Annotated in this window: 50 protein-coding genes, 1 tRNA gene and 1 other RNA gene (2 of these 52 cut by a window edge); 26 read left to right on the plus strand and 26 right to left on the minus strand. The window is 68.0% G+C overall.

From position 1 onward, the window contains the following. A protein-coding gene (locus AC5RTY_RS08965) for a carboxylate-amine ligase (protein ID WP_494139410.1) crosses the window boundary here: on the minus strand, positions 1-346 show its 5' portion. The gene continues 791 nt to the left of window position 1, outside the view; only the first 346 of its 1137 coding nucleotides appear in the window; it begins with the start codon at positions 344-346; the stop codon falls past the left edge of the window. Between the two features lie 137 nt (positions 347-483). Here AC5RTY_RS08965 and ssrA point away from each other — a divergent pair. The 3 genes from ssrA (at position 484) to AC5RTY_RS08980 (ending at position 2499) form a co-directional block, all read left to right on the plus strand. Then, positions 484-853: a transfer-messenger RNA gene (gene ssrA, locus AC5RTY_RS08970) on the plus strand. Positions 854-1133: 280 nt separating this feature from the next. Beyond that, on the plus strand, positions 1134-1943 hold the full coding sequence (locus AC5RTY_RS08975) for a tetratricopeptide repeat protein (RefSeq protein ID WP_494000178.1): 810 nt from the start codon (positions 1134-1136) through the stop codon (positions 1941-1943). Between the two features lie 205 nt (positions 1944-2148). Next, on the plus strand, positions 2149-2499 hold the full coding sequence (locus tag AC5RTY_RS08980; RefSeq protein WP_494000177.1) for a hypothetical protein: 351 nt from the start codon (positions 2149-2151) through the stop codon (positions 2497-2499). 127 nt (positions 2500-2626) lie between these two features. Here the strand turns inward: AC5RTY_RS08980 and AC5RTY_RS08985 are convergent, their stop codons facing one another. Beyond that, positions 2627-5098, minus strand: a complete 2472-nt coding sequence (locus tag AC5RTY_RS08985) for a S8 family serine peptidase (RefSeq protein WP_494139411.1) — start codon at positions 5096-5098, stop codon at positions 2627-2629. Between the two features lie 291 nt (positions 5099-5389). Between AC5RTY_RS08985 and AC5RTY_RS08990 the strand changes: the two genes are divergently transcribed. Further along, positions 5390-6028, plus strand: coding sequence for a hypothetical protein (locus tag AC5RTY_RS08990; RefSeq protein WP_494109987.1), 639 nt, complete (start codon positions 5390-5392; stop codon positions 6026-6028). A 160-nt stretch (positions 6029-6188) separates the two neighbouring features. Here AC5RTY_RS08990 and AC5RTY_RS08995 read toward each other — a convergent pair whose 3' ends face one another. Further along, entirely contained in the window at positions 6189-6560 is a 372-nt protein-coding gene (locus AC5RTY_RS08995; protein WP_494012464.1) for a hypothetical protein, read from the minus strand. A gap of 89 nt (positions 6561-6649) precedes the next feature. Beyond that, positions 6650-10786 (minus strand): Pls/PosA family non-ribosomal peptide synthetase, encoded by a 4137-nt coding sequence (locus AC5RTY_RS09000; protein ID WP_494139412.1) that lies wholly within the window; start codon positions 10784-10786, stop codon positions 6650-6652. Between the two features lie 354 nt (positions 10787-11140). On the opposite strand from AC5RTY_RS09000, the gene AC5RTY_RS09005 reads away from it, so the two are divergent. Then, positions 11141-11899 carry an AfsR/SARP family transcriptional regulator gene (locus AC5RTY_RS09005; protein WP_494012462.1) on the plus strand — a complete coding sequence of 253 codons (759 nt, stop codon included), beginning with the start codon at positions 11141-11143 and terminating at the stop codon, positions 11897-11899. 19 nt (positions 11900-11918) lie between these two features. Here the strand turns inward: AC5RTY_RS09005 and AC5RTY_RS09010 are convergent, their stop codons facing one another. The 12 genes from AC5RTY_RS09010 to AC5RTY_RS09065 all read right to left on the minus strand — a co-directional run bounded on the left by AC5RTY_RS09010 (position 11919) and on the right by AC5RTY_RS09065 (position 22158). Further along, on the minus strand, positions 11919-13019 hold the full coding sequence (locus AC5RTY_RS09010) for a carboxylate-amine ligase (RefSeq protein ID WP_494000171.1): 1101 nt from the start codon (positions 13017-13019) through the stop codon (positions 11919-11921). Positions 13020-13142: 123 nt separating this feature from the next. Continuing rightward, the gene (locus tag AC5RTY_RS09015; RefSeq protein WP_494000170.1) at positions 13143-13565 is read right to left on the minus strand and encodes a fluoride efflux transporter FluC; all 423 of its coding nucleotides are present in this window, start codon (positions 13563-13565) and stop codon (positions 13143-13145) included. After that, positions 13562-14020 carry a fluoride efflux transporter FluC gene (locus AC5RTY_RS09020; protein WP_494139413.1) on the minus strand — a complete coding sequence of 153 codons (459 nt, stop codon included), beginning with the start codon at positions 14018-14020 and terminating at the stop codon, positions 13562-13564. Before AC5RTY_RS09020 ends, AC5RTY_RS09015 begins: the two co-directional genes overlap by 4 nt. Next, positions 14017-14742, minus strand: a complete 726-nt coding sequence (locus AC5RTY_RS09025) for a metal-dependent transcriptional regulator (RefSeq protein ID WP_494000168.1) — start codon at positions 14740-14742, stop codon at positions 14017-14019. The genes AC5RTY_RS09020 and AC5RTY_RS09025 overlap by 4 nt, the downstream gene beginning before the upstream one ends. Positions 14743-14767: 25 nt before the next feature. Then, a complete protein-coding gene (locus AC5RTY_RS09030; protein ID WP_494000167.1) occupies positions 14768-15667 on the minus strand; it encodes a metal ABC transporter permease in 900 nt (299 codons plus the stop codon). After that, on the minus strand, positions 15654-16433 hold the full coding sequence (locus AC5RTY_RS09035; RefSeq protein ID WP_494139414.1) for a metal ABC transporter ATP-binding protein: 780 nt from the start codon (positions 16431-16433) through the stop codon (positions 15654-15656). The genes AC5RTY_RS09030 and AC5RTY_RS09035 overlap by 14 nt, the downstream gene beginning before the upstream one ends. Further along, positions 16430-17338, minus strand: coding sequence for a metal ABC transporter substrate-binding protein (locus AC5RTY_RS09040; RefSeq protein ID WP_494139415.1), 909 nt, complete (start codon positions 17336-17338; stop codon positions 16430-16432). The genes AC5RTY_RS09035 and AC5RTY_RS09040 overlap by 4 nt, the downstream gene beginning before the upstream one ends. Before the next feature lie 65 nt (positions 17339-17403). Continuing rightward, positions 17404-18162 carry a class I SAM-dependent methyltransferase gene (locus tag AC5RTY_RS09045; RefSeq protein ID WP_494139416.1) on the minus strand — a complete coding sequence of 253 codons (759 nt, stop codon included), beginning with the start codon at positions 18160-18162 and terminating at the stop codon, positions 17404-17406. Positions 18163-18187: 25 nt separating this feature from the next. Continuing rightward, positions 18188-19072, minus strand: coding sequence for a histidinol-phosphatase (gene hisN / locus AC5RTY_RS09050; RefSeq protein WP_494073709.1), 885 nt, complete (start codon positions 19070-19072; stop codon positions 18188-18190). Positions 19073-19139: 67 nt separating this feature from the next. Next, positions 19140-20243 (minus strand): ribosome small subunit-dependent GTPase A, encoded by a 1104-nt coding sequence (gene rsgA / locus AC5RTY_RS09055; RefSeq protein ID WP_494073710.1) that lies wholly within the window; start codon positions 20241-20243, stop codon positions 19140-19142. Between the two features lie 2 nt (positions 20244-20245). Beyond that, positions 20246-21571: a 3-phosphoshikimate 1-carboxyvinyltransferase gene (gene aroA, locus AC5RTY_RS09060; protein ID WP_494025619.1), complete on the minus strand. Its 1326-nt coding sequence runs from the start codon at positions 21569-21571 to the stop codon at positions 20246-20248. A gap of 5 nt (positions 21572-21576) precedes the next feature. Next, complete coding sequence (locus tag AC5RTY_RS09065; protein ID WP_494012456.1) at positions 21577-22158, minus strand: DoxX family protein; 582 nt, start codon at positions 22156-22158, stop codon at positions 21577-21579. Positions 22159-22485: 327 nt separating this feature from the next. Between AC5RTY_RS09065 and AC5RTY_RS09070 the strand changes: the two genes are divergently transcribed. Both AC5RTY_RS09070 and rsrA read left to right on the plus strand, forming a co-directional pair. Beyond that, entirely contained in the window at positions 22486-23190 is a 705-nt protein-coding gene (locus tag AC5RTY_RS09070) for a sigma-70 family RNA polymerase sigma factor (RefSeq protein ID WP_494012455.1), read from the plus strand. Next, entirely contained in the window at positions 23187-23450 is a 264-nt protein-coding gene (rsrA, locus tag AC5RTY_RS09075; RefSeq protein ID WP_493979048.1) for a mycothiol system anti-sigma-R factor, read from the plus strand. The genes AC5RTY_RS09070 and rsrA overlap by 4 nt, the downstream gene beginning before the upstream one ends. Before the next feature lie 123 nt (positions 23451-23573). Here rsrA and AC5RTY_RS09080 read toward each other — a convergent pair whose 3' ends face one another. The 5 genes from AC5RTY_RS09080 to AC5RTY_RS09100 all read right to left on the minus strand — a co-directional run bounded on the left by AC5RTY_RS09080 (position 23574) and on the right by AC5RTY_RS09100 (position 29851). Continuing rightward, on the minus strand, positions 23574-23648 hold the full coding sequence (locus tag AC5RTY_RS09080; RefSeq protein ID WP_369299106.1) for a 50S ribosomal protein bL37: 75 nt from the start codon (positions 23646-23648) through the stop codon (positions 23574-23576). Positions 23649-23738: 90 nt separating this feature from the next. After that, positions 23739-24335: a PadR family transcriptional regulator gene (locus AC5RTY_RS09085; protein WP_494000158.1), complete on the minus strand. Its 597-nt coding sequence runs from the start codon at positions 24333-24335 to the stop codon at positions 23739-23741. Continuing rightward, positions 24335-25159, minus strand: coding sequence for a DUF4097 family beta strand repeat-containing protein (locus AC5RTY_RS09090; protein WP_494139417.1), 825 nt, complete (start codon positions 25157-25159; stop codon positions 24335-24337). The genes AC5RTY_RS09085 and AC5RTY_RS09090 overlap by 1 nt, the downstream gene beginning before the upstream one ends. A gap of 197 nt (positions 25160-25356) precedes the next feature. Next, positions 25357-25956, minus strand: a complete 600-nt coding sequence (locus tag AC5RTY_RS09095) for a GDSL-type esterase/lipase family protein (protein ID WP_494000156.1) — start codon at positions 25954-25956, stop codon at positions 25357-25359. 85 nt (positions 25957-26041) lie between these two features. Then, positions 26042-29851, minus strand: a complete 3810-nt coding sequence (locus tag AC5RTY_RS09100) for a multifunctional oxoglutarate decarboxylase/oxoglutarate dehydrogenase thiamine pyrophosphate-binding subunit/dihydrolipoyllysine-residue succinyltransferase subunit (protein ID WP_494139418.1) — start codon at positions 29849-29851, stop codon at positions 26042-26044. Positions 29852-30250: 399 nt separating this feature from the next. Between AC5RTY_RS09100 and guaB1 the strand changes: the two genes are divergently transcribed. The 6 genes from guaB1 (at position 30251) to AC5RTY_RS09130 (ending at position 37635) form a co-directional block, all read left to right on the plus strand. Continuing rightward, the gene (gene guaB1 / locus AC5RTY_RS09105) at positions 30251-31705 is read left to right on the plus strand and encodes a GMP reductase (protein ID WP_494139419.1); all 1455 of its coding nucleotides are present in this window, start codon (positions 30251-30253) and stop codon (positions 31703-31705) included. A gap of 331 nt (positions 31706-32036) precedes the next feature. Beyond that, positions 32037-33380, plus strand: coding sequence for a hemolysin family protein (locus tag AC5RTY_RS09110; RefSeq protein WP_494025622.1), 1344 nt, complete (start codon positions 32037-32039; stop codon positions 33378-33380). 8 nt (positions 33381-33388) lie between these two features. Next, positions 33389-34438, plus strand: coding sequence for a hemolysin family protein (locus tag AC5RTY_RS09115; RefSeq protein WP_494012449.1), 1050 nt, complete (start codon positions 33389-33391; stop codon positions 34436-34438). Positions 34439-34824: 386 nt separating this feature from the next. Then, positions 34825-35832 (plus strand): metal ABC transporter solute-binding protein, Zn/Mn family, encoded by a 1008-nt coding sequence (locus AC5RTY_RS09120; protein WP_494139420.1) that lies wholly within the window; start codon positions 34825-34827, stop codon positions 35830-35832. A 112-nt stretch (positions 35833-35944) separates the two neighbouring features. Then, the gene (locus AC5RTY_RS09125; RefSeq protein ID WP_494000150.1) at positions 35945-36739 is read left to right on the plus strand and encodes a metal ABC transporter ATP-binding protein; all 795 of its coding nucleotides are present in this window, start codon (positions 35945-35947) and stop codon (positions 36737-36739) included. A gap of 2 nt (positions 36740-36741) precedes the next feature. After that, positions 36742-37635, plus strand: coding sequence for a metal ABC transporter permease (locus tag AC5RTY_RS09130; RefSeq protein ID WP_493979038.1), 894 nt, complete (start codon positions 36742-36744; stop codon positions 37633-37635). Positions 37636-37681: 46 nt separating this feature from the next. Here AC5RTY_RS09130 and AC5RTY_RS09135 read toward each other — a convergent pair whose 3' ends face one another. After that, complete coding sequence (locus tag AC5RTY_RS09135) at positions 37682-38125, minus strand: Fur family transcriptional regulator (protein ID WP_494000149.1); 444 nt, start codon at positions 38123-38125, stop codon at positions 37682-37684. A gap of 144 nt (positions 38126-38269) precedes the next feature. Here AC5RTY_RS09135 and AC5RTY_RS09140 point away from each other — a divergent pair, with 144 nt between their 5' ends. From AC5RTY_RS09140 to AC5RTY_RS09155, 4 genes are all read left to right on the plus strand, one after another. Further along, a complete protein-coding gene (locus tag AC5RTY_RS09140; RefSeq protein WP_494109379.1) occupies positions 38270-38929 on the plus strand; it encodes an MBL fold metallo-hydrolase in 660 nt (219 codons plus the stop codon). 109 nt (positions 38930-39038) lie between these two features. Beyond that, positions 39039-39872, plus strand: a complete 834-nt coding sequence (locus AC5RTY_RS09145) for a sulfurtransferase (RefSeq protein ID WP_494139421.1) — start codon at positions 39039-39041, stop codon at positions 39870-39872. A gap of 109 nt (positions 39873-39981) precedes the next feature. Then, entirely contained in the window at positions 39982-41142 is a 1161-nt protein-coding gene (locus AC5RTY_RS09150) for an NAD(P)-dependent alcohol dehydrogenase (RefSeq protein WP_494139422.1), read from the plus strand. 160 nt (positions 41143-41302) lie between these two features. Further along, positions 41303-41731 carry an HIT family protein gene (locus AC5RTY_RS09155; protein ID WP_494012443.1) on the plus strand — a complete coding sequence of 143 codons (429 nt, stop codon included), beginning with the start codon at positions 41303-41305 and terminating at the stop codon, positions 41729-41731. 10 nt (positions 41732-41741) lie between these two features. Here AC5RTY_RS09155 and hrpA read toward each other — a convergent pair whose 3' ends face one another. Then, on the minus strand, positions 41742-45731 hold the full coding sequence (gene hrpA / locus AC5RTY_RS09160; protein WP_494139423.1) for an ATP-dependent RNA helicase HrpA: 3990 nt from the start codon (positions 45729-45731) through the stop codon (positions 41742-41744). 370 nt (positions 45732-46101) lie between these two features. Here hrpA and AC5RTY_RS09165 point away from each other — a divergent pair, with 370 nt between their 5' ends. The 3 genes from AC5RTY_RS09165 (at position 46102) to AC5RTY_RS09175 (ending at position 48883) form a co-directional block, all read left to right on the plus strand. After that, positions 46102-47091 carry an ABC transporter substrate-binding protein gene (locus AC5RTY_RS09165; RefSeq protein WP_494139489.1) on the plus strand — a complete coding sequence of 330 codons (990 nt, stop codon included), beginning with the start codon at positions 46102-46104 and terminating at the stop codon, positions 47089-47091. Between the two features lie 102 nt (positions 47092-47193). Beyond that, positions 47194-48093 carry an ABC transporter permease gene (locus AC5RTY_RS09170; protein ID WP_494139424.1) on the plus strand — a complete coding sequence of 300 codons (900 nt, stop codon included), beginning with the start codon at positions 47194-47196 and terminating at the stop codon, positions 48091-48093. 1 nt (position 48094) lies between these two features. After that, entirely contained in the window at positions 48095-48883 is a 789-nt protein-coding gene (locus AC5RTY_RS09175; RefSeq protein WP_494109375.1) for an ABC transporter ATP-binding protein, read from the plus strand. Between the two features lie 62 nt (positions 48884-48945). Here the strand turns inward: AC5RTY_RS09175 and AC5RTY_RS09180 are convergent, their stop codons facing one another. Further along, on the minus strand, positions 48946-49923 hold the full coding sequence (locus tag AC5RTY_RS09180) for a helix-turn-helix transcriptional regulator (protein WP_494139425.1): 978 nt from the start codon (positions 49921-49923) through the stop codon (positions 48946-48948). A gap of 246 nt (positions 49924-50169) precedes the next feature. Between AC5RTY_RS09180 and AC5RTY_RS09185 the strand changes: the two genes are divergently transcribed. Continuing rightward, a complete protein-coding gene (locus tag AC5RTY_RS09185) occupies positions 50170-50727 on the plus strand; it encodes a DinB family protein (protein WP_494000141.1) in 558 nt (185 codons plus the stop codon). Between the two features lie 113 nt (positions 50728-50840). On the opposite strand, the gene AC5RTY_RS09190 is transcribed toward AC5RTY_RS09185, so the two are convergent. Beyond that, positions 50841-51008, minus strand: coding sequence for a hypothetical protein (locus tag AC5RTY_RS09190; RefSeq protein ID WP_494000140.1), 168 nt, complete (start codon positions 51006-51008; stop codon positions 50841-50843). An 81-nt stretch (positions 51009-51089) separates the two neighbouring features. Between AC5RTY_RS09190 and AC5RTY_RS09195 the strand changes: the two genes are divergently transcribed. Further along, positions 51090-52088 carry a GlxA family transcriptional regulator gene (locus tag AC5RTY_RS09195; RefSeq protein ID WP_494139426.1) on the plus strand — a complete coding sequence of 333 codons (999 nt, stop codon included), beginning with the start codon at positions 51090-51092 and terminating at the stop codon, positions 52086-52088. Between the two features lie 168 nt (positions 52089-52256). Further along, positions 52257-52886 carry a hypothetical protein gene (locus tag AC5RTY_RS09200; protein WP_494022820.1) on the plus strand — a complete coding sequence of 210 codons (630 nt, stop codon included), beginning with the start codon at positions 52257-52259 and terminating at the stop codon, positions 52884-52886. An 84-nt stretch (positions 52887-52970) separates the two neighbouring features. Here AC5RTY_RS09200 and AC5RTY_RS09205 read toward each other — a convergent pair. After that, positions 52971-53043, minus strand: a tRNA-Arg gene (locus AC5RTY_RS09205). Positions 53044-53247: 204 nt separating this feature from the next. Here AC5RTY_RS09205 and argS point away from each other — a divergent pair. The 3 genes in view from argS to AC5RTY_RS09220 are tightly spaced (at most 56 nt apart) and all read left to right on the plus strand, a layout consistent with a single transcriptional unit that may run on beyond the window. Continuing rightward, entirely contained in the window at positions 53248-54891 is a 1644-nt protein-coding gene (gene argS / locus AC5RTY_RS09210) for an arginine--tRNA ligase (protein WP_494022821.1), read from the plus strand. After that, on the plus strand, positions 54891-56363 hold the full coding sequence (gene lysA, locus AC5RTY_RS09215) for a diaminopimelate decarboxylase (protein ID WP_494109373.1): 1473 nt from the start codon (positions 54891-54893) through the stop codon (positions 56361-56363). The genes argS and lysA overlap by 1 nt, the downstream gene beginning before the upstream one ends. A 56-nt stretch (positions 56364-56419) precedes the next feature. Then, positions 56420-56724: the start of a homoserine dehydrogenase gene (locus tag AC5RTY_RS09220; protein ID WP_494139490.1), read on the plus strand. It continues 1021 nt past the right edge of the window; 305 of the gene's 1326 nt are visible here — the first part of the coding sequence; it begins with the start codon at positions 56420-56422; its stop codon lies beyond the right edge, outside the window.

A 56724-nucleotide genomic window follows, 5' to 3' on the forward strand; every position in this document is an offset into this window, starting at 1 on the left:
TCACGGCTGCCGGGCGCAGGTCGGCGTCGAAAATCACGCCGATGCCGGCCGCGGCCGCGCCCGTTGCCGCGGCGCTGAGGGCCAGCTCGTGACGGAAGTCCAGCAGGGCGTCCGCAGCTTCGGACAGCTGGCGGCACACCGGGGTCGAGGTTTCCACCTGGCAGTCGAGCAACTCGTAGCTCACCCATTCCGGGGTGGTTCCCAGGCGCAGGGCGGCCCGCACCGCCGGGCCGGTCGTCACCGGCAAGCCAGTGCGCGGGTCCATCAACAGGAATTCTTCTTCGATGCCGAACGTTGCCGGGGTGGACGCCGGCGGCGGCGTGCCTGGGGGCCGGCCCACAACCATGGTTTGAGCGTAAGTCCCGCGACCGCACGCTGGCTATGCCGGGGCGGCGGGAATAGCCCGGCGCAAACATGGGTTACACTGGATGGTCCGGGACAGGTAACTGCCCGGCAGCAATGGTTATTTTGATAACTACATACGGGGATGACAGGTTTCGACGATGTTAGTCGCGCCAGGGGAAGCGGGCCGAGGATGCAGAGTTATCTCGGAAACGCTCTCTGCAAACCAATAAGTGCCGAATCTAAGCGCACTGACTTCGCACTCGCTGCCTAAGTAGCGGTGCAAGTCCGTCAGCCCGGGGATGCTCTCGCCCCGGATGCTGGCGTCATTAAGAGAGCCACTGCTGAATACCTTCGCCGTTGGGGTATTCGGGACATTTAGACGGCTGGGCCCGGGTCAACCACCTGTTTGCGGGATGGTTGGGGCCAAGAAAACCCGAAGCAAACTGCGCCCGGAGAAGTCCTGGCAACACAACATCGGACGGGGGTTCAATTCCCCCCATCTCCACTATGTGATGAGTTGGGACATCCTTTACGGATGAGTCGGGTCATCGCTTACACCCCGGTCTTCGGACCGGGGTGTTTTCTTTTGTCTGGGTTGGTAGTTCCGGTCCGGATCTTCGACAAGGCTCATGCTGGCACCCGGAGCAGGTAAACGGTGTCCCGACTCATTTGGAAACGATCACTGGAAACTATGACGGCGCGGCACGCAGCTTTGGTCACGCCTGGTCGCCCGGACGGCTTTAGGATCGTGATGAATTCGAGGCCTTCGAGCGGCAGGAACAAGACGAGTGATTTTGAATGAGCAGAGCGAGCCGGTCGACTTTCGCGCATCGGCCGAACTGATCCTTTCAGGCGACGCCGACGGTCTCTTCAACGCCGCAAATGACCTGCAGCAGATACCCGCGGCTGAAGCGGTCGAAGCCCTGTATCGACTAGCGATTGAGCACGGGGTTAAGGAAGCACACCTCAACTACGGGACCTTTCTCGAAGGGCAGCATCGGACCATGCAAGCCTTGGAGCAATACGAGACGGCACATAGGGCAGGGGACCCGCAGGCGGCGTTAGCCCTGGGGCAGGCCTACCTGAACCTTGGGAAACCGGCCGAGGCGATCAGATGGCTAAGCGACGCCGGTGAGAACCCATCAGTCCCACTCCGGCTGGCCAGAGCATACCGAGCCGTAGGGGATGAAGGCTCCGCAGTTGAAATCCTGCGAAAAGGCAGCGAGCTCAGCGCAGAGGCGGCCGTAGAACTGGTCACCACGACGGATCAGTTGGACCTCGACACATCGATTCAGCTCCTCGAAAGACACCTCGACACCGGTGAGGTTGATGTCCTAATCCCTCTAGCGGATCTCTATTCCAAGGCAGGCAGAAGCGACAAAGAAATCGAACTTCTGCGGCGCAGCGTCTCTGAAGGCGAACCGAACGCACTGCATAACCTGGGCTTGGCGCTCTGGGAATCGGGGCAGGCTAAGGAGGGTAGGGCGCTTCTCAAGCAGGCCGCGGGCCGAGGCGACCAACTATCAGCCCAAACCCTACGCAACATTCGCCGAGCCTACCGCCAAGTCAGGCCGAAAAGAGCTTCGCGGAGGAGATAAGGGGCGCAACCTCCGAGGAAGACACCAAACTGACAAGACGATGTTCAAGAGGCCTTGCTAGCGAGGGGTTCGCCGACAGCCCGCCTGTTGTCATCGAGGGCAGCCACGCGTACGGTCGAAACAGGCGGCCAACTGGTTTTGCCCATTGTGAAGCCCTCTTTCGAGCCACCGGGAGCCTGGTTTCATTCTCTGAAAGGTGGCTCTCATGGAGTCGCACATCAAAACCCACCCCCATGCCCTTTCCATCGCGAGCCTTGATTCGGCCGTGTACTTGGGGCAAGGCACGCACCCGCATCTTGAAGGCCTTGAGGTACCCGGCCTGCCCACCGGCAAGTCGCCCGCGCAGAGGAGCATGCTGGCCGCCGTCCTGTGCAGATCCGGCGAAGTGGAAGCAGCCGAATGGGCTTTGGACCAGGCTAAGGCGGCCAGCGACGAGCAGATCATCGCTGCCCTCTCCTCAGGCTTGTCCGAAGAGGAGGTGGGGGTAGCGGCGGGTGTTTGCGAGTACGCGATCGCCGAGATCGTCGCCGCTCAGGCCCCGCCAAAAGCAAGCTGAGGCGAAGCCAGCCTGAGTGCAGCCTACGTGAGCTCAACATGGTATGAGCCGGTCCGGCGGGGGATCTTCCGCCCCGCCCGCCGCACCCAGGTGGCCGGACATTCTTCCTGGTCTGGGCCGGCAGGCGCTATCGAAGGCGTGCGGTGGAGAGCGAGTATCTGTTCGCCGTGTTGTACCCGGTCTTGGACCCGGTGACCCGCACCCTGATCGTGTCGAAGCGGTCCGTGGCGGTCAACCGGTAGGTCTTGCCGGTGGCGCCGCGGATGGCCGTGCCGGAGCGGTACCACTGGTACTTCAGGGTGGTGCCCGCCGTCCAGGTGCCCGGATACGCGGTCAGCGTGTAGCCCGTCCGCAGCGTGCCCTTGATGACCGGTGCGGACGTGCGCAGGGTGCCCTTGGCAATCGCAGACGTCTTGGCCGAGTACCGGTTCAGGCTGGTGTAGCCGCTCTTGGATCCGGTCACCCGGACGGAGATCTGCTTGCCGGCGTCGGAGCCGGTGAGCACGTAGGTGCGGCCCGTCGCCCGTGAGATCGCCGTGGTGCCGCGGTACCACTGGTACTTCAGCGTGGTGCCCGAGGTCCAGGTACCTGGGTACGCGGTCAGCGTGTAGCCGGGCCGCAGCGTGCCCTTGATGACCGGTGCGGAGGTGCGCAGGGTGCCCTTGGCAATCACGGACGTCTTGGCCGAGTGACGGGTCAGGCTGGTGTAGCCGCTCTTGGATCCGGTCACCCGGACGGAGATCTGCTTGCCGGCGTCGGAGTCGGTGAGCACATAGGTGCGGCCCGTCGCCCCAGAGATCGCCGTGGTTCCGCGGTACCACCGATACTTCAGCGTGGTGCCCGAGGTCCAGGCCCCGGCGCCGGCGGTCAACGTGTAGCCGACCTTGTGGGTTCCGCTGATCGTCGGCGTGGAACTGGCCAGCAAGCCCGGAGCGATCTTGGGCGTCGGCTCGGAGGTGTTGCTGCGGACGGCATAGCCCTCCTGTGACCTGCTGCTCGTCACGGTCACACTCAGCGCGGACCCCAAATCGGCCGGTACGGGGGTGTACGTATCGAAGGTGGCGCCGCTGATGGGCTGGTCGTTGCGGTTCCACTGGTAGCTCTCCACCGTTCCCTCGGGCCAGCCGCGGGTGTCCGCGCCCAGCCGGCGACCGACCAGGGGTTCCCCAGTGATAACCGGGACGAGGCTGAAGTCCAGGGACGAGGTGGCGTCGGCCAACCCGGTTCCGCAGCCTTCGGGGCAGGTGCCCGGAAGGGGACGGGACTTGAGTTTGAGGTGGTTTTCCAGCCGGGCCGGCGTCCAATTCGGACGTGCAGCAAGGATCAAGGCGGCCAGGCCGGCGACGTGCGGTGCGGCCATCGACGTGCCCTGGAGGTAGGAGTAGCCCTCGGCGCCCGGGGTGGTCCTGCCCTGGTTGTATGTGGAGACGATGCCGTTGCCCGCTCCGGTGCTCCCGTCGCCGCCGGGGGCGGTTACGTCGATCATGGCTCCGAAGTTTGAATACGGGGCGCGGTTGCCTTCGCGCCCGCTGGCCGCCACCGTGATGACGTTCTTGCAGTTCGCCGGGGTGGACAGGGAGGCATTCTGGTTCTCATTGCCGGCCGCCACCACGACGGCGGAGCCGGCGTTTACGGCATGGTTCACCGCGGACTGGAACGTGGCGGAGCACACGCTGGAGGCGCCGAGCGACAGGTTGATGACACGGGCCCGGTTTGGATTGAGCGGCACGTCTGGGACTTTGCCTCCTGCCGACCAGATCACGGCGTCGGCTATATCGGACAGGTACCCGCCGCACGCTCCGAGGGCGCGGACGGGAAGGATCTTCGCGCCGGGGGCGACGCCGGCCACGCCCTGACCGTTGCCGGCGACGGCGGCGATGGTGCCGGCTACGTGCGTGCCGTGCCAGGAGGAGTCGTTGTACCCGCAATCACTGGCGTCGTTCCAGTCGCCTTCATCCCGGGGGTCCGGGTCCCGGCCGTCGCCATCGCGGGCATCGGCCGGGTCGGCGATCATGTCGTAGCCGGGCAGCACGTTGGCGTTGAGGTCGCTGTGATCGGTGATGCCCGTGTCGACGACGGCGACCGTGACGCCGTCGCCGCGGCTGACGTCCCAGGCTCCCGGCACGCGCATCCCGGCCGTCTCCTCGAAAAGGTCCCACTGCAGGCCGAAGTGCGCGTCGTTCGGCGTCGTCGACGGTTGCATCCGCTGATCAGGTTCTGCGAATTCGACGGCCGGATCCGCCTCGAGCCCGGCGACCAGTTCCCTGGCCTCAGAGTCTGTGAGGGGCTTGCCGGTGCTGATCACCCGGGCCCCGGTGGCGGTGCCGCGCAGTTCCTTCACGCTGACGCCCAGCTTCTTGGCGGTGCGCCCGTAGGCTTTCCCCCTACCGGCGGAGCTGCCCCCGGCCTTGTCCCTGAACTTAACGATGAACCGGTCGGTCGGCATGTCGCGGGGAGGCAGGTACTTGGATGTGGCGCGAGGTGGGTCGGACTCAGCGGTGGCCGAAGCCGGAAGGGCGGCGAGCGTTCCGCCGAGGACAGCGGCGGCGGTGAACGAGGCCAGTCCGGCGAGGAAGCGGCGGGGCAGGGGCGAAGGCATGGGTGTCATCCTTACGGGCGGGGTCCCGGGAAGTTGGTGCAGGACGGACGGGATGCGACGTTGCGCCCACGCGGTTCAGTGTAACGATTATCCCCCGGTGGTACAGCCCCTGACAAAGCTCGAACCGGTAACCACCGGGCCGCGGCGGAGTGTGACGGACTCCCGCCGGCCTGTAAAGACCTCACGCTGGTCTCAAGGCCAATCGGTGGCTATTCACCGCTTCCGCTTGCAAGCCCCTCGCCGCCGGATGTAACGATTAAGTTGCAACATCCCCAACGATTGGAGCAACACATGTCATCGTTTGCTAAAACCAAGGCACGGCAGCTGGCCGCTGGAGTCTTCGTCGCAGGCGTGGTGACTGCCGGAGGCGCAGGAGCCGCTTCTGCTCACGAAACACAGGATTCGTTCGTGGCCATCACGGCCGAGGACGTAACCATCGTGCCGGCCCCGGTCGAGGAAGCTGAACCGGTCGTCGAGGACGGTCCCGCGGAGGAAACCCCCGCTGGGGAGCCGGCTGCCCCGGCACCGGTCGAGGACGAAGCCCCAACCCCGGACGAGGGTGAAGAGCCCGTCGAGCCCGTCCCCGGGGAAGAGCCGGTAGAGGAGGTTCCGGTCGAGGAACCGGCTCCGGTGGAGGAAGAGCCTGCACCGGCCCCCATTGAGGAGCCGGTCGTGGAAGAGCCGGCCCCGGCTCCGGTTGAGGAGCCGACCCACGCCTGGCAGGCCGTGAAGGCCGAAACGGACGCCGCGTGGAAATCGGCGAAGGCCGAGGCTGATGCCGCGTGGAAGTCCGCGAAGGCGGAGGGAAGCGCAGACTGGAAGGCCGTCAAGGCTGAAGGAAAGGCCGACTGGAAGACAGCCAAGGCCGAAGGAAAGGCCGTGTGGAAGACGGCCAAGGCCGCCGAGAAGGGCGTCGGCGAGGTCGAGTAATTCAGCCGGCTCCGCCATCGGGGGCGGTCTCCCTGCGGGGAGGCCGCCCCTCTGCGTGCAGGCGGGATCCGGCCGAGTCCGGCGCAGGGACCGGCGGCGATTCGGCTTGCGATTCAGCTTTCTTCTAAACCTCTAGCCCAGCAGCGCCCGTCGCCAGGGGTCAGTCTCCGGGAAGCGCCACGTCGACGATTCCGGTGAACCTGGTGCCGATGCCGTCATACTCGCTGCGGACCCATCCCGCGGGCAGCTCGGGCAGCTCCGCGGGATCATGGTGCCGGCAGTAAACATAGGTGAATTCGGGCCACCATTTCTTGGGCCGGGCAGACTCGGTAAAGCCGCAAATGAAGCACCGCAGCGGTGTCCAGACAGGCCTCTTGCCCGTGCGATTGGCACGCGACTGGGCCAGCCAGGCCGGTGGGTCCGCGTCCATCGCGGCGAGTTCCTCCTCGGAGATGCGGGAGGGGATTCCGTGGCGTTTCGCCATCTCCGGTGGGATATCGAGGAACTGGGCTGCTTCGCGTCTGGTAATCATCACCTACCACCATGGACCGGGAGTCCAGCTGCAGCAACTTCGTGCAGTGCGCCCGCGCCGGGCGCACTGCTCCGCGCCCGTTTACTTCATCAACCTTGCGCCGCGCCGGTCAACCGCCTGGGTCTGGCGGTGTCCGTCGTGTCGCGGGCCGGGTTGCCGGCATAGATGGCGTTCTCCGGCACGTCTTCTCCCTTCATGAGCAACGAGTCGGCCTCGAGTGAGACGCCGTCGCCCACCACGGCGCCGTAATTGACGAAGGACTCGACGCCAAAGGAACACCGGTTCCCCACCGCGATGTAGTCCGACTTGAATGTACCGTCTTCCATCGAGTGGCCTTGAAGGGCCGTGCCTTCGTTCAGGGCGCAGTCGTCGCCGATTGAGACAAGTGTTTTCTCGGGGATGTTGCAGCCGGCGTCGTAGAGACGCTTGCCCACCTTAACGCCGAGCATCCTCCAGACGAGTGATTTGAAGGGCGTGCCGTTGAAGGGTGGAGTGGCGAGCATCTTCCACAGACGTTCGTGGTGCCAGAAGTACGGGTCGTAGATCGAGCAGTACTGCGGCTTCAACCTGCGGAAGCCCATCACCAGGCGCTCGACGAGGACGGTCAGCAGGACAAGGTAAATGACGAAGCCCAACGTTCCTACGGCAACAGCCAACGCGCCGAATTCATCGTAGATTGTTACGGAGGCTGCGGCGATGAGCGTCCCGGAGAAAAACAGGAACCAGCGCACACCGAGGAAGATTCCCATGGACGCGACATTGTGGCGGTTCTTGGCCGGCAGCCGCCTGTTCTTCGCCTCTTCGATCTTCAGCTCATCGAACCGGCCGTCCCGCTGAACGGAGCGCGGAATCTCGAACGGAGGGGATCCCAGCAAGCCGGTATTTTTCCGGACCGGGCCGTCGATCGGGATCATGACCTTGGTTGCCAGCAAGACGTTCTCGCCAACCCGTGCCTCGAGCGGGAAGGTGAGGTCGTTTCCCAGAAAGTTGCGGCCCGCGATCCTGACACGGGACAGCCGGAACGAGGTGCTCGAGTAATCGGCGTTCATCATGTTCAGGCCGTCGGAGACCATGGTCCCGTATCCGATGGTATTCAGGTAGGGCGAATCGTGTGACACCTCGGGGCCGAAGTTCGACCCTGTCTGCTCCACCTTCTTGCCGAGGTTGTAGCCCAGTGCCTTCAGGTAATGCACGATGTACGAGCTGTCGCCGAAAACATCCTTGTACAGCTTGACGTTCGTCAGCCCGGCAACCATCCGCTGGAGCGTGAAATGCACGCCGTACAGCGGGTAGACCTTGTCCGGCTTGAGAGCGAGGTTCAGGAGCCGGGGGATGGTCAGGACCGCGATGAGGCCGCCGAAGAAGGAGGCCAGGAACAGGGTCAGGGTGATGAGCAGGGTGTCGAGGTAGAAGAACGGATTGTCCATTTTCAGGTGTTCGCTGTCGAGATAGGGCGGCAGCATCGCTGACAGGGCGATGAGTCCGACCGGCGCGACCAGGACCAGCCGGTTGAAAAGCTGCAGCAGGGTGAAAATGACCCTGCGGCGGGTGCTGCAGCGTACCGGCGGAACCCTGAGGTAGTTCGTTGCCGTAGGGACCGCGGGGGAGCCGTGCCAGCGCTGACCGTCCGGTACCGCCTGGCCCGTTTGCAGCGAAGACGCATGGCCCAGCTGAGCGCCGTCGCCCATGGCCGTGTCGATGTCCAGCGTCGTCTTTTGCGACACCAGGACATCGCGGCCCAGCGTCACCGTGCCCGTTTCGATGACGCCGCTGCGGGCGCGGTAGGCGAGGAAGAATGAATTTTTGTGAATGACCGTGCCGTCGCCGATGCTGACCAGGTCGGTGCACACCGGCATCATGCGCGAGAAAATGGCAACGCCCTTGCCGATTTTTGCCCCAAGCGCCCGGAGGTAGAGAACGTAAAGGGGCGAGCCGACGAACAGAACGAGGGGATTGCTCCGATTGAGCGTCTTGACGACCCAGAACCGGATGTAGGCCCAGCTCCACAGGGGGATGTCCTGACGCTTCCAGCGGCCGACCAGAACCCATTTCAGGACAATAGGGGTGACGGACAGTATCAGGAACATCGCGGCGCCGAATCCGACGGATCGCAGCCACATGTCGATCAAGCCGGTTCCATCGGAAACCCATACGAACGACATGACGAGCAAAGAGGCAGCGTAGGTGGTGTAGCCCAGGAAGAACATCAACTGCGCGACGCCGCACAAGATGTGCCGGAGCGCGCTGGGCGCAGGCCGCAGGGCCGGCTCCGTCTGGCCCGCAGGGGTTCCCGACGGCTCGGCCGCGGCCTGGGCAGCCGAGAGGACGACGGCGAGCCGGCGGACAGTGGGATGCTGGTAGATGTCCTGCATGGCCACCGGCGGCAGCGCAGCCCGGCGCCGGACGGCGGCCGAAAAACCGGCCATGAGCAGCGAATTGGCGCCGAGATCGTTGAAAAAGTGTGCCGTGGCGGAGACTTTCTCCACGCCCAGGACCCCCGCGAGGCAACCGGCCAGTATCTCCTCCGCCTCCGTTGCCGGTGCGCTGTACTCGTGAGTGCCGCCGGTGAGCCGGGGTTTGCCGGGCTGCGGCAGCTTCTTCCGGTCGGCCTTGCCGCTGGGCATGACGGGGATTTCGGTGCAGCGTTCGAGGTAGGCCGGGACCATGTAGCCGGGCAGGGTCTCGCTCAGTTTTTCGGCGATGTCGGCCTCGTCGACCGCCGCGGTGTCCTGGCGCAGTGTGTAGTAGGCGACCAGCTCCACGAGTCCGGGGGATGGCTCGTAGGTGCTCACTACCGCCTGGGCGATGCCGGGCACCTGCAGCAGGACGGACTCGATTTCAGTAAGTTCGATGCGGTAACCACGGACTTTGACCTGCGTATCGATCCGGCCGTGGTACTCGATGGTTCCACTCTCGGTGAACCGCCCCAGGTCGCCCGAGCGGTAGATCCGGCCCGAGGGATTGTTATCGATGCCAAGGAAGTCGTGGATAAAGGCCCGCTCGGTCAGATCGTCACGGTTGATGTATCCGCGGGCCAGCCCGATCCCGGCGATTCCGATTTCGCCCAGTTCCCCCGGTGGCAGCGCTCGCGGTTCATCCGGATCGAGGACCACCACCGAGTACGTGGGCAGGGGAGTGCCCAGGGTCACCGGTTTGTCCGGATGGACCGCGTCCCAGGTCGCAGTGACGGTTGCTTCCGTTGGGCCGTAGACGTTCAGGAACCTGCGGCCCGGCCGGTGCCATCGCGTAATGAGGTCACGCGGGCAGGCCTCGCCGGAGACCAGTAGGAACCGCAGGTCGGGCAGGTCCTCGTCGAGGGTGGCCAGCAGCGTTGGAACGCAGCACATGGCGCTCACCCGCTGGTCCCGCAGGAACTGGCCCAGTTCCATGCCAAGCAGGCTGACGCCGCCGGGCTTGGGCACCAGGGTTGCACCGGCCATCCACGGGACCCAGATCTCCTCCACCGAAAAGTCGAAGGCGATCGTCATCCCTTGGTAGACGCGGTCCGTCGGCTGATAGCCGTAGACTTCGGCTGCCACGAGCACGAAGTTGCAGATGCTGGGATGGTCGATGGCCACACCCTTGGGGCGGCCCGTCGAGCCGGAGGTGTAGATGATGTAAGCCAGGTCGCCCGGCGGCCCCGCCTGTTCTCCCCGGGGCAGGCGCGAGGAATCCTGCGCGGCCACCAGCGGGTCCTCCTCGTCGAGGCAGAGGATGGTCGCACCCGTTTGGGGCATCCGGTCCCGAAGGTGGGACAGCGACAGGACAAGCCTCACGCCGGCATCCTCGACAATGTAGGCCAGACGGTCGGAGGGGTATCCGGCGTCCAGCGGGACATATGCGGCACCGGCCTTCAAGACCGCCAGAATGGCCGTGTAGGACCGGGTTGGCTGGTCAAAGAGCAGCGCGATCCGGTCGCCCGCCCGTGTGCCGCGCGAGATCAGGTACCGCGCCAGCTGGTTCGCCCGGGCGTCGAGCTGATCGTAGGTCAGCGACGACCCAACGCCGTCGACGGCGAGCCGTTCCCCCTCGCCGTCGAGCCGCAGTTCGTCGCAACGGTCCTCGAAGAGCCGTTCCAGCCTGTCCCCATCGTGCCAACGTACCCTTCCGTTGCCGGGGGCGCCGGTGAGGATGGTGCTGGCAGCCTCGGCGCGGCTGGAAGATTTCGGCCGGTGGCCTGTCTCGGTCAGGCGGCGCCGGGCGCTGCGCCCTGCCGGAGCGCTCATGCCGCTCCCCGCTGTCCCCGTTGCCGGACCGCCTGTACCAGGAAGCCGCAGGCGGCGTGCGTCTCCTGGGCGGGCGTGGGGAAGTGCACATGTGCCGCCATGGCAGTCCTCCTAGCCTCGGGAGTCGACGACGTGCCGGGCAGTGCGTCGAGCCATGTGCGACGGTCTAGCCATGTGCGACGACGGGCCCCTAGACGACATTGGACGACGTCCGGTGTTACGGCGGCGTTACCGGCCTGACTGCCGCCGACGAGGGCCGCATTGACAACGTTGAACACGGTGGGAAGCTGTAATCGGGGAGAAGCGGGGCAGTTGCTTGGGGGCTACTTGATGCCCTTGGGGGAGGGCACGGAAATGAATGCAACAGAACGTCCGTGGGAGGTCCAACTCCTGGGGGGATGGCAGATTCGCCAGGGAACACTTCCCGTCAGGGTCACCATCCGGCAGCAGCGCCTGATTGCCGCCCTGGCCCTTCACGGCAGCGAGCCACGCGCGTTCCTGGCCGGCCTGCTGTGGCCGGACAGTTCGGAGAGGCAGGCGGCGGGTAGCCTGCGGGAGGCGATCTGGATGATTTCCCACCAGCTGCCGGGACTGCTGGAGGAGAGCAGGGATCCGCTGGCACTCGCTCCGGACGTCACAGTGGACGTTCACGAAGTCCGCCGGCGGCTGGCCGCCCTCGACGGGGACCGCGGGGTCAGCCAGCGGCCGGCCCTGCTCGACCTGCTGCGCACGGCCGAACTGCTGCCCGGGTGGTATGAGGATTGGGTCATGGCCGAGCAGGAGCGGTGGAGGCAGCTGAGGCTGAAGGCCCTGGAACGCCTCGCCGGCCAGTATCTGGAGCGCGGTGAGATCGACCGGGCTACGGACGCAGCGGGAATCGCCGTCGCCATTGAGCCGCTGCGCGAAAGCGCGCAGCGGCTGTTGCTCCAGGCGCAGATCGCCGAGGGCAATTATGCGCAGGCGCTGCGGGCGTTCGAGGCCTTCAGTTCCCGGCTGCGGAAGGATTATGGGGTGGAGCCTTCGGCCAAGATCATGAACCTCATGGCACCCCTGCTCGCGCCGCCGGCTGCGGCGGACGGCAGATCGGGGCCGGGCAGCCGGCCGCCCGCCTAAAGGACCAGTGCGCCGCGGGCTATGGCTCCGCGGTCAGGGACGAGGCATAAAGATCCATCAGCGCCGGCAGCCCGCCGGATTCCATGGCCCTGCGCTGCCGGTCGGCGCCGGTGCCCGTGGCGAAGAGCCGCTCGATGCTGGCATCCACCCACGCCGAGTCGCCCTCTTCCTCGAGTGCGGGCCGGATGTAGCGCAGCAGCATGCCCACCACATCCCGTGCCGGCAGCAGCACGCCGGACTCAGGATCCACCAGCCGGTCGGACAGGCCCTGCCGTCCGGCCTGCCAGACGGCGGCGTCCAGAAGCTCCGGCTCGGGCTGCAGGAAGGACCGGGAGGAAGCCTCATCGGTCAGCACCGTGGAGATCAGTCCCCGGACAACCGCCGCGATCAGCACGGAGTCCTGGGCCTCGAGCTGCACGTCGGCGGCACGGACTTCAAGGGTGGGGTAGCGGTCGGACAGCCGTGCCAGCCACGTAATGACACCCCGGTCGATGACCACGCCGGAGTCGACCAGGCGCTGGATCCGGCGCTCGTAGTCGGCCGCGTCGCGGAAAACCGGCGCGCAGCCCTGGATGGGCCAGCGGCGGTAGTGGACGATCCGCCAGCTGCCGAACCCGCTGTCCCGGTCCAGCCAGTACGGTGAGTTGGCGCCCAGCGCCACCACCGCCGGCAGCCACGGCCTGATCCGGTTCAAGGCCTGCACCCCGGCCTCCTTGTCGGGGACGGACACATGCACGTGCTGGCCGTTGACGAACTGGTCGGCCACGATGCCCTTCGCGCTGGCCTTGAGCTGGTGGTAGCGCTCCTTGTCCGTGACCTCGGGGTAGTCGTCCTGGATCCGCGGGGCCGTGCCCGTGGCCGCCGCGCGCACGCCGGTCTTGCGGGCGGCGGTATCGAGCTCGCGGCGGAAGTTGAGCAGCGATTCCTCGGCCTCGGTGAGCGTGGAGCAGACCGCGGTGGCAGTTTCAATCTGGCAAGTGAGCAACTCCCGCTGGATCTCATCCCTGGCTACTTGTACCGAGCCTTCCAGGTTTTCGGCGACCCTGTCCGCCACCGGGGCGGGTAAGCCGGTGGCCGGATCCAGCAGCAGGTATTCTTCCTCAATTCCCAGAGTTGCCATGGGGCACCTTTCTTCTGCCGACGCTCAGACAAGCCGAGCCTAACCGATCTGCGGGCGGTCATGCTCACGGCCGGGACCGCCCGAACCCTGCCGGCCAGCCGTCTGGCCAGGGGCACGGATTGCTCAGGACAGTGGCACGGTCAGGCCAGTTGCCGCGAGCCCGAGCGCCGCGGCGGCGGTGCCCAGCAGCAGGTTCGCCGCGAGATTGACGACGGCGGCGCCCGCCCGTCGCTCTGCCCACAGCTTAACCGTGGCGACGGTGAAGGAACTGAAGGTGGTCAGCCCGCCGGCCAGGCCGCTGGCCAGCGCCAGTCGCCAGGGCTCGGCCAGGCGCCACGTTTCCGCCAGGCCCGGCTCCTGGCCCACCACGCCGCCGGCGACGAGCCCGAGGATGAACGACCCGGTGACATTGACCAGCAGGGTGGCCCAGGGCCAGTGCTGCTCCGGCCGCCGGCGGGCTGCCTGCCGGCGGGCAAGCCAGGTGTCGGCGGCGAAGCGCAGCAGGGCTCCGGCGGCGCCGAACAGCCCGACGAGCAGCGCCGTCACGAGGCGGCCGCCCGGGTGATCCGGCGGCCCAGCGTGCGGCCGGCGTGCAGCCCGGCGACGGCGGCGGCCAGGCCCGCGGCCAGGGACAGGCCCAGATACAGCAGCCAGTCGGCGTGGCGGCCCTGCGCCGCCAACTGGTCGACGGCCAGCGCAACGGCGGAGAACGTCGTGAACGAGGCGAGCAGCCCCGGGCCCAGCGCGGCGCGGAGCCAGAACGCGGTGCCGGGACGTTCGGTCCACAGCGCCGTGAGGACGCCCAGCAGCAGGCTGCCGGCCACGTTGATGGCCAGCGTGGTCCACGGAATGGAGCCGTCTTCGGGGAAGGCGACGCCCAACAGGTACCGCGCCTCGGCGCCCGCGAAGCCGCCGACGGCGACGGCGGCCCAGGCACCCGGGCCCGGCAGCGCGGACGGCGCCGCCGCGATGCGAAGCCGCCCGCGCGGCGTCGTGCTCACGAAGCGAGCCGGCAGCCGGGGTGCGGATCGCCGTGCACCCACAGGGCGGCGGCCGCCTGGTCGCCCAGGTCCAGCTCCCGGCCCGCCCCGTCCGGGCCGAACCGGACCACCAGCGCACCGCCGAAGGGGCGCCGGCCGACCACTTCCACCCGGTCGTCGAGCCCGATCCGCTCGGCGCTGAAGAAGCGCAGGAGGTCGGCATCGGCGTCGCTGATCCGGGTGATCCGGCCCGTGTGTCCGCCGTCGAGTTCTTCCAGTTGCACCGCGCTGGGGACGTGGACGGTGCCGTCCGCCGCCGGGATGGGGTCGCCGTGCGGATCGCGCTGCGGGTGGCCCAGCTTGGCCGCCATCCGGTCGATGAACATGTCGGAGACGGTGTGTTCGAGCAGCTCGGCTTCGTCGTGGACTTCGTCCCAGGCATAGCCGAGTTCCTGCACCAGGAAGGTCTCCAGGACCCGGTGCCGGCGGACCATGGTCAGGGCCAGCCGGCGGCCGGCGTCGGTCAGTTCGATGGCGCTGTACGGCCGGTGGTCCACCAGCTGCAGTTCCACCAGCTTGCGCACCATCTCTGAGACCGAGGAATTGGCCACTCCGAGCCGGCCGGCCAGCTGCGAGGAGGTGATGGGCTTGTCCTGCCACTCGGTGAAGGCGTAGATGACCTTGACGTAGTCCTGCACGCTGGATGAGCCGCTGCTCAGCGCGGTTTTCCTGGCCGGGGGCATGCGTCTCACTCTCTCGTCGAACGTGTCAGGACGGCAGGTTGGCGGCGGCGGAGCCGGGCTGCGCAGGGGAGCCCCGCCCCGTGCGGCGCCGGGCCAACTGCCAGATTACCCCGGTCCGCGGCGCGCCCAGGTAGACCACGAGGAAGACCAGGGCCTGGGCCAGGACCACCGCCGCGCCGGTGGCGACGTCCAGGTAGTAGCTGGCGTAGATGCCGGCGACCGAGGCGGCGGCGGTGACGGAGGCAGCGATCGCCAGCATGGCATCGAACCTGCGGGTCAGCAGGAACGCGGTCGCCCCCGGCGTGATGAGCATGGCCACCACCAGCACGATGCCGACCGCCTGCAGCCCGACGACGACGGTGATCGCCAGCAGCCCGAGCAGCAGCACCGACAGCCAGCGGGTGCTGAGCCCGATGGCGTGGGCGTGGATGCGGTCGAAGGCGAACAGCGTCAGGTCGCGGCGCTTGAACAGCAGCACGCACAGCGCCACGGCGCCGAGGATGAGCACCTGCAGCAGTTCGCCGTCGCTGACGCCCAGCACGTTGCCGAAGAGGATGTGCTGCAGGTCGGTCTGGCTGGGCGTCTTGGAGATGATGGCCAGCCCGGCCGCGAAGAACGCCGTGAACACCACGCCGATCACGGTGTCGCCCTTCAGGCGGGTGGAGGATCGCACGCCGCCGATCAGCGCCACCGCCGCGGCGCCGAAGATGAAGGCGCCCAGCGAGAACGGCACCCCGACGATGTATGCCAGGGCGACGCCGGGGAGCACCGCGTGGGAGACCGCGTCGCCCATCAGCGACCAACCCATCAGGATCAGCCAGCAGGACAGCACTGCCGACACGACGGAGGCGGCCAGCGTTACCACCAGGGCGCGGGTAAGGAACCCGTACTGCAGGGGTTCCAGCAACCAGTTAAACAGCTCCACTGCGTGTTCCTTCCCCAGGACCGGCCAGCGCGGAGCCGAAGGCCAGGGCCAGGTTTTCGTTGGTGAGCACGTCTGCGGGCGGGCCGTGCGCGAGTATTTTCTGGTGCAGCAGGATGGCCTCGTCGCACAGCTGCGGGATGCCGGCCAGGTCGTGGGTGGAGATCAGGATCGTCCTGCCCTCGTCGCGCAGTTCCTTCAGCAGGGCGATCAGGACCGCCTCGGAGGCCTTGTCCACCCCGGCGAAGGGCTCATCGAGCAGCAGCAGGCCGGCGTGCTGGGCTATGCCGCGGGCCACGAAGGCGCGCTTGCGCTGGCCGCCGGAGAGTTCGCCGATCTGCCGGTGCTGCAGGTGGCTTAGGCCGGTGCGTTCCAGGGCTGCGTCGACCGCCTCGCGGTCCCGGCGGCGGGGGCGGCGCATGGGTCCGAGCCGGCCGTAGCGGCCCATCATCACGACGTCGCGCACGGAGACCGGAAAAGTCCAGTCGACGTCTTCGGACTGCGGCACGTAACTGGCCAGGTTCAGCTTCCGCGACTGCCGGGGCGACAGCCCAAACAGTTCCACCGTGCCCGACGCCGGGTGGACGAGTCCCATCAGCGACTTGAACAGGGTGGACTTCCCGGAGCCGTTGACCCCGATCAGGCCGCAGATGGTTCCCGGTGCCACCGTGGCGGAGACGCGGTCCAGGGCGACGACGTCGTTGTAGGCCACGGTGAGGCCGAGCACGGAGATGGCGGCGGCGCCGGGCGGGAGGTCGGGGGTGCTCACGGGGCCAGTCCTTCCTTGATCAGGGAGATGTCGTGCCGGATCAGCTCCAGGTGGGTGGGCACCGGGCCGTCCGGTCCCGAGAGGGAGTCCACGTACAGCGGCGTGATGAGGCGGGCGCCGGTGGCGGCGGCGACCTGCTGCATCGATTCCGGGTTGACGGTCGATTCGCAGAACACCGCCGGGATCCGGTGCTCGGAGACCTGGCCGATCACGTCCCTGATTTGCCGGGGTGTGCCCTCGGCATCGGAGTTCACCGGCCAGAGATAGGCCTCACGCAACCCGGCGTCGCGGGCCAGGTAGGAGAAGGCGCCTTCACAGCTGACCAAAGCCGGAACGGCCGACGGATCGGCGAAGGCCGACTCCAGGCCGGCCATCAGCACGTCCAGCTCCCGTTGGTATTCCGCGCCGTTGCGGCGAAAGTCGGCGGCGTGTGCGGGCAGCAGGCGGCTGAAGGCGTCCACGATGTTGTCCACATAGACCTTCGCCGCCTTCGGGGACATCCACGCGTGCGGGTTCGGCTTCCCGGCATAATTCCCGGCGGTGATGCCCACCGGCTCCACGCCGTCGCTGAGGACCACGTGCGGGGCCGGGACTGCATTCAGGAAGCGTGCGAACCAGCGTTCGAGGCCCAGCCCGTTGTCCAGGATGAGGTCCGCGTCCTGCGCCCGCACCAGGTCCGACGGCGTGGGCTGGTAGCCGTGGATCTCCGCGCCGACCTTGGTGATGGACGCGACCTCCACGTGGCCGCCGCCGATTGTGTCGGCCATGTCGGCCAGCACGGTGAACGTGGTCAGCACCAGCGGCCGCTCCGACGCGGCGGCGGACTGCGGCGGCGCCGCACAGCCGGTCGCCGCCAGCACGATGGCAACGGCCAGCGTGAACCCCCTCGCCCAAAGTTTCGGCATGCCTAAATTTTGCAGGACGGCCAGCCTCAAAACAACCGCGGGAGAAAAATGTCCGGGGACCGGGGTCAGATCTTCCTGGCCCGCCAGCTATGGGTCAGGTAGGGCAGGTCGATCATTGCCCCGGGGGAGTGGCCCAGATGGTCGTGCAGGTACCAGTCGAGGTTGCCCAGGACTTTCGCCCGGGTGGCCTCCGTCGCGCGCAGGTAGTAGCTGCGGGTTTTGACCAGCTCCATCACGTCGCCGGTGCTGAGCCGGTCCCGCCACCGGGTCTCGTGCCCTTCCGGCGGGTCGAACTCCGGGCCGACTCGGGGGCGGAAACCGGGCTTGAGCACGTCGCCGGCATGCATGATGCGCGAGAGGCGGTGCACCCACGGCACGCCGGTATCCAACTGGTTCCACACCAGGCCCAGGGTCCCGCCGGGCTTGAGGATGCGGGCGGCCTCGGTGCTCGCCCGCAACGGATCGGTCCAGTGCCAGGCCTGCGCCACGGTGACCACGTCCATGCCGGCGTCGGGGAGGCCGGTGTCCTCGGCGGTGCCCGCCACGGTGGCCACGCCCGGAAGGTTCCGCTGCAGCTGCGCGAGCATGTCGGCCGAGGGATCCACCGCAACCACCCGCAGCCCGCGTGCGGCCAGGGCGGCGGTGTACTTTCCGGTGCCGGCTCCCACGTCGGCGGCATCCCGTGCGCCGGCCGGCAGCAGCCAGTCGACGGCGTCGTCGGGGTAGCCGGGACGGATGCGGTCGTAGTGTTCGCCGCCCTGCTGGAAGGCGTCGGCGTAGGCGCGCCGCCGCTCATCGTCCATCCGGGGGCCGCTGTGTGCCACGTGGTGCTCCTGGTGCGGCGGCGTGCTACCGGCCCTCGCCGGCGGCCTCGATGCTGCCGGCCGCTTCGTCGTCGTACGCTGCCGGGGCTGACCCGGCGGGGCGCTGTCCGCGCAGTTCGGGGTTCAGGCGGTGCAGGGCCTCGACGTGGAGCAGGCCGTTGGTGGCCAGCGCGTTGCCGCCGAACGGGCCGTCTTCGCCCTCCAGCGAGCTGAACCGCCCGCCGGCTTCGGTCACGATCGGCACCAGGGCGGCCATGTCGTAGAGGTTCAGTTCCGGTTCGCAGGCGATGTCCACGGCGCCCTCGGCCACCAGGCAGTAGGACCAGAAATCGCCGAAGGCCCGCGTGCGCCAGACGGATTCGGTCAGGCCAAGGAAGTCGTCCAGGTTCCCGCGTTCCTTCCAGCCGCCCAGGCTGGAGTAGGACAGCGACGCGTTCTCCAGCCGGTCCACGGCGGAGACCTGGAGCCGGGTCGCGGTGGCCAGCGAACGTCCCGTGTAGGCGCCGGTTCCCTTGGCGGCCCACCAGCGCTTGCCCAGTGCGGGCGCGCTGACCAGCCCGACCACCGGCTGCCCCTCGTCCACCAACGCGATCAGGGTGGCCCAGACCGGTACGCCCCGGACAAAGTTCTTGGTGCCGTCAATCGGGTCGATGATCCAGCGGCGGGCGCCGTGGCCGCTGCTGCCGAATTCTTCGCCGAGCACGGCGTCGCGCGGGCGGGAGCGGGAGAGTTGCCCGCGGATTGCCTCTTCGGCGGCACGGTCGGCGTCCGTGACCGGCGTCAGGTCCGGCTTGGTCTCCACCTTCAGGTCGAGTGCCTTGAAGCGGGCCATGGTCTGCGCGTCGACGGAGTCGGCCATCACATGGGCCAGGCGCAGGTCGTCGTTGTAGCTTTGCGAAGCGTGGGTCATAGGTTTCAACCTATCGGTAAGTGAAGTGCGGACGCGGGAGGCGGAGCTGCAGCCCGGCCGGCGGCCCTTAGACGGTGCCGAGTTCTTTGGCCTCGGGGCGCTCTTCGGCGCCCAGCAGGCGGCGCAGCGACGCAAGCCTCGCCGCCCCGGCGTCGCCGGCCCCGCCGTCAGCGACGTAGGGGTCCAGCCCGCAGCCCACGGCGGCGGCGTCGTGCTTGCAGCCGCGCGGACAGTCGGCGGTGCCGGGCTCCAGGTCGGGGAAGGCGGACAGGATCCGGTCGGGGTCCACATAGGCCAGACCGAAGGAACGGATACCCGGGGTGTCGATGATCCAGGTGCCGGCGGGCGAGTCCTGGACCTTCAGCGCCAGGGCCGACGACGACGTGTGCCGGCCGCGCCCGGTGACGGCGTTGACTCCGCCGGTGGCGCGCTGGGCCCCGGTGAGCGCATTGACCATGGTGGACTTGCCGACGCCCGAGTGGCCGAGAGTGACGGTGACCTTGCCGTCGAGATAACCGCGCAGCGCGGCCACGGCGTCGGTATCGAGCCGCGCGGACAGGCCCTCGTCGGAGCGGGTGTCCACGCCGAGGGCGTCGGCGGCGGCGGTGCGGCTGACGATCACCGGCAGCTCCAGGTGCTCGTAATTGGACAGCAGCTCGGCGGGGTCCTTCAGGTCGGCCTTGGTGACGCACAGCAGCGGGCGGATCCCGGCGTCGTACGCGGCCACCAGCGCCCGGTCGATGAACCCGGTGCGGGGTTCGGGGTTCGCCGCCGCCACCACGATGACCAGCTGGTCGGCATTGGCCACCACCGCACGTTCAACCGGATCGGTGTCGTCCGCGCTGCGGCGCAGCAGGGTGCGCCGTTCCTCCACCCGGACCAGCCGGGCGAGGCTGTCGGGTTCGCCGGAGACATCGCCGACCAGGGCCACGAAGTCTCCGGTGACCACCGGGGTGCGGCGCAGTTCGCGGGCCCTGGCCGCGACGACGATGCGCTCGCGGGGAGTGTCTTCATCGACGACGGCGGTGTAGCGGCCGCGGTCGACGGTGACAATCCGCCCGAGCTCCGCATCCTCGTGGGCCGGGCGGTCCTTGGTGCGCGGACGGGAACCGCGCTTGTTCGGGCGGATGCGCACATCCGATTCGTCCCAGCTGCCGGTGCTGCGCGACACCGTCAGCCCTCGCTGGCCGAGGCGGCCGGGGCAACGGTGAACATGTCCTGCCACAGCTGCGGGAACTCGGGCATCGTCTTCGCCGTGGTGCCGATGTCCTCGACCTCCACGCCGCGCACGGCCAACCCGAGGATGGCGCCGGCGGTCGCCATGCGGTGGTCTTCGTAGGAATGGAACAGGCCGCCGTGCAGCGGCTTGGGCCGGATGAGCAAACCGTCTTCCGTTTCCTCGGCGTCGCCGCCCAGCCGGTTGATTTCCGCCACCAGGGCCGCCAAGCGGTCCGTCTCATGGCCGCGCAGGTGGGCAATGCCGCTCAGGCGGGACTCGCCGTCGGCCAACGCGCACAGCGCCGCCGCGGTCGGCGCCAGCTCGCTGGTGTCGGCGAGGTCGGCGCCGGTGATCGAGGCGCCGCCGGTGACGGTCAGGGTGCCGCCCTCCAGCGTGACCGTGGCGCCCAGCCGCGGCAGGATGTCCCGCCAGGCGTCGCCCACCTGGGTGGTGGCAGTGGGCCAGTTGGGGATCCTGACCCGGCCGCGGGTGGCCAGGGCGGCGGCCAGGAACGGGCCGGCGTTGGAAAGATCCTGCTCGATCCGGGTGTCGAAGGCACGGATCGGGCCCGGGGAGACCACCCAGTGGTTGGGGGTGGAGTCGTCGACGCGCACGCCCAGGTCCCTCAGCAGCCGCACCGTCATGGAGATGTGATCCAGGCTCGGCACGCGGTCGCCGGTGTGCTCGAGGTGCAGTCCGTCGCGGAAACGGGGACCGACCAGCAGGAGGGCGGAAACGAACTGCGAGGAGGCGCTGGCATCGATCGCCAGGTGGCCTCCGGCCACTTCACCCGCGCCGGTGACGCGGAACGGCAGGCTGCCGAGCCCGCGGTCGTCCACGTCCACGCCCAGCCGGCGCAGTGCGTCGATGGTGGGGGACATGGGCCGGCGCCGCGCCGCCGGGTCGCCGTCGAACTCCACGGCGCCGCTGCACAGCGCCGCCAGGGGCGGCACGAACCGCATGACCGTGCCTGCCAGTCCGCAGTCGATGCGGGCAGCGCCCAGCGGGCGCGCCGGGTCGATCGGTTCCACCAACAGGTCCGGGCCGAACCGGCCGTCGCCCTCCGTCTCCGTGATGCCGGCCCCCAGGGACCGCAGCGCCTCCACCATCAGAACGGTGTCCCGCGAGTGCAGCGGGGAGCGCAGCCGGGAGGGGCCGTCGGCCAGCGCGGCGAGCACCAGGTAACGGTTGGTGAGGGACTTGGAGGCGGGGACTTCTACTGTTGCATCGATCGGCCGCTCCGCGAAGGGGGCGGGCCAGTGGTTGGCAGCGTGGGGCATTGCGTTCAGGATGCCACCACGTCCGCCGTGGCTTCGCGCACCGCGCGCTCGGCCTTCTTCAGCTGCTTCCGGGCGTCATGGCCGATAGAACCGGCATTGCGGCGGGCGTCTTTGCCGATGGAGCGGACGTTGCGCCGGGCGTCAGCGGCAAGGTGCTCGGCCCGCCACACCAGGCCGGGCCGGCCATTGGTATCCACAGCGGCGAGCAGGACCGCACCGATCAAGGACAGATTCTTCAAGAGTTGGTTGCGGCGGGTGCGCCTGGCTTCCGGCGTTGCGGAATCGGCGGCGCGGTAATCCACCACGGTATTGAGGGCTGTGGTGCCGGCCAGTACGGCAGCCGCGAGCCGCGAGAACTTGCCCATGCCCAAGAGCACACCTGCTCCCACCTGGGCCGCGCCGATAGCGCGGGCCATCAGCTTCTCCTGCCCGGCCAGGGCGCCAGCCGCGGGAAGGACGGATTCTGTCTGCTGGACCAGCGGCCGCAGGGACACCGCGGTTTCGTCGGTGTGGCGCAGACGGTCTATTCCGGTAGCTACAAAGCTTGTGGCCAGCAGCGGGCGGGCGGCAAGGCGGACGATTGACATGGAAGCCTCCTGGCTGTCAGCGTGCGTCGAAGGATCTGCGCCTTTCCCGGAGCCAGGCCCCGGGAAGGTGGCACTGGACACTAGTCTGGCACTTTTGTTGGCACCGCACACCTTGCGGGGCCGTTTACCGCGGCCGGCGGGGAATAGTTGCGGGTCGTCGGCGGTTAGCCATGAGAGGAAGGCCGGTGCATTGTCTCCGGCCGGCAAGGTGTCGAAACGGAGGGAGATCCTGTGCCTACAGCGCTTGCCGAACGGGGCCGCGCAGGCCCGGTTGCCGGCGCTGCGTCCGCCCCGGCGTCAGGGCAGCCCAGCGTAGACTGGGAGCCAATGACGACTGAGAATTCGGACGCCACCCAGGACCGCGCCAACCCCGCCACGGCGGGGGAGCCGGATCAGGTCGACGTCCAGACGGAAACCGCCGACCAGCGCCGTGCCCGGTTCGAACGCGACGCCATGCAGTATGTGGACCAGCTCTATTCGGCGGCGATGCGGATGGCACGCAATCCCAGCGACGCCGAGGACCTGGTGCAGGAGGCCTACACCAAGGCGTTTTCGGCCTTCCACCAGTACAAGCCGGGCACCAATCTCAAGGCCTGGCTCTACCGGATCCTGACCAATACGTACATCAACCTCTACCGGAAGCGGCAGCGCGAGCCGCAGCAGTCCAACACGGACCAGGTCGAGGACTGGCAGATGTTCCAGGCTGCCGCGCACACCTCCTCCGGGCTCCGCTCGGCGGAAGCGGAGGCGCTGGACCACCTGCCGGACTCGGACGTGAAGAACGCCCTTCAGGCGATCCCGGAGGAATTCCGGCTGGCCGTCTACTTTTCGGACGTGGAGGGCTTCGCGTACAAGGAAATATCGGAAATCATGAACACCCCCATCGGCACCGTGATGTCCCGCCTGCACCGGGGACGCAAATTGCTGCGCGAACTGCTCGCAGATTATGCGCATGAACGTGGCATGTCAGGCACCAAGGACAAGAAAAACGCCGCGGCGGCGGTGGGGACACAACAGGAGAACGGCACATGAGCGACTGCCACGGACTGGGCGACTGCGAAGACGACCGGATGCAGCGGATCTACGAGTACGTCGACGGCGCACTCTCCCGCGATGACCTAGCGGAGATCAAGGCGCATCTGGACAGCTGTCCCGAATGCGCCGAAGAACACAACCTGGAGTGCCTGATCCGCTCGGTGGTGAAGCGCTCCTGCCAGGAGCATGCACCACAGACGCTGAAGGAACGGATTCTGGACAGGATCAGCCACATCAGGGAAACCGACACCGTGTAACGGGCCTGCCGCGTCCTGGCTGCAGGGAACGCGCAGGGAACAACGAAAGAACCCCCGCCGCCCAAACCGGGTGCGGGGGTTCTTGTCTCAGCAGCCTCAGCCGCGCGGGCTGTTGGCGACTGCTTAGGTGTTGGGGCGCTTGCCGTGGTTTGCGCCGCCGCGCTTACGGTCGCGGCGCTTGCGTGCTCGCTTGCTCATGGGCTGCCTCCTTTGCTGGACGAAAAAGAACTGCGCACCAGTCTGTCATATGCCTGCCCCACCTCCTAACCGGAGGAAGGCCCGGAGCGGTCAGCGCAGGGCCGCCGTGATGGAGGCCTTGGCCTGCTCCAGCACGGTCCTGATGGTCTGCACGGCGACTTCGTCCACGGTGCCGGCCGCGGTCCGCCGGCGCAAGTGCACCCTCACGTCGTCGCGGAAATCGTTGAGCAGGTGTTCCAGTTCCTTCACCGTGCGCTGTCCGGCGGCCTCGGCCGCCCGCGGCGACTTCCGGGCGTTGGTGCGGGCGGCCTCGGCCGAGGCGGCAAGGTCGGCCCGCAGCCCCTTCATTGAACTGCGCAGTTCCTCCCGCAGTTCGTCCGCGAGCCGCCGCACCGAGGCAGAGATGTCGGCTTCGACTCCGGCCAGCTCTTCCCGGCGGGCAGCCAGCTCCGCCCGCCCGGCGTCGGTGATGCTGTACACCGTGCGCCGGCCATCGGAGGAGGTGATCACCAGCCCTTCCTCCTCAAGTTTGGCCAGCCTGGGGTAGACGGTGCCCGCGCTGGGGGAGTAGGTGCCGCCGAACCGGTCGCTGAGGGCACGGATGATGTCATAACCATGCTTGTCGCCCTCCGCCACCAGCGCGAGCAGGTAGAGCCGCAAGGCGCCGTGCGCGAAGACCGGAGTCATCAGCCGACCTGGCTTCCGGCGTTGTCCCGGTGGAAGACCGCCAAGGTGCCCGAAACCGTGGTGGAGCGGATAGTGAGCCCGGGTCCTTCCGGCCCGATCCGGGTTTTCACCTTCTCGGAGAGTCCGAAAAACTTCTGGTCGTTCACCGTGATGCTGCCGGTGGCCGAGGAAGCAGCCACCTCCACCCCGCATTCCTCCGGTACGCGCACGGTAACGTCGCCGGAGACGGAATTGACGGCCAAGTCCTCCGGGGCGCCGTGCAAATCGAAACCCAGGTCGCCGCTGACCGTGCTGGCGCGGATATGGCCCAGGAAGCCCGAGGCGGTGATTTCGCCGGAGACGCTCTTGGCCACCAGATTCCCGCTGTGCTCGCGGACGATGATTTCGCCGCTGACCGTATTGACGGTGAGCATGCCGGCGGTGTCGTCCGCCATCATGGACCCGGTGACCGTGCTGACATCCGCCCCGGCCGCGGTGCCACACACCAGGCCGTCGCCACTGACGGTGGCGGCCTTGACGGGCAGATCCCGGGGAACGCCAATACTGATCACCGCTTCGTCCCGGCCTCCGGGAAGCACCAGGTTGACGCGGCGGGCGAGGAAACCCAGCGGGCCGTCGCCGGCCTTGCCGTGGCTGATCTCCAGCGTGCCGTTGCGCAGGGTCATCTCCAGGGGTGATCCGGAGACCTCGGAGACCTCGACGCGGACCGTCGGCTCGTCATGGACGATGATGTCCAGCCGCCCCTTCACGATGGATGCCCGCAGCGAACGGACATCGTCGACGTCGATCGTCCGGGGGCCGTCGATGCTCCACGTATCGTTCATGGCCTGTCCTGCCTCTGGCGATAAACCGCTCTAAACGCGATATATCTTGTGATGCAGGACACGATATATCGCGACTGCCGCGACCGCAAGGGCCGGAACCGCGTCCTTAAAGCGGAACGGCGGGGCCGGAGCGTTTTCCGGTCCCGCCGAGGCGGTGTTCAGGGCCTGCACGGCACGCCCGTGTCCTGCGCGCCCGCTCAGAAAGGCTCGGGGAGGTCCAGCCACGGGTACCACCCGCGGTGCAGCACCAGCCAGGCCAGCAGCCCGTAGCCCGCTTGGCCGGGGGCCCCTCCGTTGCTGGCCAGGTCGGTGCGCCACTGCTCGTGGTTCAACAGCGGCGTGAACGTGTCGACGAAGACGTGCTTGCGCCGGGTGGTGACATCGCCGAAGGCGGTGGACAGCTCGGCCAGCTGGATGTTGCGGTCCGGGTCCAGTCCCGGCGGCGGGCCGACGACGAAGACCTTGACGCTCAGCTGCGCCGCTCCGTCGAGGATGTTCGCCAGGTTGAGCCGGCTGCGCGCCGTGGACAGTCCGAGCTCGAGATCGCGGCCGGACAGCCCGATGACGAGCCGGTTTTCGAAGCCGTCATCGAAACGCCGTCCGGCTTCCTGCAGCCAGCGGCCGGCCAGTTCCTCCGTTCCTTCGTTGGGCGAGGCCAGCACGAAGGATTCCAGGGTGGCTGGGTCCGGGTTGGTCCGGGCCAAGGTGCGGCCGAGCCAGCCGAGGGCGCGCGGGTCGCCCACTCCGGCCAGCAGTTGATCACCCACGGCGGCGATCCTGATTCTGCGTTGCTCCACGGGTAGCTTTCTGGTTCGACGGATAGGAAGCGGGCTTAAACGAAAGTGGGCGGGGCGCCCTGCGGCACCCCGCCCGCCATCTTACTTAGCGGCGTTCAAAGGCCTTCTTGACCAGGACATCCTGCTCCGCGGCGTGGCGCTTGGCCGAGCCGGTGGAGGTGGCAGCGGAGGCCGGGCGGGAAACCAGGCGCAGCTGACGGTCCAGGGCGTCGGGCAGGTACAGGCCCATGAAGGGCCACGGGCCCTGGTTGGCCGGTTCGTCCTGTGCCCAGACGATTTCCGCGTTCGGGTACTTGGCCAGTTCCGCCTTGATCTCGTCAACCGGCAGCGGGTAGAGCTGTTCCACCCGGACGAGCGCCGTCTTGGTGTCGGAGTTCTTCTGGCGCGCGGCCAGCAGGTCGTAGTAGAGCCGGCCGGAGACCAGCACCACACGGTCGACGTCCTGGCCGTTGAGGTCCTGAACGTCGCCGATGACCGGCTGGAACGTGCCGCTGGTGAAGTCCTCCACCTTGGCCGCGGCAGCCTTCAGCCGCAGCAGCTGCTTCGGGGTGAAGATGATCAGCGGCTTGCGCGGACGGTTGTAGGCCTGGCGGCGCAGCAGGTGGAAGTGCGAGGCCGGGGTGGTCGGGTTGGCCACGATCATGTTGTCCTCGGCGCACATCTGCAGGAACCGCTCGATCCGGGCCGACGAGTGGTCCGGGCCCTGGCCTTCATAGCCGTGCGGCAGCAGCAGCACCAGCGACGACCGCTGGCCCCACTTCTGCTCGGCCGAGGAGAGGAACTCGTCGATCACCGTCTGGGCACCGTTGACGAAGTCGCCGAACTGGGCCTCCCACAGCACCAGTGCGTCCGGGCGCTCGACCGAGTAGCCGTATTCGAAGCCCATGGCCGCGTACTCGGACAGCAGCGAATCGTAGATCCACAGCTTGGCCTGGTCGTCGGACAGGTGGCTCAGCGGCGCCCACTCTTCGCCGGTGACGCGGTCGTGGAAGACCGCGTGCCGCTGCACGAAGGTGCCGCGGCGGGAGTCCTGGCCGGCAAGGCGTACCGGCACCCCTTCCATCAGCAGCGAGCCGAAGGCCGCGAGTTCGCCGAAGCCCCAGTCGATGTTGCCCTCGCGGGACATCTGCTCGCGGCGCTCCAGCAGCGCCTTCAGTTTCGGGTGGACGGAGAAGCCCTCCGGTACTTCCACGTGCGCCTTGCCGATCCGGGCCATCATCTCGGCGGACACGGCGGTGCCGGCGGGCACATCGGCCCTGTCCTCGGTCTGCTGGGAGAGCGGGCGCTCCAGGTCGGACACGGCGGCGGAGTCCTTGGTGATGACCGGGATCGGCGAGGTCTGCGCCGCATGCGTCTCGGCGAAGACCCGCTCCAGCCGTTCCTGGTAGTCGCGCAGGGCCTGGTCGGCTTCGTCCTGGGTGATGTCGCCGCGGCCCACCAGGGCCTCCGTGTACAGCTTGCGGGTGGAGCGCTTGGCTTCGATGAGGTTGTACATCATCGGCTGCGTCATCGAGGGATCGTCGCCCTCGTTGTGTCCGCGACGGCGGTAGCAGACCATGTCGATGACGACGTCCTTGTGGAAGCGCTGGCGGTACTCGTAGGCCAGCTGCCCCACGCGGACCACGGCCTCGGGGTCGTCGCCGTTCACGTGGAAGACCGGGGCCTGGATCATCTTTGCCACGTCGGTGGAGTACACCGAGGACCGCGAGGCGTGCGGCGACGTGGTGAAGCCGACCTGGTTATTGACCACGATGTGCACGGTGCCGCCGGTGCGGTAGCCGCGCAGCTGTGACAGGTTCAGGGTCTCTGCCACTACGCCCTGGCCGGCGAAGGCCGCGTCTCCGTGGATGATGATCGGCAGCACCGGGAACTCGTCGCCCTTGTCCAGTCGGTCCTGCTTGGCGCGGGCAATGCCCTCGAGCACCGGGTCGACGGCCTCCAGATGGGAAGGGTTGGCGGCCAGGTAGACCTTGGTCTCGTTGCCGTTGTCGGAGGTGAACTTCCCTTCCGTGCCCAGGTGGTACTTCACGTCGCCGGAGCCTTGGACGCTGCGCGGGTCCTGGGTGCCCTCGAACTCGCGGAAGACCTGTGCGTAAGTCTTGCCGGCGATGTTGGTGAGCACGTTCAGCCGGCCGCGGTGGGCCATGCCGATGGCCACTTCGTCCAGGCCGTCGTCGGCGGCGTCGGAGATCACGGCATCAAGCAGCGGGATCAGGGATTCCCCGCCTTCCAGCGAGAAGCGTTTCTGGCCCACGAACTTGGTCTGCAGGAAGGTCTCGAACGCCTCGGCCGCGTTGAGCTTGCCCAGGATGCGCAACTGCTCCTCGCGGCTGGGCTTGGCGTACTCGCGCTCCAGCTCGTTCTGGAACCACTCCCGCTCGGCCGGGTTCTGGATGTGCATGTATTCGATGCCGGTGGTGCGGCAGTAGGCATCACGCAGTACGCCCAGGATGTCGCGCAGCTTCAGGCGGTCCTTGCCGCCGAATCCGCCGGTGACCCATTCGCGGTCCAGGTCCCAGAGGGTCAGCCCGTACGTGTTGATGTCCAGGTCCGGGTGCTTGCGCTGGACGTACTCCAGCGGGTTGGTGTCCGCCATCAGGTGGCCGCGGACGCGGTAGGCGTGCACCAGTTGCTGGATGCGGGCCACCTTGTTGACCTGCAGGTCGACGTCCACCTGGTTGTCCGGGCGCCAGCGGACCGGCTCGTACGGGATGCGCAGCGCTTCGAAGATCTCGTCGTAGAAGCCCTGTTCGCCCAGCAACAGCGATTCGATCAGGCGCAGGAACTCGCCCGAGCCGGCGCCCTGGATGACCCGGTGGTCGTAGGTGGAGGTGAGCGTGATGATCTTGCCGACGCCCTGCGCGGCGATCGTCCGTTCGCTGGCGCCGCGGAACTCGGCGGGGTACTCGAGGGCACCGACGCCCACGATGGTGGCCTGGCCCTTGGACAGCCGGGGGACGGAGTGCACCGTGCCGATGCCGCCCGGGTTGGTCAGCGAAACCGTGGTGCCGGCGTAGTCGTCGGCCGTGAGCTTCCCGGCGCGGGCCCGCTTGATCAGGTCCTCGTAGGTGTGCCAGAACTCGGAGAAGTTCATGGTTTCGGCGCGCTTGATGTTCGGCACCACCAGCAGGCGGGTTCCGTCCGGCTTGGGCATGTCGATCGCGATGCCGAAGTTGACGTGGGCCGGCTGGACAGCGGCGGGCTTGCCGTCGATCTCGGCGTAGTGGACGTTTTGGCTGGGGAACTGGCCCAGCGCCTTGACCACGGCATAGCCGATGAGGTGGGTGAAGGAGACCTTGCCGCCGCGGGCGCGGGCCAGGTTGGAATTGATCACCAGGCGGTTGTCGATCAGCAGCTTGGCGGGAACCGCGCGCACCGTCGTCGCGGTTGGCACGCTCAGGCTGGCGTCCATGTTGGTGGCAATGGCCTTGGCCGGGCCGCGCAGCACGGAGACGGTGTCTTCTTCGGCCAGTGCGCTGGGCGCGGATTTGGGCAACTGGGCGGGGATCGGGGCAGGCTTCGCCTCGGCCTTCTCGGCCGGCTCGGCCTTCGCCGCCGGCTTGGCGGGGGCGGCGGAGCTGTTGGTGGAGGTGTTGGGGGCCGGCTCATTGTCGGCGGGAATCGGCTTGGTTCCGGCCTGCTCCGTGGCCGTGCTCTCGCCCGAGGCCTGGGGTGCGGTGTTAGCCGCGGCGGGGCGGGAAGGCGCGGGGGCGCCCGCCGGGGAAGCTGCAGTGTCTTTCGGGCTGCCGTCGCCGCCGTTGGCCGCCTCGAAGATGCTCCACCATTTCTTGTCCACGGAATTCTTGTCTTGGAGGTACTGCTCGTAGATTTCGTCAACGAGCCATTCGTTACCGCCGAATTCCTCGGGTAGACGAAGGTTGGGATGCTCTGGCACTTGTGATACGCCTCTTCCGTGAATTGCCGCTTGCCCTGCAGATCACGCGCTTCCCTTGGCTGCCTTCCGAACCTGCCGGCCAGCAGCGGAATTGCGAGTGCGCATCTGCCGCGCACTAGATCTGGACCAGTTGCCAGTCTAATGACACTTTCCCAACGCAGGCTAATCTTTAGCGTTTAAGCGGGGGAACTTCGTGCCGATTCGTCCCGCGGCCCGGCGGCCCTAGACTTTCAGGGGAGCCGGGAAGTATGCAGGCGGCCGGGCCGCCCTCCGTGCGCGGCCCCGGCAGCGCGCGGACACAACGGATCCGGACCCCTGGCCCGCAGCCACACCTACCCGACCGGCCGCCGCGCCACCTGGCCGCCCCGGCCTGCACGGCGACGAGGAAAGAGAGCAGCCATGCGCCTGATCAACGAGCCGATGACCGACTTGACCTATTCGGACGTTTTCCTGGTGCCGTCGCGCTCGGATATCACGTCGAGGCTGGATGTGGACCTGTCAGCCGGCGACGGCACCGGGAGCACCATTCCCCTGGTCGTGGCGAACATGACCGCCGTCAGCGGCCGCCGCATGGCGGAGACGATGGCGCGGCGCGGCGGGCTGGCCGTGCTGCCGCAGGACGTCCCGCTGAACGTGCTGTCAGAGGTCACCGGGTGGATCAAGGACCGCCACATCGTTTTCGAAACGCCGTTGGAGCTGACCGCGGGCAACACCGTGATCGATGCCGTGCACCTGATGGACAAACGCGCGCACGGCGCGGTTGCGGTGGTGGACGACGCCGGCAAGTGCGTGGGCGTGGTGCGCGCCGAGGACTGTGAGGGCGTGGACCGCTACGCGTCGCTGGAGTCGGTGATGGCGGCCCACCCGCTGCTGCTGGATTCCTCCATGTTCGACGCCGGGGCGGACACCGCGCTGCGGCAGGCCTTCGACCTGTTCGACTCGGCCTCGGCGTCCTTTGCGCCGGTCGTGGACGACGACGGCGTGCTGGTCGGCGCGCTCACCCGTGCCGGCGCGCTCCGCTCGACCATCTACACCCCCGCGCTGGATCCGCAGGGCCGCCTGAAGGTAGCTGCCGCCGTCGGGATCAATGGCGACGTCCGCGCCAAGGCCGAGGCGCTGCTGCAGGCCGGGGTGGACGTCCTGGTGGTTGATACAGCCCACGGGCACCAGCGCAAGATGTTCGACGCCCTCGAAGCGGTTCGCAGCCTGGACCCGCAGGTTCCGGTGGTCGCCGGCAACGTGGTCAGCGCCGACGGCGTGCGCGACCTGATCGAAGCCGGCGCGGACATCATCAAGGTCGGCGTGGGACCCGGCGCCATGTGCACCACGCGCATGATGACGGCCGTGGGCCGGCCGCAGTTCTCCGCCGTGCAGGAATGCGCGGAGGCGGCCCGGGAGCTCGGCGCCCACGTGTGGGCCGACGGCGGGGTCCGCTATCCGCGGGATGTCGCCCTGGCGCTGGCGGCCGGGGCCAGCCAGGTGATGATCGGTTCCTGGTTCGCCGGAACGCACGAAAGCCCGGGAGACCTGCTCACGGACAGCAACGGCCGCAAGTACAAGGAAAGCTTTGGCATGGCGTCGGCCCGCGCCGTCCAAAACCGGACCCGGCGGGAGGACGCCTTTGAACGGGCCCGCAAGGCGCTCTTTGAAGAAGGCATTTCGTCCTCCAAGATGTATCTGGACCCGCTGCGGCCCGGCGTCGAGGACCTGCTGGACGGGATCACCGCCGGCCTGCGCAGCTCGCTGACCTACGCCGGCGCACAGAACCTGGTGCAGTTCCGCGAACGCGCCATCGTGGGCGTGCAGTCGGCCGCCGGTTACGAGGAAGGCCGTCCGCTGCCGGAGAGCTGGTAGGACTGCCGCCGGTACGCCGGCGGCAGAACGGCCGCCTGGGACTGCCCCCGGCGTAACCCCGCCTGCTACGCTATTGCCCATAATGGACAGCTATTCTAGGAGCCGGTCCGTGACGCACCCCGCAGGGCAGGCAGCATGCCGGACCGCGGGAGCACAGGCAGCCCAACAGGGCGCCGCGTGCGAGGCGTCACCCAGCACCGGCAAATCCCGTGCACGCGCCCGTCACACACTTGCCGCCCGCGCGGCCGGTCAGGAGCCTCCTAGTCCGGGCTCGGACGACCCCCCTCCGTTTCCCTCCGACCGCCTGAAGTTTGGGGCGGTGGCGCACTAAATGGAATGGATCCAAATCACCGCCGGCATGCTGCTGATCCTCGGCACCGGCTTTTTTGTCGCCGTGGAATTCGCTCTGGTGGCCCTTGACCAGCCCACCGTGCAGCGCGCCATCGACAACGGCGACCGCGGTGCAGTGCCGCTGATGAAATGCCTGAAGTCCCTCTCCACGCAACTCTCCAGCTGCCAGCTCGGCATCACCCTCACCACGCTGCTGACCGGTTTCCTGATGGAACCGGCCATCAGTTCGCTGCTGCGACCGCCGCTGACCGCGCTGGGCCTGGCCGAGGCCGTCATCCAGCCGGTGGGCGCGGTGATCGCCATGGTGATCGCCACCCTCCTGTCCATGCTGCTGGGCGAACTCGTGCCGAAGAACGCGTCCATCGCCTTGCCCATGGCGGTCGGCAAGTTGGTGGCCCGGCCGCAACTGATCTTCACCGCGGTGTTCAAGCCGTTCGTGCTGCTGCTCAACGGCTTCGCCAACAAGGTGCTGCACCTGTTCGGGCTGGAGGCCAAAGAAGAGCTGTCCGGCGCCCGCACGCCCTCCGAGCTCGCATCGCTGGTACGCCGCTCCGCGGAAATGGGCACCCTGGATGCCGGGACCGCGAACTTCCTCGCCAAGACCTTGTCTTTCTCCGGCAGGACCGCGGCCGACGTGATGACGCCGCGCATCCGGGTGGAGTTCATCGACGCGGACCAGACCGTTGCCGACCTCATCGCCGCGGCCCGCCGCACCGGCTACTCCCGGTTCCCGGTGCTCGGCGATTCCCCCGACGACGTCCGCGGCGTCGCGCACATCAAGAAGGCGATCGGGGTGCCGCGCAAGAAGCGTCCCCACCTGCCCGTGGGCGCCATCATGGCCGACGTGCTGCGGGTGCCCGAGACGGTGCACCTGGATTCGCTGCTGTCGGAGCTGCGCGCCGCAAACCTTCAGTTCGCCGTGGTGCTCGACGAGTACGGCGGCACCGCCGGCGTGGTGACGCTGGAGGACCTGGTGGAAGAGATCGTGGGCGAAGTCGCCGACGAGCACGACCGGGTGAAGCCCGGCGTGCTGCAGAGCGCCGCCGGAAACTGGTACTTCCCCGGCCTGATGCGTCCGGACGAGGTCAGCGAGCAAATCCCGCAGCTGACCGTGCCCGACGGGGCCAGCTACGAAACGGTCGGCGGCTTCATCATGGCGCAGCTGGGCAGGATTGCGGTGGTGGGGGACACCGTGGCCGTGGACGGGGGCGCGCTGGAAGTCGAGCGATTGGACGGACGGCGGGTGGACCGCGTCCGTTTCATCCCGAGTCCGGCAACCGGTGCGGTGCTGCCTGAGGCCGGCACCGCGGGCGGTGCGCTCTGATGGCCGCCATGGGAATTTTCTGGCTGGTGGTGCTGCTGTTCGCCAACGCGTTCTTCGTCGGCGCCGAATTCGCCGTCATGTCCGCCCGCCGCAGCCAGATCGAGCCGCTGGCCGACAGCGGCTCCAAGCGCGCCAAGACCACGCTCTGGGCCATGGAGCACGTCTCCCTGATGCTGGCCTGCGCGCAGCTGGGCATCACCGTGTGTTCGCTGCTGATCCTGAACGTGGCCGAGCCGGCGATCAAGGAACTGCTGTTGCTGCCGCTGGAGGGCTGGCTGGGCATTCCGCACGAGATCTCCTACGGCATTTCGTTCGCCGTGGCGCTGCTGCTGGTGACGTTCCTGCACGTGACCTTCGGCGAAATGGTGCCGAAGAACATGTCCGTGTCCATGGCAGACAAGGCCGCGCTGCTGCTGGCTCCGCCGCTGGTGGCGGTCTCCAAGGTGGTGCGGCCGGTGATCTCCACCCTGAACTGGACCGCGAACCACTTGCTGCGGGCCGTGCGGATTGAGCCGAAGGACGAGGTCTCTTCCACCTTTACGCTGGAGGAAGTCCAGTCCATTGTGCAGGAATCCACCAGGCACGGGCTGGTCGACGACGACGCCGGACTGATCTCCAGTTCGCTGGAGTTCTCGGCCGTGACCGCCGCCGCCGTGATGGTGCCGCTTGATGAACTGGTCACCATCGGCGTCGACACCACGCCGGAGCAGTTCGAGCGCGCGGTGGGGCGGACCGGGTTCTCCCGGTTTGCCGTGGCCGATGCCAACGACAACCTCACCGGGTACCTGCACCTCAAAGACGTGATGACCATCCCGGAGGACCGGCTCAACAAGACGATTCCGGTCACCAAGGTCCGCACCCTGGCCAACCTGGCGCTTGATGACGAAATTGAGGACGCGCTCGCCGTCATGCAGCGCACCGGATCGCACCTTGCCCGCGTGCTGGGGTCCGACGGCACCACGCACGGCGTGCTGTTCCTCGAGGACGTGCTGGAAGTGCTGGTGGGCGAGATCCGCGACGAAACGCAGGCCCAAGGATTGCGCCGGACCGGCGAATAGCCCTCGCGTGGCGCGGGGCGGCAGGACCGCCGCGCGCCACGCGCCGGTCCCGGGGCCGGGGCCGGGTCAGCCCACGCGCCGCACGACCGTCCCGGGCCGGGCGTGGCAGCCCCGCGCGCACCCCCAGTCCGGCGCCGGGCGCGGCCGCCCCGTGCCGCACCGCCAGTCCCGCGCCGGGGCGCGTCCGCCGCGCGCGCCGGAGGCCTTCTCCTGGCCGGGCGAGTCTGCCCGGGGCTGCCCGGCTGCCGCGCTTGCCTGTGCGCCCCGGACAGTGCGCCCCCCACTGGCCGCGCCCGCCAGGGCGAATGCGAACGGTTCGCAACTGCGCTAAGCTGAAAACCCTTATTGTTACTGATTCTCATTATGAGTAGAACCGAGGTTTGCCCGTGAGGCACTCACGAACCGTTCCTGCACTGGCCGGTCTGGCCACCGCCGCCCTGCTGCTGTCCGGCTGCGCCGCTGCAGGGGGAGAGGCCGAGGGTGACGGCAAGCTGAGCGTGGTCGCTTCCACCAATGTCTACGGTGATGTGGCCCAAACCATCGGCGGCGAGCACGTCGACGTCACCTCGATCATCGACCGGATGGCCCAGGATCCGCACTCCTACGAGGCAACGGCGCGGGACAAGCTCGCGATCTCCCAAGCCGACCTGCTGTTGGAAAACGGCGGGGGTTATGACACCTTCATGCACACCCTGGCGGACGAGACCGGCGTCGACCACGAGTACCTCATCACTGCGGTGGAGCTGTCGCCGCTGTCCGGTGCAGAAGGCGCCGACGCGGGGCACAGCGAGGACGCCGACGCGGGGCACACCGAGGGCGCCGACGCGGGGCACACGGAGGACGGCGGCCACGCGGACCACAGCCACGGCGGCCTCAATGAACACGTTTGGTACGACCTGCCCACCATGGCCGCGATTGCAGATGCCATCGCGGAGAAGCTCTCGGCCCTTGACCCGGAGCAGGCCGAAACGTTCCGGGCCAATGCCGAGCAGTTCCGCGCCGGAATTGACGGCCTCCAGAGCGACATGGACGAACTCGCCGCCACGGCGAGCGGGGAAGCCGTCGCGGCCACCGATCCGGTGCCGTTGCACTTCTTCGATGCGCTGGGACTCGAGAACAAGACTCCGGCAGGCTTCATGGAGGCGGCCGAGGAAGGCAGCGACGCCGCGCCGGCAGCCCTGAGGGAGGCCGAGGAGTTGATCACCGAGGGATCGGTACGGTTTGTCGCCTATAACGAACAGACCGAAGGCCCGCAGACCCAGGGCCTGCGCAAATTGGCGGAAAAAGCGGGCATCGAGGTCCTCAACTTCACCGAGACCCTGCCGCCTGACCAGGACTACCTGACCTGGATGGCGGAGAACCTGGAATCCGTGGACCAGGCGCTGGGCGCGTGACCGGACAGAACGCCGCGCCGTGGTTAACTGAGTCAGTCCAAGCCGGACGCCGCAAGTGCCCCCACATCCCCGGTGCGCACCGCGCGGCACGGAAGCTTCAAGGAAGACTGCCATGACCCCCGCCGTCCGCTTGCAGGGCGCCTCGCTGTCCTTCGGCCAGCGCGTGCTGTGGCATGACCTCGACCTGACCATCAACCCGGGCGAGTTCTTCGCGGTGCTGGGTCCCAACGGCTCCGGCAAGACGAGTTTCCTGCGCGTATTGCTTGGCCTGCAGCCGCTGAGCAGTGGGACGGCCGAGGTCAACGGACGGCCGCTGGAACGCGGCAGCCGGGACATCGGCTATATTCCCCAACAAAAGACCTTCGCTCCGGAGACCCCGCTGCGTGCGCGCGATCTGGTGGGCCTGGGTCTGGACGGGCACCGGTGGGGCATTCGGCTGAACGGCCGCAGGCATCGCCGGCGGGTGGACGAACTGCTGGAGATGGTGGGCGCCTCCGGTTACGCGGAGGCCCCGGTCGGGCAGCTGTCCGGCGGCGAGCAACAGCGTCTGCGGGCGGCCCAAGCGCTGGCCTCCGACCCCCAGGTGCTGCTCTGCGACGAGCCTTTGCTCTCGCTGGACCTGCACCACCAGCAGGCCGTGAGCTCCATGATCAACAGGCAATGCCATGAAAGGAACAGCGCGGTCGTCTTCGTCACGCACGAAATCAACCCGATCATCGACTATGTGGACCGGGTGCTCTACCTGGCCGGCGGCCAGTTCCGGGTTGGCACGCCGAAAGAAGTGATGACCACCGAGGTGCTGTCGCACATGTACAACAGCCACGTCGAGGTCATCCACAACCGGGGCCGGATCATCGTGGTGGGGCTTCCCGACGCGACCACCCACCACCACGGCGAGGTGGTGTAGGCATGGATGCATCGGAACTGCTGAATGCGGTCTTCAACTTCAACGACTACGGCGACCTGCTCCCGCTGGTGCGCAACTCGCTGATTGCCGGCGCCGTCCTGGGCCTGGTCGGCGGCCTGATCGGCGTGTTCGTGATGATGCGGGACTTGGCCTTTGCCGTGCACGGCATCGCCGAGCTGTCCTTCGCCGGGGCGGCATTCGCACTGCTGATCGGCGCGAACGTGGTGTTCGGCTCGCTGGTGGGCTCGGTGATCGCCGCCGTCGTCCTGGGCATGCTGGGGATGCGGGCCCGGGACCGGAACTCGATCACGGGCGTGATCATGTCCTTCGGGCTGGGCCTGGGGATCCTGTTCCTCTCACTCTACGAGGGCCGCTCGGCGAACAAGTTCGGCCTGCTGACCGGGCAGATCGTGTCCGTGGACACCGTGCAGCTGAACCTTCTGACCGCGGGTTCGGCCGTGGTGGTGCTCGGGCTTGTGGCCATCTGGCGTCCGCTGGCCTTCGCCAGCGCCGATCCGGACCTGGCCGAGGCCCGCGGCGTGCCGGTGGGTGCCCTCGCGATCGTGTTCATGTTCCTGCTGGGACTGGCCGTGGCGCTGTCCATCCAGGTGGTCGGCGCCTTGCTGGTGCTGTCCCTGGTCATTACCCCGGCGGCCGCGGCGCTCCGGGTAAGCAGTTCGCCGCGCGTGGTCGTGCTGCTGAGCGTGGTATTCGCGGTGACCGCCGTAGTGGGCGGCATCCTGCTGGCCCTGGGCGGCAGCCTGCCGATCAGCCCCTACGTGACGACGATTTCGTTCCTGATCTACGTGGTCTGCCGGTTGGCCGGGGCGCGGCGGCAACGGCGCGGCAAGGTGGGGCGGCGTGACGTCGCCGCGGTACGGGTGACCGCGGGTTAAGCCCCGGCCGGGGCCGTGCCGTCGCCGCGGTACGGGTGACCGCCGGTTAAGCGCTGGCGGGGGCGGCGCTGCAGTCCGGGCACAGCCCGTACATTTCCACGGTGTGTGCAACCTGTGTGAAGCCGTGCTCCGCCGCCATCCGGGCGGCCCATTGCTCCACAGCCGGAGCCTCAATCTCCACGGTCTTGCCGCAGGTGCGGCAGAGCAAGTGGTGGTGGTGATGTTCGACGGCGCAGCGCCGGTACACGGCCTCGCCCTCGCCACTGCGCATCACGTCCACTTGGCCGTCGTCGGCCATGGCCTGCAGGATCCGGTACGTGGTGGCCAGCGAGACCGAGTCGCCGCGGTCCTGCAGCAAGCGGTGCAGTTCCTGCGTGCTGACGAAGTCCTCCAGGCTGTCCAGGGCGGCAGCCACGGCCACCCGCTGGCGGGTCACCCGCTGTTCCGAACCGCGGCGCTGCGCCTGCGGTTTCGCTGAAGGAACGGACATGTCCGCTTCGGCTCCTCGCTGTTGTTACTGGCACCCGTGGGGTGCATCCCAGCCTACCAGCAGGCCTGATCAGCGGGGCCCGCCGGCCCGCTCACAGGCCGAACTGCCGGCATACCGGCCGGCCCCGCCGCTAGGGTGTGATCCATGAAGCTGACAAAATACACCCACGCGTGCGTACGGCTTGAGCAGGACGGACACGTCCTGGTGATCGACCCCGGTAACTTCTCGGAAGTGGAGCAGGCCCTCGATGGGGCTACCGCCGTCCTGGTCACCCACGAGCATGCGGACCACATCGACCAGGACCGGGTTCCCGGCCTGCTCGCGGCGGCGGACGACATGCAGTTGTTTGCCCCGGCCTCCGTGGCCGCCGACCTCCGGGCGCTGGTGCCGGCGGCAGCGGGACGGATCCATACCGCCGAACCGGAGACGGAGTTCGAGGTGCCCGGGTTTCGCATCCGCACCTTCGGCGGCCAGCACGCCCTGATTCATCCGCACATCCCGGTGGTCGCCAACATCGGCTACGTCATCAATGACAGCCTGTACCACCCGGGCGATTCCTTCATTGTTCCGCACGGACTGAACGTCCGGACCGTTCTGGTGCCCATCCACGCGCCGTGGTCGAAGACGGCCGAGGTGATCGACTTCGTCACCGCCATGCGCGCCGAGAACGCCTACCCGATCCACGACGCCGGGCTCAGCGACCGGGGCCTGCCGTTGGTGGAAAAGCACGTGACCTTCTTTGGCGGCCACTACGGCACCAGCTACCGGCACCTGTCGCCGGGGGAGAGCGTGGAGCTGGGCTGACCGTCGGGGACGGCACGGGCGGGGCTGCTTGGCCCAATACGTGCTGCTGTGATGGACTGTCGGGACACCGGCGGGCAACGACGCCCGCCAGCAGTCAGGAGGAGATCTCATGAGGACTCTGATGGACGTGCAGACACTGCGTGAACGGATGATCTCCGGACAGCGCACCGTACTGCTCGATGTTCGCTGGAAACTGGGCGACGACGCCGGCCACAGCCACTACCGCCAGGCCCACATTCCCGGCGCCGTCTACGTTGACCTGCCGTCGCAGCTTGCGTCGGCGCCGTCAGCGAAGGGCGGACGCCATCCGCTGCCGGAGCCGGAGGCCTTCCGCGAGGCCGCACGCGATTGGGGCATCAACAACGACGACGTCGTGGTGGCCTATGACGACAACGGCGGCATGGCCGCGGCCCGGGTGTGGTGGCTGCTGAAAGACGGCGGATTCGACTCCGTCTACCTGCTCGACGGCGGGCTCGCCGCCTGGCGGGACGAGGGGTTTGAACTGGACAGCGGCGACGAGCTGGCGTGCCTGGGCAACGTCGAACTGGGCAGCGGCAGGATGCCCAGGCTTGAGCTGGAGGACGTGCTGGATTTCGCGGGTACCTCACTGTTGCTGGATGCCCGCGCCGCCGAACGTTACCGCGGCGAGTTCGAGCCGGTGGACCCCCGCGCCGGACACATCCCCGGCGCCGTCAGCGCACCGACCACGGCCAACCTGGCCCCGGACGGACGCTTCCTGCCCTCCGCGGAACTCGCGGCACGATTCAAGGAACTGGGGGCGGAAGGACGGAAGGTGGCCGTCTATTGCGGCTCGGGCATTACGGCCGCCCACCAGGTCGCGGCGATGGCCGAGGCCGGCATGGATGCGGCCCTCTTCCCCGGCTCCTGGTCGCAGTGGTGCGGACATCCGGAGCTGCCGGCAGCCACGGGGAGCGCGCCGTAATCAGCCGCCTGGTCAGCCCCGTGCCCGCGCCCTGCAGCACGGCACCGAAAGCGTCACAGAGGGTGTGCCGTGGTGGCATGGCGAAGCAGCAAACGGTAGCGTCAGGCCCATGACACTTGGCCGTCCGGCACCGCCGCCGCTGGGGAAACCGCTCACACCTGACCAGGAGCAGCAGGCCCTCGCGGCAGCCGACCTGCCGACACCGAGGAGCAGTATGAGGACGGCCGCGGCCTACGGAGTGACGGGGCCCGGATCCGGAATGGTTTCGCTGCAGATCGAACGCCGCGCCGCCGGGCCGCACGACGTGGAGATCGCCATTGCCTTCTGCGGCCTCTGCCACTCGGATGTCCACACGGTTCGCGGCGAGTGGCGCGAGATCGAGTATCCGCTCGTGCCCGGCCACGAGATCGTTGGGCGGGTCACAGCCATCGGCCAGGACGTCACCCTGCATGCCGTCGGCGACCTGGTGGGGGTGGGCTGCATGGTGGATTCCTGCGGCGACTGCTCCGCCTGCGGGGAAGGACTTGAACAGTACTGCGACAAGGGTGCGGTGGGCACCTACGGCGCCCGCGACCGCCGCCACGGCGGGGAGATGACGCAGGGCGGGTACGCAACGTCCGTCGTCGTCGATGAAAACTTCGTGCTGCGCGTGCCGCCGGAACTGGACCCCGCCGCCGCGGCCCCCCTGCTCTGCGCCGGCATTACCACTTACTCGCCCATGCGCTACTTCGGCGTCGAAGCCGGCGACTCCGTCGGCGTGGTGGGCCTGGGCGGGTTGGGACACATGGCGGTCAAACTGGCCAAGGCCATGGGAGCGTCGGTGACCGTCTTCACGAGCACTGCGGACAAGGCCGATTCGGCCCGCGCGCTCGGCGCCGACCACGTGGTGGTGACCGGAGACGCCGAGGCGCTCGCCGCCGCCCGCCGCAGTGTCGATTTGGTCATCGATACCGTGGCCGCGGCCCACGACCTGGCCCCGTACCTGCGGGCCATCCGCCGCGACGGTGCGCTGATCCAACTGGGCGTGCCGCCCGAGCCGATGCCTCCGGTGCCGGTCAACCTGCTGATGCGCGAGCGCGTCGCCTACGGCGCCTCGAAGATCGGCGGCATAGCCGAGACCCAGGAGATGCTGGACTTTTGCGCCGAACACGGGATCACGGCCGACATTGAACTGGTGGGCGCACCGGACCTCGACCAAGCCTATGACCGCATGGTGGCCGGGGATGTTGCCTACCGGTTTGTCCTGGACATCGCATCGCTGAACCGCTGAGCAGGGGCCGAAACTGTGGCGACCGACCGGTGTGGACCTGCCTGCACCGAAGCCGAGGCCGAACCTTCGCTGTCACCCGACCGGACCCCCATAAGCCCGACTGGAACCTGCCCGACTCTTACCGACCCCCGAGTGACCCCAACCGACAAGGACTGCGTACATGAGCACCCTCTTCACCAAAATCATCGACGGCGAGATCCCCGGCCGCTTCGTCTGGAAGGACGACGACGTGGTGGCGTTCCTGAGCATCGGCCCGCTCGCGGACGGGCACACCTTGGTGGTGCCGCGGCAGGAGGTGGATCGCTGGACCGACGCCCCCGCCGACCTGCTGCAGAAACTCACGGCGGTCGCCCAGACCATCGGCAAGGCCCAGGTGGAAGCCTTTGGCGCCGCCCGCGCCGGTTTGATCATCGCCGGCTTCGAGGTGAACCACCTGCACCTGCACGTCTGGCCCTCCAACTCGGAGGCCGAGTTCGATTTCAAGAGGGCGCAGCAGGACCCGGACCCGGCCGTGATGGATGAGTCAGCCAAGCGCCTCCGGGCGGCGCTGCGCGAGGCCGGACACGGGGACGTCGTCCCCGCCGACTGACGCGCATGCCTCAGCCGGCGAGGGCCTCGTTCAGGGCAGTTCGGACGCGCTTTTCGGATACCGAATACGCGGTGCCGAGTTCCTGCGCGAAGAAGCTGATCCGCAGTTCTTCCAGCATCCAGCGAACCCTGTCCAGCCCGGAGCCGTCCAGGTTGCCGGGCTTCAGCGCCGCCCTCGCGTCGTCGTACTCGTCTTCGAGCCGCTGCACCACCGCCATGTGCTGCACGTCCCGGCCCACGGCGGTCGGCAGTTTTTGCAGCCGGCGCTCAATCCCCTCGAGGTAGCGCGGCAACTGGCTGAGCTGCGCATAACCCGTGGCCGCCACGAACCCGGGATAGACCAGCTGCTCCAGCTGGCTCTTGATGTCGGAGAGCGGACTGATCAGGGCCAGGCTGGCGTTGGACTTCAGCTCCTTCTGAATCCGCCGGGTGCTGGAGAGGATCTTCTCCACGATGGCGGTCACGGTGAAGACGGTGTCGATCAGTTCCGCGCGGACCTGCTCGTACAGCGCGTCAAAGCCGGCCCGGGTGAAGGGCAGCTCGGCCGGCACCAGCTTGTCCACCGCGGCCTGCGTGCAGTCGTCGATCAGCGACGCCACCGAACCGTGCGGGTTCTGCGTGAACGACAGCTTCTCCGTGTTGTTCAGGTGGTCCAGCACGTACCGCTGCGGCGAGGGCACCCGCAGCACCAGCAGCCGGATGATGCCCGAGCGCATCGCCGCCTGCTGGCCGGAGGGTGTCTGGTAGACGCGCACACCGACGGTGCCGCCTTCGTCCACCAGCGCCGGATAACCGGTCACGGTGTGCCCGGCCACCTCGCGCCTGACCTCGCGGGGGAGATCACCGTCCGGCCAGGAGGTCAGGCCGCTGCGTTCCTGCAGGCCCGCGGCGTCCTGGGCAGCAGTCCCCGACGCCGGTGTCCCGGCAACGGGGGCTGTGCCCGGAGCGGCGCCCTGGCCGCCGCCGCGCTTCTTGCCGGTGGCGCCGCGGCGCTGACCCGCCGGCGACGGCTGCGCGGTCTTCGGGGTCGCCCCGAGCGACTCGGCGATGGCCCGGCGGTTCGCCGGCGCGAGTTCCTGCTGCAGCCGGTCCAGGTCCTTGTCCTCGCCCAGCACCTTGCCGGTGCCGTCGAGCACGCGGAATGTCATGCGCAGGTGCGGCGGAACGGTCTCCCAGTTCCATGAGCCGGGCGGGATGATGTGTCCCTTCAGCCGGCGCAGGACCAGCTCCAGCGACGGCTCCAGGTCATCTTCGGCCGGATCGAAGTCCGCAGCCAGGGCCGCCGCCGCGCTCCGGGCAACGTCCGGGGCGGGAACGAAGTTCTTCCGGATCTGCTTGGGCAACGACTTGATCAGCGCGGTCACCAGCTCCACCCGCAGGCCCGGGATCTGCCAGCGGAACGGAGCCGCGTCCAGCTGGTTGAGGAACAGCACCGGCACGTGCACCGTTACGCCGTCCGACGGATCCGGGGTTGCCCCCGGTGCCACGGGCGAGAATTCATAACTCAGCGGGAGCTCGAAGGTCCCCTGCCGCCAGGTCTTCGGGAACGCCGAGGTGTCGAGTTCCTCGGCGTCGGCGGCCAGCACGGCATCCGGATCGAAATCCAGCAGCGTGGGATTCTCCGCCCGCGCATCCTTCCACCACTTGTCGAAGTGCCGTTCGGAGACCACCTCGGGGCCGATCCGTTTGTCGTAGAACTCGAACAGCGTTTCGTCGTCCACGCGCAGGTCGCGGCGGCGCATCCGCGTCTCCAGTTCCTCGACCTCGGCCAGCAGCTTGCGGTTGCGGTGGAAGAACTTGTGGTGCGTGCGCCAGTCGCCCTCCACCAGGGCATGGCGGATGAACAGCTCGCGGCTGAGTTCCCGGTCGATCCTGCCGTATTGGATGCGGCGCTGCGGGACGATCGGCACCCCGTAGAGGGTGACCTTCTCGTAGGCCATCACGGAGCCCATCTTCTTGGACCAGTGCGGCTCCGAATACGTGCGTTTGCACAGCTGCGGGGCAATCTCTTCGGCCCAGGCGGGATCGAATTTCGCCGCCACCCTGGCCCACAGCCGTGAGGTTTCCACGAGCTCGGCGGCCATCACCCAGTCCGGCGACTTCTTGAACAGCGCCGATCCGGGGAAGATGGCGAACCGGGTGCCTCGCGCGCCGGCATATTCGCGCTTGCGCTCCTCGTACACGCCGATGTGGCTCAGCAGGCCGGCGAGCAGGGACTTGTGGATGTCATCGTGCCTGCCCACGGGGTCGACCTCGTGTCCCGACTCCAGCGAGATGCCCAGCGGCTTGGCCAACTGGCGCAGCTGCGCGAACAGGTCCTGCCACTCCCGGACCCGCAGGTAGTTGATGAATTCCGTGCGGCACAGTTTGCGGAACTGGGTGGAGGAGAGCTCCTGCTGCCGCTCCTGCAGATAGCGCCACAAATTCAGGATGCCGGTGAAGTCGGACTTCTCGTCCACGAAGCGCTTGTGCTTCTCGTTGGCCTGCTGCTGCTTGGCCGCATTGTCCCCGTGGGACCGTTCCCGGGGGTCCTGGATGGTCAGCGCCGCCGCCAGGACCATCACCTCGCGCACGCAGCCGCGCTGGCCGGCTTCCACGATCATGCGGCCCAGGCGCGGGTCCACCGGCAGTTGCGCCAGTTTGCGCCCGACGGCGGTGAGGCCCGACTTCGGCGCGGGCCCTCCCTTGGCGCCGGGCTCGGGAAGGGCGCCGAGTTCGCGCAGGAGGGTGACGCCGTCGTTGATGGCACGGGACTCGGGCGGCTCCACGAACGGGAACGCTTCGATGTCCTTCGGACCGCGGGCCACGCCCATCGCGGTCATCTGCAGGATGACCGCGGCCAGGTTGGTGCGCAGGATCTCGGGGTCGGTGAACTCGGGCCGGGACTCGTAGTCCTCTTCGGAGTAGAGCCGGATGGCGATGCCGTCGCTCACGCGGCCGCAGCGGCCCGAGCGCTGGTTGGCCGAGGCCTGCGAGATGCGCTCGATCGGCAGCCGCTGGACCTTGGTCCGGTGCGAGTAGCGGGAGATGCGCGCGGTGCCGGTATCGATGACGTACTTGATGCCCGGAACCGTCAGCGACGTCTCGGCCACGTTGGTGGCCAGCACGATCCTGCGCTGGCCGCCGGGGGAGAAGACCCGGTGCTGCTCCGCCAGCGACAGCCGGGCGTACAGCGGCAAGATCTGGGTGCCCGCCAGCCGGCGGTTGGTCTTGATCCTGGCCGTGAGGGCGTCGGCGGCATCGCGGATCTCGCGCTCGCCGGAGAAGAAGACCAGGATGTCGCCGGGAGCCTCCAGGGACAGTTCGTCCACCGCGTCACAGACGGCGTCAAGCGGGTCGCGGTCTTCCTCCAGCTCGTCCACGTCCGGGTTGTCGGGATCGGTGGCCGCCGGCTGGTTCAGCGGGCGGTAGCGGATTTCCACCGGGTAGGTCCGGCCGGAAACCTCGATCACCGGCGCCGGTGCGTCGTCGCTGCCGAAGTGCCGGGCAAAGCGGTCCGGGTCGATCGTCGCGGAGGTGATGATGACCTTCAGGTCCGGACGCTTGGGCAGGATCTGCTTGAGATAGCCCAGGATGAAATCGATGTTGAGGCTGCGTTCGTGGGCCTCGTCGATGATGATTGTGCTGTACTTTTTCAGGAGTTTGTCGTGCTGGATTTCGGCCAACAGGATGCCGTCCGTCATCAGCTTGATCCGGGTATCCCGGCCGACCTCGCCGGTGAAGCGGACCTGGAAGCCGACCTCCTGGCCGATCTTCACGTCCAGTTCCTCGGCGATGCGTTCGGCCACGGTCCGGGCGGCCAGCCGCCGGGGCTGGGTGTGGCCGATCAGCCCCTTCTCGCCCAGGCCCAGCTCCAGGCACATCTTCGGGATTTGCGTTGTCTTGCCGGAGCCGGTTTCGCCGGCGATGACGGTCACCTGGTTCGCGGCGATGGCCGCCATGATGTCCTCGCGCCGCTCCGAAACCGGCAGGGCCGCGGGATACGTGATGTTCACAGCCATGATTGACCACAGTCTAGTCGCTGGACCCGCTGACCCGGACCGTCCGCACAGCGCGCACGGCCCGGCGTGCGTCCGTGGACATAAATAACTATCCGGCGACAAACAGATGCAATTTGTCCGGCGGGGGAGACGTATCTCATATGGTTGTCCTGACCCCGCGGTTCTGATTAGACAATGTGACTCGGTTCACAGGTAAGATCTTCAGGACGCTTCCGCAGGGTTGCCTGCCATAACCGCCGGCGCCGATGACGACGCCGCGTGTGGCGGACCGCTTCAGCCGCGCCGGGGAGGGGCGGCAAGGCGGAAAAGTGCCGGGCTATCCGGCACGTGACGGACATTTGAAAGGAACATCGTGAAGAAACGTTCGACCATGTTCGGCCTGGGGTCAGGCCTGCTGGCCACCGCCCTGCTTGTTTCCGCGTGCGGCAACGCGGGATCCTCCGAGGGCAATGCCGCTGAAGGCAGCACCGAATCGGTGGAGATCGGCATCAGCCAGATCGTCTCGCATCCGTCCCTGGACGCGGCCCGCGAAGGGTTCAAGAAGGCGCTGGCCGACAACGGCTACGTCGAGGGCGAGACCGTGACCTACGACGAGCAGAACGCGCAGGGCGACCAGGGCACCGCGACCTCCATCGCCGGCAAGTTCGCCAGCGACCAGAAGGACCTCATCCTGGCCATCGCGACGCCCACCGCACAGGCGGCCGTGCAGGCCATCGCCGACACCCCGATCCTGTTCACCGCGGTCACCGACCCGGAGTCCGCCTCGCTGGTGGAAAGCATGGACGCTCCGGGATCGAACGTCAGCGGTACCTCGGACCGCAACCCGGTCGAGGAGCAGCTGGCCCTGGTCAAGGAGCTGAACCCGGACGCGAAGTCCGTGGGCATCGTCTACTCCTCGGGCGAGGTCAACTCCACCGTCCAGGTCGAATGGGCCAAGGAAGCGGCCAAGGAACTGGGCCTGGAGATCAAGGAAGCAGCAATCTCCAACTCCAGTGAAGTCCAGCAGGCCGCCGAGTCGCTCGACGTCGACGCGTTCTACGTGCCGACCGACAACAACGTGGTGTCCGCCCTCGAGTCCCTGATCCAGGTGGCCGAATCCAAGAAGATCCTGACGATTGCCGCCGAGGGCGACTCGGTGAAGCGCGGCACGGTGGCCACCTACGGCATCAACTACGAAAAGCTGGGCTACCAGACCGGCGAGATGGCCGTGAAGATCCTCAAGGGCGAGGCTGAACCGGCCTCCATGCCGGTGGAGACCCAGACCGAGCTGGAACTCTACGTCAACCCGGCCGCCGCCAAGCGCATGGGTGTGACCCTGCCGGACGGCTACGCCGACACGGCTGACCACGTCTTCGAGTAAGCCCGAACTTCCAGCTCGAGCCGAAGAAGTCCGCAGTCCTTCCGGCGGCCGGCCAGCCCGGCCGCCGGATCGACGCCACGAGAGAACCAAGGTCCTTTACCTATGATTACCGCGGTTGAGCTTGGGCTGATCTACGCGATCATGGCCCTGGGGGTCTACCTGACCTTCCGCATCCTCGATTTTCCCGACCTGACGGTCGACGGCAGTTTCACCACCGGCGCCGGAGTCGCCGCCATCAGCATCATCAACGGCATGCCGCCGGTCATGGCCACCACCCTGGCCTTCATCGCCGGCATGGCTGCCGGCACCGTCACCGGCCTGCTGCACACCAAGGGCAAGATCAACGGCCTGCTGGCCGGCATCCTGACAATGATCGCCCTCTATTCCATCAACCTGCGCATCATGGGCCGGGCCAACCTGCCGCTGTTGCGCGAAGAAACCCTGATCACCCCGCTGCGCGAGTCGGGGATGCTCGGCGGCATCGGCGCCATCGCCATCTTCCTGCTGGTCGCGCTGGTGGTGAAGGTGATCATGGACTGGTTCCTGCACACCGACATCGGACTGGCCATGCAGGCGACCGGCGACAACGAACAGATGATCCGCAGTTTCGGCGTCAGCACGGACAGCCAGAAGATCCTGGGCCTCGCCCTGTCCAACGGGCTCGTGGCCGTCTGCGGCGCGTTCATCGCCCAGTACCAGGGGTTCGCCGACATCGGCATGGGCATCGGCCTGATCCTGGCCGGCCTGGCCTCGGTGATCATCGGCCAGGCGATCTTCGGAACCCGCCTGATCTGGATCGCCACCCTGGCCGTGGTGCTCGGTTCCGTACTGTACCGCGTGGTCATCCAGCTGGCCCTCCAGGCCGGCCTGCAGCCGAACGACATGAAGCTGGTCTCGGCCGTGCTGGTGGTCATCGCGCTGGTGCTGCCGCAGTGGAAGGTCTTTCGCCGCGTCGGCGGGCTCGGAAAGATGAAGAAGTCCCTGACGGGAGCGAAGGGCTGACATGCTGGATATCAAGAACGTTCACAAGACCTTCTTCGCGGGCACCGTCAACGAGCGCGTCGCCCTGCAGGAGATCAACCTGTCCCTGGCCGCCGGCGAATTCGTCACGGTGATCGGCAGCAACGGTGCCGGCAAATCGACCATCCTGAACATCACCTCCGGCAAGCTGCGCCCGGACGTCGGCACGGTGAGCATCGACGGCAAGGACGTCACCAGGCTCGCCGACCACCAGCGTGCCCGCTTCGTCGGCCGCGTCTTCCAGGACCCGATGGCGGGAACGTCACCGGAGATGACCATCGAACAGAACCTGGCCATCGCCTACGAACGCGGTAAGCGCCGCGGATTGCGCCCCGGCGTGACCCGCAGGAAGCGCGAATTCTTCAAGGAAGAGCTGCGTTCGTTGGAGCTCGGGCTGGAGAACCGGCTCAAGGCCAAGGTGGGCCTGCTCTCGGGCGGCCAGCGGCAGGCGCTGTCGCTGCTGATGGCCACGTTCAGCAGCCCGAAAATCCTGCTGTTGGACGAGCACACCGCCGCCCTCGACCCGCAGCGCGCGGAGCTGGTCAGCCGCCTGACCGCCGAGGTGGTGGACCGGCACCGCCTGACCACGCTGATGGTGACCCACAATATGGAGCAGGCGCTCCGGCTGGGCACCCGGCTGATCATGATGCACGAGGGCCGGATCATCCTGGACCTAAACCAGGAACAGAAGCAGAAGGCCACCGTGCCGGACCTGCTGCATGAGTTCGAGAAGATCAAGGGTGTGGTCGACGACCGCACCATGCTCCAGTAGCGTCCGCGCTGCAGGAGCCACCGGCATCGGACCGGGTCGACGTACGACGGCGGCTGTCCCACCTAGGCGGTAGGGGCGGCCGCCGTTCCCGTGCCGGCGGCGGCAGCCAGCCGGCCCGCGAGCTCCGCGGCGCGCTGCCGGAATTCCGCCGGCTCCAGGATCTCGAACGCAAAGCCGGTGGCGGCCAGCTCCACCAGGGGGTAGTCCAGCGAATCGTAGCCGGCCCGCAGCACGGTGGCCCCGCCGTCGTCGGATAGGACGGCGATGTTCGGCGGGATCCGCTCGGCGACGGCCTGCAGGGGAGCGTCGATCCGGACCACCACGTCGAACCGGTACGGGGACCTCGTGATCGACTGCTGGACGTAGGCGGCCAGGTCCGGCTGCGGCAACTGCCGCGGGGCAAAGCGTTCACGCGCCGTGGGAACCGATTCGAACCGGTCCACCCGGAAGGTGCGCCAGTCCTGCCGGCCGGTATCGTAGGCCACCAGGTACCAGCGCCGGCCGGTGTCCACCAGCCGGTACGGTTCGGCCAGGCGGCGGCCGGACTCGCCGTCCGCCTTGGCGTAGCGGAAGCCGACCACGCGCCGTTCGGCGATGGCGGTGGAGATCCCGGTCAGCACCTCGGGGTCAACGGCCGCGGTGGGGCCGGCCAGGGTGACCACGGCGTTCTTCAGCGTGGAAAACTTGGGCCGGAGCCGCGCCGGCAGCACCTGCTCCAGCTTGGTCAGCGCCCGGAGCGACGCCTCGCCGACGCCGGCCACCGGGCTGGCGGTCACCGCCCCAAGACCCAGCGCGACGGCGAGGGCTTCGTCGTCGTCGAGCAGCAGCGGCGGAAGCTGCGCGCCCGCGCCCAGCTGGTAGCCGCCGGCCACGCCGGGGGACGCATTGATGGGATACCCGAGGCTGCGGAGTTTGCCGATGTCGCGGCGCACCGTCCGTTCGGTGACACCCATCCGCTCGGCCAGGGCGGACCCGGTCCACTCCCGGCGCATCTGAAGCAGGGAGAGCAGCTGCAGCAGCCGCGCGGATGTTTCGAGCATGGCCCACCTGACTTCAGCAGCCGGAGCGTGCCGAATCGTCCAGCACGCGCGGGTGCCGGTCGTTCCGGCAACAGGGCCACTCTAGTCTCGATTCAGGACAGGATCGGTCCGTGATGCAGGGGACCGGCGTCGGCAACCTGACCCGTCGAAGGGGGGTGCGTCCCGGCTATGGGCAAACAGCCGGCCGCCCGGCATGATGGACTCCCGGGCTCCCCAGGCGGGGAGCCGCCGTTGGGAGGAGCCGGCATGTCTTTCAATGCAGCCGAGGAGTTGCTCGAGCAGCTGACCTGGCATTGGGACGCCCAGGCCCGGCCGCGGCTGGAGGGCCTCACCGACGAAGAGTACTTCTGGGAGCCCGCCGAGGGCTGCTGGAACGTGCGGCACCGCGGGACCAGTACCGCCCCGATGGCGGTGGGCGCCGGCATTTTCACGATCGACTTCGGACTTCCGGAGCCGGTGCCGCCGCCGGTGACCACCGTCGCCTGGCGGCTGGGCCACATTCTGGTGGGCGTGCTGGGCAGCCGTAACGCCTCGCACTTCGGCGGGCCGCCGGTCAGCTACGAATCGTTCGACTATCCGGGCACGGCGTCGGGCGCGTTGGAACTGCTGGACGAATACTATGCGCACTGGACCGCGGGGGTCCGGGGACTCGGCGTCGAGGGGCTGGCGGCGCCCTGCGGGCCGGCCGAAGGCCCCTATGCCGATCGCTCCATGGGCACGCTGGTGCTGCACATCAACCGGGAAATGATTCATCACCTGGCCGAGATCGCGCTGTTGCGCGACCTGTTCGCCCACCGCCAGTAGCGCGACCTGTCCGCCCACCGCCGGCAGTCGGGCGCAGGGCGGACCCGCGGGGCCGTGGAAAAGCTCGGGTCCCGCGGGTCCCTTCTGCAGGGACCCGCGGAGGGGTGGCCGGGTCAGGCCAGCCGGGCGAGGTCGGTGTAGGGGCGGCTCGGGGTGGAGCCGGCCGTCCAGTCGGCCTGCGAGCGCTCCGGCGGGGTGTTGCCCCGTCCGTCACGCAGGATCAGCCGGAGGGTTTCGATGATGACGAGGAGTGCCAGTGCGGTGATCAGGAGGAGTTCCATGCCTCCATGGTGGTCCTGCGGCCGGCAAAAAAAGAGTGGCAGAAACGACCATAAAGCATAAAAAACTGCCATACTGGTCGCATGCTGAAAAAGGTGGCCGTGGCGGTGCTTCCGGGAGCTGCGCCGTTCGAATTCGGGGTGGTCTGCGAAGTCTTCGGCATCGACCGTTCCGACCGGGGGACCGGCGTTCCGGCGTTCGACTTCCGGATCTGCACTCCCGAGCCCGGGGTCGTCAGCAGCAAGCTGGGATTCTCCCTCAATGTCCCCCTCGGGCTGGAGGCCGCCGACGACGCGGACCTCGTGGTGGTGGCGCCGTACCAGCGCATGGACCAGGCCCCCGAAGCACTTCTGCAGGCCCTGCGGGCGGCCCACGCCCGCGGCGCCTGGGTCTTGTCCGTGTGCTCGGCGGCCTTCGTGCTGGCCGAAGCGGGGCTGTTGGACGGCCGGCGCGCCACCACCCACTGGCAGTACTCGCACCAGCTGGCCGCCGAATATCCGCAGGTCGACGTCGACGAAAACGTGCTGTACGTGGAGGACGAGCGCATCATCACCAGCGCCGGCACCGCCGCCGGAATCGACGCCTGCCTGCACCTGGTCCGGACCGAACTCGGGGCATCCGTGGCGTCGGCCATCGCCCGGGACATGGTGGTGCCGCCGCATCGGGCCGGGGGCCAGTCGCAATATATTGACCGGCCCATGTCGCTGGCCGGTTGCCACACCCTCAAGGACCTGCTGGCCTGGCTGTCCGAGAACCTGGCCCAGGACGTCAGCGTTGCCCAGCTGGCCGCGCGGGTCCACATGTCCGAGCGCACCTTCGCCCGCCGGTTCCGGGCCGAGACCGGCGCGACGCCGGCGGCATGGATCAACGCCCAGCGGGTGCTGCGTGCGCAGGAACTGCTTGAGGAATCGGACCTGAACATCGAGGAGATCGCCCGGATCACCGGGTTCGGCCAGGCGGTGCTGCTGCGCCACCATTTCGCCAGGTCCGTTGGCGTGAGCCCGGCGTCCTACCGCCGCACCTTCCGCGGCGGTGGCGCCGCCGCCGGCGCGCGGCAGCCGGCAGGCAGCGCGGCCCGCTAGGGGGCCGTTTCCCTCCGCGGCACGCCGGGGGTTGTCCTTGTACCGCGGCCCGCGTGCAGGCACACTCATAAGTGTGCTTAGTAGTCCGGCGGGCGATGCGCGGCGGATGAGCAGGGTGCATGCGCCTGCCGGGTGCGCGCACCCCAAGCGAATAAAGGAGAACCGGTGATGAGTTCAGCTGCAGAAGGGGCCAGAAGCCCGAAACAACGACGCAATGACGTGGTAGCGGCGGAGAGGCGCCAATTCGGCGGCATCAAGTGGGGCTCCGCGTTCTTCGGCTGGCTCGCGGCCACCGGGATCGGAGTCATCCTGACGGCGCTGATGGCCGCCATCGGCACCGCCGTGGGGATCGCCGAGAGCGCCGATCCCGCGCAGGTCGCCGAGCAGGCGTCCCGGAACCTGGGGACGGTCGGCATAGTGGGCGGGATCATCCTGGCCGTCATCTTGTTCATTTCGTATTTCTGCGGCGGGTACGTGGCCGGCCGGATGGCCCGCTTCGACGGCGTCAAGCAGGGGCTGGCCGTGTGGCTGTGGGCGATCGTGGTTGCCATTGTGCTCGCCATCCTGGGGCTGATCGCCGGCAGCCAGTTCAATGTGCTGAGCAGCTTGAACAGTTTTCCCCGCGTGCCCCTCGGCGAAGGGGAGCTGACGACCGGCGGCATCGTATTCCTGGTCGTCGCCGCGCTGGTCTCGCTCGCCGGTGCCATTCTTGGTGGCAGGTCCGGCATGCATTTCCACCGCAAGGTGGACCAGGTGGGCGTCGACCGACGCTTCGACGGGCCGGGAGACGGCGAGTGAGGTGACTCCGGCGCAAGCCTGCTGCCGTTAACGGGAGAATCCCCGGCTCTTGAGCCGGGGATTCTCCCTTGTCCTGCGCTTCAGTGCCCTCGATAGGATTCGAACCTACGGCCTTCTGCTCCGGAGGCAGACGCTCTATCCCCTGAGCTACGAGGGCGCGGCACCGGCTGGAAACCCGGTGCCCTGCGGGACCTATTGAGCTTATCAGTATCTGCGCCAACAGAAGAAATGCGCCCGGACCGGCCCCGACGGCGGCCGCATGCAAGGTGGCCGGTCCGGCCCGTACAGTGGGCCTGCGAGCCCGGTCACAGCCAGCCCGCCGAAAGCCGGTCGGATCAAGGGATTGCCCTATGCTTGTGGGGTGACTCCTGAAGAACTTTCCGCTGCCATTGCCGCCTGCCTGCAGGCCGCCGTCGACGCCGGCGACTTCGCCGTCGAAATGCCCAGCGAGGTCCGGGTGGAGCGCCCCAAGAACCGCGAGCACGGGGACTGGGCCACCAACATCGCCATGCAGCTGGGCAAGAAGGCCGGCATGAGCCCGCGCCAGTTCGCCGAAATCCTCAGCGCGCGGCTGGAGAAGATCGACGGCGTCAGCCGGGTGGACATCGCCGGACCCGGATTCCTGAACATCACCGTGGACGCCGCCGCAGCCGGAACGCTGGCCCGCAGCATCGTGGAGGCCGGCAGCGCCTTCGGCACCGCCGGCGACCTGGCGGGCCAGCGGATCAACCTCGAATTCGTCTCCGCCAACCCGACCGGTCCGATCCACCTGGGCGGGACCCGCTGGGCGGCACTCGGCGACGCCCTGGCCCGCATCCTGGCCGCCCAGGGTGCCGACGTCACGCGCGAGTACTACTTCAACGACCACGGGTCGCAGATCGACCGCTTCGCCCGCTCGCTGCTGGCGAAGGCAAAGGGCGAACCCGCCCCCGAGGACGGCTACGGCGGAGACTACATCGCGGACATCGCCCAGGCGGTGTTGCGGCAGAATCCCGATGCGCTGTCGGCGGCCGACCCGCAGGAAGAGTTCCGCAGCCGCGGCGTCGAACTGATGTTTGGCGCCATCAAGGAATCGCTGCATGAGTTCGGGGTGGACTTCGACGTCTACTTCCACGAGAACTCCCTGTTCGAGGACGGCGCGGTCGAAAAGCTGCTGGAGCAGCTCAAAACCTCCGGCAGCCTCTACTTCCAGGACGGTGCCTGGTGGCTGAAGTCCACCGACTTCGGCGACGACAAGGACCGCGTCGTCATCAAGTCCGACGGTAATGCCGCCTATATTGCCGGCGACATCGCCTACTTCAAGAACAAGCGGGACCGCGGCTTTGACCTGTGCATCTATATGCTCGGCGCAGACCACCACGGTTACGTCGCCCGGCTGAAAGCCGCCGCGGCCGCCATCGGCGACGACGCCGACCGGGTGGAAGTGCTGATCGGGCAGATGGTCAACCTGGTCAAGGACGGCAAGCCCCTGCGCATGTCGAAGCGGGCCGGCACGGTGGTGACCATGGAGGACCTGGTCGACGCCGTGGGCGTGGATGCCGCCCGCTATGCCCTCACCCGCTCGCACGCCGATTCCAACATCGACATCGACCTGGACCTGCTGGTCAAGCACAGCAACGACAACCCGGTCTTCTACGTGCAGTACGCCCATGCGCGCACCTGCGCCGTCGCGCGCAACGCGGCCTCTTCCGGCGTGGACCGCAGCGCCTTTAATGCCTCGCTGCTGGACCATGCCACGGAGAACGAGCTGCTGGCCGTGCTCGGGGCCTACCCGTCGGTGGTCGCCACCGCCGCGAAGCTGCGCGAACCGCACCGCGTCGCCCGGCACCTGGAAGTCATCGCCGGCGCGTACCACCGCTGGTACGACGCCTGCCGCGTGACGCCGATCGGCGACGGCGAAGTCACCGACACGCACCGTACCCGCCTGTGGTTGAATGCCGCCGTCACCCAGGTCCTGGCCAACGGCCTTGGCCTGCTGGGCGTCAGCGCGCCGGAGAGGATGTAATGCCCGCAGCACACGAAACCGCCGCCGCGTCCGACCTGGCTCCGGACTGGCTCTCCTGCCCGCAGGACGTCAACCGGCTGGACGCCAAGCTCTGGGCCCGGGACGTGTCCCGCGGCGCGGCGGGCGAACTGGAAATTTCCGGCCTCGGCGTCGCCCGGCTCAAGGAGCAGTTCGGCACGCCGCTGTTCGTGGTGTCCGAGGACGACTTCCGGGCCCGCGCGCGCGAGTTCAAGCAGGCCTTCGACGAGGCCTTCAGCACGCTCTGCGGCGGTGTGGACGTGTACTACGCCGGCAAGGCGTTCCTCAGCGTGGAAATCGCCCGCTGGGTGGCGCAAGAGGGGCTGCGGCTGGACACCTGCAGCGGCGGGGAGCTGGCCGTGGCCGCCCGCGCAGGCATCCCGGGGGAGGACCTGGGCCTGCACGGCAACAACAAGTCCGACGCCGAACTCCACCGCGCGCTGGACATGGGGCTGGGCCGCATCGTGGTGGACAGCCTCGACGAACTGGCGCGCCTGGGAGCCATCGCCGCCGCCCGCGGCGAGATGGCCAACGTGATGCTGCGGCTGACCCCCGGCGTGCACGCGCACACCCACGAGTTCATTGCCACGGCGCACGAAGACCAGAAGTTCGGGCTCTCGATGGCCGGCGCCGACGACGGCGCGGGGCACGACGGCGCGCAGCCCCGCCCGGCCGGCTCGCCGGCCGCGCAGGCCGTGGCGGCGGCGCTGGAGCACGAGTCCATTAACCTGCTGGGCCTGCACTGCCACATCGGATCGCAGATCTTCGAGCCCGAGGGGTTCGCGCTGGCGGCCGAGCGGCTGCTCACGTTCGTGGCCGAGGTGCAGCGGGTCCACGGCGTGGACCTGCACGAACTGGATCTGGGCGGCGGTTACGGCATTGCCTACACCGAGGCCGACAGCCCCCGCCCGCCGGCGGAACTCGCCCAGGCGATGGCCGCCGTCGTGCGTTCCGTCACGGAGCGGCTGGGCATCCCGGTGCCGCGGATCTCGATCGAACCGGGCCGGGCCATCGCCGGGCCCAGCACGTTCACGCTCTACTCGGCCGGTACCCGCAAGACCGTCCAGGTGGACACGGAGGGCGGCGGCAGCAGCCCGCGGCGCTACGTGTCCGTGGACGGAGGCATGAGCGACAACGCCCGGCCGGTGCTCTACGACGCCGACTACTCGGCGGCTCTGGCCTCCCGTGTGACGGACGCGGCCCCGATTATTTCCCGCGTGGTTGGTAAACACTGCGAGAGCGGTGACATTGTAGTCAGGAACGTTTACCTGCCCGAGGACATCGAGGCAGGGGACCTGCTGGCGGTGCCGGCGACCGGGGCCTATTGCTGGGCGCTCTCCAGCAACTACAACTACGTTGCCCGGCCACCTGTGGTTGCCGTGCGCGGCGGCGAGGCACGGTTGATCATTCGAGGCGAGACCGAAGCCGACCTGCTGGCCCGTGACCTGGGCTGACCGCCGGCCGGGCAGCAGTTATTGCGAGTAAGACTAAGACTGAGAGTTTGGGCAGCATGAAAACGCTGAAGGTAGCACTGTTGGGATGCGGAAATGTCGGCGCCCAGGTGGCCCGCATCCTGCTTGACGACGCCGATGTGCTGGCCGCACGGACCGGCGCGCGGCTGGAACTGACCGGCATCGCGGTGCGCAATGCCGCCGCCAAACGGGCCGTGGAACTGCCCGCAGAGCTGTTCACCACCGACGCCGCGACCCTGGTCAAGGACGCCGACATCGTGATCGAACTGCTGGGCGGCCTGGAACCGGCCCGGACGCTGATCCGCACCGCGATCGACAACGGCGCCGCCGTCGTCACCGGTAA

The sequence above is a fragment of the Arthrobacter sp. Y3224055 genome (assembly GCF_059090825.1).

What these genes read in the sequence shown, in the direction of transcription:
- AC5RTY_RS08980 (WP_494000177.1), top strand. Translation starts at nt 2,149, where the DNA reads ATGGAGTCGCACATCAAAACCCACCCCCATGCCCTTTCCATCGCGAGC.
- AC5RTY_RS08985 (WP_494139411.1), bottom strand. Translation starts at nt 5,098, where the DNA reads ATGCCTTCGCCCCTGCCCCGCCGCTTCCTCGCCGGACTGGCCTCGTTC.
- AC5RTY_RS08990 (WP_494109987.1), top strand. Translation starts at nt 5,390, where the DNA reads ATGTCATCGTTTGCTAAAACCAAGGCACGGCAGCTGGCCGCTGGAGTC.
- AC5RTY_RS08995 (WP_494012464.1), bottom strand. Translation starts at nt 6,560, where the DNA reads ATGATTACCAGACGCGAAGCAGCCCAGTTCCTCGATATCCCACCGGAG.
- AC5RTY_RS09000 (WP_494139412.1), bottom strand. Translation starts at nt 10,786, where the DNA reads ATGAGCGCTCCGGCAGGGCGCAGCGCCCGGCGCCGCCTGACCGAGACA.
- AC5RTY_RS09005 (WP_494012462.1), top strand. Translation starts at nt 11,141, where the DNA reads ATGAATGCAACAGAACGTCCGTGGGAGGTCCAACTCCTGGGGGGATGG.
- AC5RTY_RS09010 (WP_494000171.1), bottom strand. Translation starts at nt 13,019, where the DNA reads ATGGCAACTCTGGGAATTGAGGAAGAATACCTGCTGCTGGATCCGGCC.
- AC5RTY_RS09025 (WP_494000168.1), bottom strand. Translation starts at nt 14,742, where the DNA reads ATGCCCCCGGCCAGGAAAACCGCGCTGAGCAGCGGCTCATCCAGCGTG.
- AC5RTY_RS09040 (WP_494139415.1), bottom strand. Translation starts at nt 17,338, where the DNA reads ATGCCGAAACTTTGGGCGAGGGGGTTCACGCTGGCCGTTGCCATCGTG.
- hisN (WP_494073709.1), bottom strand. Translation starts at nt 19,072, where the DNA reads ATGACCCACGCTTCGCAAAGCTACAACGACGACCTGCGCCTGGCCCAT.
- aroA (WP_494025619.1), bottom strand. Translation starts at nt 21,571, where the DNA reads ATGCCCCACGCTGCCAACCACTGGCCCGCCCCCTTCGCGGAGCGGCCG.
- AC5RTY_RS09065 (WP_494012456.1), bottom strand. Translation starts at nt 22,158, where the DNA reads ATGTCAATCGTCCGCCTTGCCGCCCGCCCGCTGCTGGCCACAAGCTTT.
- AC5RTY_RS09070 (WP_494012455.1), top strand. Translation starts at nt 22,486, where the DNA reads ATGACGACTGAGAATTCGGACGCCACCCAGGACCGCGCCAACCCCGCC.
- rsrA (WP_493979048.1), top strand. Translation starts at nt 23,187, where the DNA reads ATGAGCGACTGCCACGGACTGGGCGACTGCGAAGACGACCGGATGCAG.
- AC5RTY_RS09085 (WP_494000158.1), bottom strand. Translation starts at nt 24,335, where the DNA reads ATGACTCCGGTCTTCGCGCACGGCGCCTTGCGGCTCTACCTGCTCGCG.
- AC5RTY_RS09090 (WP_494139417.1), bottom strand. Translation starts at nt 25,159, where the DNA reads ATGAACGATACGTGGAGCATCGACGGCCCCCGGACGATCGACGTCGAC.
- guaB1 (WP_494139419.1), top strand. Translation starts at nt 30,251, where the DNA reads ATGCGCCTGATCAACGAGCCGATGACCGACTTGACCTATTCGGACGTT.
- AC5RTY_RS09110 (WP_494025622.1), top strand. Translation starts at nt 32,037, where the DNA reads ATGGAATGGATCCAAATCACCGCCGGCATGCTGCTGATCCTCGGCACC.
- AC5RTY_RS09115 (WP_494012449.1), top strand. Translation starts at nt 33,389, where the DNA reads ATGGGAATTTTCTGGCTGGTGGTGCTGCTGTTCGCCAACGCGTTCTTC.
- AC5RTY_RS09125 (WP_494000150.1), top strand. Translation starts at nt 35,945, where the DNA reads ATGACCCCCGCCGTCCGCTTGCAGGGCGCCTCGCTGTCCTTCGGCCAG.
- AC5RTY_RS09130 (WP_493979038.1), top strand. Translation starts at nt 36,742, where the DNA reads ATGGATGCATCGGAACTGCTGAATGCGGTCTTCAACTTCAACGACTAC.
- AC5RTY_RS09135 (WP_494000149.1), bottom strand. Translation starts at nt 38,125, where the DNA reads ATGTCCGTTCCTTCAGCGAAACCGCAGGCGCAGCGCCGCGGTTCGGAA.
- AC5RTY_RS09140 (WP_494109379.1), top strand. Translation starts at nt 38,270, where the DNA reads ATGAAGCTGACAAAATACACCCACGCGTGCGTACGGCTTGAGCAGGAC.
- AC5RTY_RS09145 (WP_494139421.1), top strand. Translation starts at nt 39,039, where the DNA reads ATGAGGACTCTGATGGACGTGCAGACACTGCGTGAACGGATGATCTCC.
- AC5RTY_RS09150 (WP_494139422.1), top strand. Translation starts at nt 39,982, where the DNA reads ATGACACTTGGCCGTCCGGCACCGCCGCCGCTGGGGAAACCGCTCACA.
- AC5RTY_RS09155 (WP_494012443.1), top strand. Translation starts at nt 41,303, where the DNA reads ATGAGCACCCTCTTCACCAAAATCATCGACGGCGAGATCCCCGGCCGC.
- hrpA (WP_494139423.1), bottom strand. Translation starts at nt 45,731, where the DNA reads ATGGCTGTGAACATCACGTATCCCGCGGCCCTGCCGGTTTCGGAGCGG.
- AC5RTY_RS09165 (WP_494139489.1), top strand. Translation starts at nt 46,102, where the DNA reads ATGTTCGGCCTGGGGTCAGGCCTGCTGGCCACCGCCCTGCTTGTTTCC.
- AC5RTY_RS09170 (WP_494139424.1), top strand. Translation starts at nt 47,194, where the DNA reads ATGATTACCGCGGTTGAGCTTGGGCTGATCTACGCGATCATGGCCCTG.
- AC5RTY_RS09175 (WP_494109375.1), top strand. Translation starts at nt 48,095, where the DNA reads ATGCTGGATATCAAGAACGTTCACAAGACCTTCTTCGCGGGCACCGTC.
- AC5RTY_RS09180 (WP_494139425.1), bottom strand. Translation starts at nt 49,923, where the DNA reads ATGCTCGAAACATCCGCGCGGCTGCTGCAGCTGCTCTCCCTGCTTCAG.
- AC5RTY_RS09185 (WP_494000141.1), top strand. Translation starts at nt 50,170, where the DNA reads ATGTCTTTCAATGCAGCCGAGGAGTTGCTCGAGCAGCTGACCTGGCAT.
- AC5RTY_RS09190 (WP_494000140.1), bottom strand. Translation starts at nt 51,008, where the DNA reads ATGGAACTCCTCCTGATCACCGCACTGGCACTCCTCGTCATCATCGAA.
- AC5RTY_RS09195 (WP_494139426.1), top strand. Translation starts at nt 51,090, where the DNA reads ATGCTGAAAAAGGTGGCCGTGGCGGTGCTTCCGGGAGCTGCGCCGTTC.
- AC5RTY_RS09200 (WP_494022820.1), top strand. Translation starts at nt 52,257, where the DNA reads ATGAGTTCAGCTGCAGAAGGGGCCAGAAGCCCGAAACAACGACGCAAT.
- lysA (WP_494109373.1), top strand. Translation starts at nt 54,891, where the DNA reads ATGCCCGCAGCACACGAAACCGCCGCCGCGTCCGACCTGGCTCCGGAC.